The sequence below is a fragment of the Streptococcus sp. M334 genome (assembly GCF_000187745.1).
GTDB lineage: Bacteria > Bacillota > Bacilli > Lactobacillales > Streptococcaceae > Streptococcus.
Map to the genome: position 1 here is coordinate 155,083 of NZ_GL732486.1, position 53,449 is coordinate 208,531.

The 53,449-nt window shown below is 40.2% G+C and carries 48 protein-coding genes, 2 tRNA genes and 2 pseudogenes (1 of these 52 cut by a window edge); 45 read left to right on the forward strand and 7 right to left on the reverse strand.

Annotated features, from left to right (window positions below):
- Together HMPREF0851_RS05380 and HMPREF0851_RS05385 are read right to left on the reverse strand one after the other, a co-directional pair.
- Window positions 1-1,765 carry the 5' portion of an ATP-dependent Clp protease ATP-binding subunit gene (locus tag HMPREF0851_RS05380; protein WP_000882536.1) on the reverse strand. It extends 494 nt beyond the left edge of the window, so 1,765 of the gene's 2,259 nt are visible here — the first part of the coding sequence; its start codon is at window positions 1,763-1,765; its stop codon lies beyond the left edge, outside the window.
- Window positions 1,766-1,992: 227 nt separating this feature from the next.
- Window positions 1,993-2,223 carry a DUF1797 family protein gene (locus HMPREF0851_RS05385; protein ID WP_000443570.1) on the reverse strand — a complete coding sequence of 77 codons (231 nt, stop codon included), beginning with the start codon at window positions 2,221-2,223 and terminating at the stop codon, window positions 1,993-1,995.
- Window positions 2,224-2,412: 189 nt separating this feature from the next.
- Here HMPREF0851_RS05385 and HMPREF0851_RS05390 point away from each other — a divergent pair, with 189 nt between their 5' ends.
- The 5 genes from HMPREF0851_RS05390 to HMPREF0851_RS05410 all read left to right on the forward strand — a co-directional run bounded on the left by HMPREF0851_RS05390 (window position 2,413) and on the right by HMPREF0851_RS05410 (window position 6,655).
- On the forward strand, window positions 2,413-3,096 hold the full coding sequence (locus tag HMPREF0851_RS05390; RefSeq protein WP_001011640.1) for an amino acid ABC transporter permease: 684 nt from the start codon (window positions 2,413-2,415) through the stop codon (window positions 3,094-3,096).
- Complete coding sequence (locus HMPREF0851_RS05395) at window positions 3,096-3,830, forward strand: amino acid ABC transporter ATP-binding protein (protein WP_000140957.1); 735 nt, start codon at window positions 3,096-3,098, stop codon at window positions 3,828-3,830. The genes HMPREF0851_RS05390 and HMPREF0851_RS05395 overlap by 1 nt, the downstream gene beginning before the upstream one ends.
- 153 nt (window positions 3,831-3,983) lie before the next feature.
- Window positions 3,984-4,841 (forward strand): bifunctional methylenetetrahydrofolate dehydrogenase/methenyltetrahydrofolate cyclohydrolase, encoded by an 858-nt coding sequence (locus tag HMPREF0851_RS05400; protein ID WP_000192100.1) that lies wholly within the window; start codon window positions 3,984-3,986, stop codon window positions 4,839-4,841.
- A gap of 136 nt (window positions 4,842-4,977) precedes the next feature.
- Window positions 4,978-5,799 carry a hypothetical protein gene (locus tag HMPREF0851_RS05405; RefSeq protein ID WP_000601061.1) on the forward strand — a complete coding sequence of 274 codons (822 nt, stop codon included), beginning with the start codon at window positions 4,978-4,980 and terminating at the stop codon, window positions 5,797-5,799.
- A 13-nt stretch (window positions 5,800-5,812) separates the two neighbouring features.
- A complete protein-coding gene (locus HMPREF0851_RS05410; protein ID WP_000862951.1) occupies window positions 5,813-6,655 on the forward strand; it encodes an NAD(P)H-hydrate dehydratase in 843 nt (280 codons plus the stop codon).
- 311 nt (window positions 6,656-6,966) lie between these two features.
- On the opposite strand, the pseudogene HMPREF0851_RS16745 reads toward HMPREF0851_RS05410, so the two are convergent.
- Window positions 6,967-7,095: pseudogene (locus tag HMPREF0851_RS16745) on the reverse strand (IS5/IS1182 family transposase); the annotation flags it as partial.
- Between the two features lie 310 nt (window positions 7,096-7,405).
- On the opposite strand from HMPREF0851_RS16745, the gene rpiA reads away from it, so the two are divergent.
- The 7 genes from rpiA to HMPREF0851_RS05450 all read left to right on the forward strand — a co-directional run bounded on the left by rpiA (window position 7,406) and on the right by HMPREF0851_RS05450 (window position 16,344).
- Window positions 7,406-8,089: a ribose-5-phosphate isomerase RpiA gene (gene rpiA, locus HMPREF0851_RS05415; RefSeq protein ID WP_000429272.1), complete on the forward strand. Its 684-nt coding sequence runs from the start codon at window positions 7,406-7,408 to the stop codon at window positions 8,087-8,089.
- Between the two features lie 23 nt (window positions 8,090-8,112).
- A complete protein-coding gene (locus HMPREF0851_RS05420) occupies window positions 8,113-9,324 on the forward strand; it encodes a phosphopentomutase (protein WP_000033124.1) in 1,212 nt (403 codons plus the stop codon).
- 1 nt (window position 9,325) lies between these two features.
- Entirely contained in the window at window positions 9,326-9,886 is a 561-nt protein-coding gene (locus tag HMPREF0851_RS05425) for a DUF1697 domain-containing protein (RefSeq protein ID WP_009014160.1), read from the forward strand.
- Window positions 9,883-10,692: a purine-nucleoside phosphorylase gene (locus HMPREF0851_RS05430; RefSeq protein WP_000143353.1), complete on the forward strand. Its 810-nt coding sequence runs from the start codon at window positions 9,883-9,885 to the stop codon at window positions 10,690-10,692. Before HMPREF0851_RS05425 ends, HMPREF0851_RS05430 begins: the two co-directional genes overlap by 4 nt.
- 234 nt (window positions 10,693-10,926) lie before the next feature.
- Window positions 10,927-13,656, forward strand: coding sequence for a thiol-activated cytolysin C-terminal domain-containing protein (locus HMPREF0851_RS16680; protein WP_000690145.1), 2,730 nt, complete (start codon window positions 10,927-10,929; stop codon window positions 13,654-13,656).
- Between the two features lie 913 nt (window positions 13,657-14,569).
- Window positions 14,570-15,280 carry a purine-nucleoside phosphorylase gene (gene deoD, locus HMPREF0851_RS05445; protein WP_000022098.1) on the forward strand — a complete coding sequence of 237 codons (711 nt, stop codon included), beginning with the start codon at window positions 14,570-14,572 and terminating at the stop codon, window positions 15,278-15,280.
- Between the two features lie 335 nt (window positions 15,281-15,615).
- The gene (locus HMPREF0851_RS05450) at window positions 15,616-16,344 is read left to right on the forward strand and encodes an NAD-dependent protein deacylase (protein WP_000357687.1); all 729 of its coding nucleotides are present in this window, start codon (window positions 15,616-15,618) and stop codon (window positions 16,342-16,344) included.
- Between the two features lie 343 nt (window positions 16,345-16,687).
- Here HMPREF0851_RS05450 and HMPREF0851_RS05455 read toward each other — a convergent pair whose 3' ends face one another.
- From HMPREF0851_RS05455 to coaA, 3 genes are all read right to left on the reverse strand, one after another.
- On the reverse strand, window positions 16,688-17,203 hold the full coding sequence (locus HMPREF0851_RS05455) for a DNA topology modulation protein (RefSeq protein ID WP_000684202.1): 516 nt from the start codon (window positions 17,201-17,203) through the stop codon (window positions 16,688-16,690).
- A 52-nt stretch (window positions 17,204-17,255) separates the two neighbouring features.
- Window positions 17,256-17,492 (reverse strand): 30S ribosomal protein S20, encoded by a 237-nt coding sequence (gene rpsT / locus HMPREF0851_RS05460; protein ID WP_001274000.1) that lies wholly within the window; start codon window positions 17,490-17,492, stop codon window positions 17,256-17,258.
- 67 nt (window positions 17,493-17,559) lie between these two features.
- Window positions 17,560-18,480, reverse strand: coding sequence for a type I pantothenate kinase (coaA, locus tag HMPREF0851_RS05465; protein WP_000180518.1), 921 nt, complete (start codon window positions 18,478-18,480; stop codon window positions 17,560-17,562).
- A gap of 200 nt (window positions 18,481-18,680) precedes the next feature.
- Here coaA and HMPREF0851_RS05470 point away from each other — a divergent pair, with 200 nt between their 5' ends.
- The 9 genes from HMPREF0851_RS05470 to HMPREF0851_RS05510 all read left to right on the forward strand — a co-directional run bounded on the left by HMPREF0851_RS05470 (window position 18,681) and on the right by HMPREF0851_RS05510 (window position 27,044).
- Complete coding sequence (locus HMPREF0851_RS05470) at window positions 18,681-19,085, forward strand: hypothetical protein (protein ID WP_000698107.1); 405 nt, start codon at window positions 18,681-18,683, stop codon at window positions 19,083-19,085.
- A 205-nt stretch (window positions 19,086-19,290) separates the two neighbouring features.
- Window positions 19,291-19,881 (forward strand): class I SAM-dependent methyltransferase, encoded by a 591-nt coding sequence (locus tag HMPREF0851_RS05475; RefSeq protein WP_009014162.1) that lies wholly within the window; start codon window positions 19,291-19,293, stop codon window positions 19,879-19,881.
- Window positions 19,878-21,155 (forward strand): pyrimidine-nucleoside phosphorylase, encoded by a 1,278-nt coding sequence (locus HMPREF0851_RS05480; protein WP_001202980.1) that lies wholly within the window; start codon window positions 19,878-19,880, stop codon window positions 21,153-21,155. Before HMPREF0851_RS05475 ends, HMPREF0851_RS05480 begins: the two co-directional genes overlap by 4 nt.
- Window positions 21,156-21,174: 19 nt before the next feature.
- A complete protein-coding gene (deoC, locus tag HMPREF0851_RS05485) occupies window positions 21,175-21,837 on the forward strand; it encodes a deoxyribose-phosphate aldolase (protein WP_000773716.1) in 663 nt (220 codons plus the stop codon).
- The gene (locus HMPREF0851_RS05490) at window positions 21,824-22,213 is read left to right on the forward strand and encodes a cytidine deaminase (RefSeq protein ID WP_000246114.1); all 390 of its coding nucleotides are present in this window, start codon (window positions 21,824-21,826) and stop codon (window positions 22,211-22,213) included. The genes deoC and HMPREF0851_RS05490 overlap by 14 nt, the downstream gene beginning before the upstream one ends.
- An 89-nt stretch (window positions 22,214-22,302) precedes the next feature.
- The gene (locus HMPREF0851_RS05495; protein WP_001036136.1) at window positions 22,303-23,355 is read left to right on the forward strand and encodes a BMP family lipoprotein; all 1,053 of its coding nucleotides are present in this window, start codon (window positions 22,303-22,305) and stop codon (window positions 23,353-23,355) included.
- A gap of 143 nt (window positions 23,356-23,498) precedes the next feature.
- Window positions 23,499-25,034 (forward strand): ABC transporter ATP-binding protein, encoded by a 1,536-nt coding sequence (locus HMPREF0851_RS05500; RefSeq protein ID WP_000929822.1) that lies wholly within the window; start codon window positions 23,499-23,501, stop codon window positions 25,032-25,034.
- The gene (locus HMPREF0851_RS05505) at window positions 25,027-26,085 is read left to right on the forward strand and encodes an ABC transporter permease (RefSeq protein ID WP_000038666.1); all 1,059 of its coding nucleotides are present in this window, start codon (window positions 25,027-25,029) and stop codon (window positions 26,083-26,085) included. The genes HMPREF0851_RS05500 and HMPREF0851_RS05505 overlap by 8 nt, the downstream gene beginning before the upstream one ends.
- Before the next feature lie 2 nt (window positions 26,086-26,087).
- Window positions 26,088-27,044: an ABC transporter permease gene (locus HMPREF0851_RS05510; RefSeq protein WP_000029123.1), complete on the forward strand. Its 957-nt coding sequence runs from the start codon at window positions 26,088-26,090 to the stop codon at window positions 27,042-27,044.
- Between the two features lie 37 nt (window positions 27,045-27,081).
- On the opposite strand, the gene plsY is transcribed toward HMPREF0851_RS05510, so the two are convergent.
- On the reverse strand, window positions 27,082-27,723 hold the full coding sequence (gene plsY, locus HMPREF0851_RS05515) for a glycerol-3-phosphate 1-O-acyltransferase PlsY (RefSeq protein WP_009014165.1): 642 nt from the start codon (window positions 27,721-27,723) through the stop codon (window positions 27,082-27,084).
- A 135-nt stretch (window positions 27,724-27,858) separates the two neighbouring features.
- Between plsY and parE the strand changes: the two genes are divergently transcribed.
- The 24 genes and pseudogenes from parE to sufB all read left to right on the forward strand — a co-directional run bounded on the left by parE (window position 27,859) and on the right by sufB (window position 53,378).
- On the forward strand, window positions 27,859-29,802 hold the full coding sequence (gene parE, locus HMPREF0851_RS05520) for a DNA topoisomerase IV subunit B (RefSeq protein ID WP_000037291.1): 1,944 nt from the start codon (window positions 27,859-27,861) through the stop codon (window positions 29,800-29,802).
- A gap of 14 nt (window positions 29,803-29,816) precedes the next feature.
- Window positions 29,817-31,844 carry a class I SAM-dependent DNA methyltransferase gene (locus HMPREF0851_RS05525; protein WP_009014166.1) on the forward strand — a complete coding sequence of 676 codons (2,028 nt, stop codon included), beginning with the start codon at window positions 29,817-29,819 and terminating at the stop codon, window positions 31,842-31,844.
- Between the two features lie 59 nt (window positions 31,845-31,903).
- A pseudogene (locus tag HMPREF0851_RS16625) lies at window positions 31,904-32,368 on the forward strand (restriction endonuclease subunit S); the annotation flags it as partial.
- Window positions 32,366-33,046, forward strand: a complete 681-nt coding sequence (locus HMPREF0851_RS16630; protein WP_269597978.1) for a restriction endonuclease subunit S — start codon at window positions 32,366-32,368, stop codon at window positions 33,044-33,046. The pseudogene HMPREF0851_RS16625 and the gene HMPREF0851_RS16630, both read left to right, overlap by 3 nt.
- Before the next feature lie 149 nt (window positions 33,047-33,195).
- On the forward strand, window positions 33,196-33,537 hold the full coding sequence (locus tag HMPREF0851_RS05535; RefSeq protein ID WP_000247489.1) for a hypothetical protein: 342 nt from the start codon (window positions 33,196-33,198) through the stop codon (window positions 33,535-33,537).
- 12 nt (window positions 33,538-33,549) lie between these two features.
- Window positions 33,550-34,152 (forward strand): protein adenylyltransferase Fic, encoded by a 603-nt coding sequence (gene fic, locus HMPREF0851_RS05540; RefSeq protein WP_000242273.1) that lies wholly within the window; start codon window positions 33,550-33,552, stop codon window positions 34,150-34,152.
- Between the two features lie 58 nt (window positions 34,153-34,210).
- Window positions 34,211-35,038, forward strand: coding sequence for an aminoglycoside 6-adenylyltransferase (locus HMPREF0851_RS05545; protein ID WP_001201001.1), 828 nt, complete (start codon window positions 34,211-34,213; stop codon window positions 35,036-35,038).
- A 29-nt stretch (window positions 35,039-35,067) separates the two neighbouring features.
- Window positions 35,068-35,628: a GTP pyrophosphokinase gene (locus tag HMPREF0851_RS05550; RefSeq protein WP_000570837.1), complete on the forward strand. Its 561-nt coding sequence runs from the start codon at window positions 35,068-35,070 to the stop codon at window positions 35,626-35,628.
- 324 nt (window positions 35,629-35,952) lie between these two features.
- The gene (gene parC / locus HMPREF0851_RS05555; protein WP_083804067.1) at window positions 35,953-38,409 is read left to right on the forward strand and encodes a DNA topoisomerase IV subunit A; all 2,457 of its coding nucleotides are present in this window, start codon (window positions 35,953-35,955) and stop codon (window positions 38,407-38,409) included.
- Between the two features lie 83 nt (window positions 38,410-38,492).
- Complete coding sequence (locus HMPREF0851_RS0103680) at window positions 38,493-40,523, forward strand: thiol-activated cytolysin family protein (protein WP_000081225.1); 2,031 nt, start codon at window positions 38,493-38,495, stop codon at window positions 40,521-40,523.
- Window positions 40,524-40,664: 141 nt separating this feature from the next.
- The gene (locus HMPREF0851_RS05560; RefSeq protein ID WP_000218999.1) at window positions 40,665-41,687 is read left to right on the forward strand and encodes a branched-chain amino acid aminotransferase; all 1,023 of its coding nucleotides are present in this window, start codon (window positions 40,665-40,667) and stop codon (window positions 41,685-41,687) included.
- Between the two features lie 22 nt (window positions 41,688-41,709).
- On the forward strand, window positions 41,710-43,677 hold the full coding sequence (locus HMPREF0851_RS05565) for a peptide ABC transporter substrate-binding protein (RefSeq protein ID WP_000837401.1): 1,968 nt from the start codon (window positions 41,710-41,712) through the stop codon (window positions 43,675-43,677).
- Window positions 43,678-43,775: 98 nt separating this feature from the next.
- A complete protein-coding gene (locus tag HMPREF0851_RS05570; protein ID WP_000037113.1) occupies window positions 43,776-44,006 on the forward strand; it encodes a DUF2969 domain-containing protein in 231 nt (76 codons plus the stop codon).
- 49 nt (window positions 44,007-44,055) lie between these two features.
- A tRNA-Tyr gene (locus HMPREF0851_RS05575) sits at window positions 44,056-44,136 on the forward strand.
- A 9-nt stretch (window positions 44,137-44,145) separates the two neighbouring features.
- Window positions 44,146-44,217: transfer RNA gene (locus HMPREF0851_RS05580), tRNA-Gln, on the forward strand.
- Window positions 44,218-44,379: 162 nt separating this feature from the next.
- Window positions 44,380-45,582, forward strand: a complete 1,203-nt coding sequence (rpsA, locus tag HMPREF0851_RS05585; protein WP_001001635.1) for a 30S ribosomal protein S1 — start codon at window positions 44,380-44,382, stop codon at window positions 45,580-45,582.
- Between the two features lie 85 nt (window positions 45,583-45,667).
- Entirely contained in the window at window positions 45,668-46,165 is a 498-nt protein-coding gene (locus HMPREF0851_RS05590) for a GAF domain-containing protein (RefSeq protein WP_009014168.1), read from the forward strand.
- Complete coding sequence (gene dnaX / locus HMPREF0851_RS05595) at window positions 46,165-47,820, forward strand: DNA polymerase III subunit gamma/tau (RefSeq protein WP_000283803.1); 1,656 nt, start codon at window positions 46,165-46,167, stop codon at window positions 47,818-47,820. Before HMPREF0851_RS05590 ends, dnaX begins: the two co-directional genes overlap by 1 nt.
- Window positions 47,821-47,847: 27 nt before the next feature.
- Window positions 47,848-48,042: a DUF3272 domain-containing protein gene (locus HMPREF0851_RS05600; RefSeq protein WP_001081603.1), complete on the forward strand. Its 195-nt coding sequence runs from the start codon at window positions 47,848-47,850 to the stop codon at window positions 48,040-48,042.
- A 150-nt stretch (window positions 48,043-48,192) separates the two neighbouring features.
- A complete protein-coding gene (gene sufC, locus HMPREF0851_RS05605; protein WP_000114489.1) occupies window positions 48,193-48,963 on the forward strand; it encodes a Fe-S cluster assembly ATPase SufC in 771 nt (256 codons plus the stop codon).
- A gap of 27 nt (window positions 48,964-48,990) precedes the next feature.
- On the forward strand, window positions 48,991-50,253 hold the full coding sequence (sufD, locus tag HMPREF0851_RS05610) for a Fe-S cluster assembly protein SufD (RefSeq protein ID WP_000159845.1): 1,263 nt from the start codon (window positions 48,991-48,993) through the stop codon (window positions 50,251-50,253).
- 10 nt (window positions 50,254-50,263) lie between these two features.
- Window positions 50,264-51,490 (forward strand): cysteine desulfurase, encoded by a 1,227-nt coding sequence (locus HMPREF0851_RS05615; RefSeq protein ID WP_000887746.1) that lies wholly within the window; start codon window positions 50,264-50,266, stop codon window positions 51,488-51,490.
- Complete coding sequence (sufU, locus tag HMPREF0851_RS05620; RefSeq protein ID WP_001218495.1) at window positions 51,477-51,908, forward strand: Fe-S cluster assembly sulfur transfer protein SufU; 432 nt, start codon at window positions 51,477-51,479, stop codon at window positions 51,906-51,908. The genes HMPREF0851_RS05615 and sufU overlap by 14 nt, the downstream gene beginning before the upstream one ends.
- Before the next feature lie 57 nt (window positions 51,909-51,965).
- Window positions 51,966-53,378, forward strand: coding sequence for a Fe-S cluster assembly protein SufB (gene sufB, locus HMPREF0851_RS05625; protein WP_000797054.1), 1,413 nt, complete (start codon window positions 51,966-51,968; stop codon window positions 53,376-53,378).
- Window positions 53,379-53,449 lie beyond the last annotated feature (71 nt).

Below are 53,449 nucleotides of genomic sequence, written 5' to 3' on the forward strand. Positions count from 1 at the left end.
CGGTACGTCCTTGCCCATCTGTCAAACGACCATCGTCCAAGACCTGGAGGAACATGTGCATAACATCTGGATGGGCTTTCTCTACTTCATCCAAGAGAATTAGAGAATATGGATTGCGGCGGACTTTTTCAGTTAATTGCCCAGCCTCATCGTAGCCGACATAACCTGGAGGGGCACCAACTAATTTCGCCACACTGTGTTTTTCCATATATTCACTCATATCGAAGCGAATCATACTGTCAGCAGAACCAAAGAGTTCGATAGCTAGTTGTTTGGAAAGTTCTGTCTTACCGACACCAGTTGGGCCGACAAAGAGGAAACTTCCGATTGGGCGATTAGGAGTACCAAGTCCGACACGATTACGTCGAATAGCCTTGGCAATCTTATCGACTGCGTCATCTTGACCAATAACATGAGACTTGAGATCTTCGGCTAGATGGATGAGTTGAGATTGTTCTTTCTCTTTTAAATCACCAACAGGAATGTTTGTTTTCTGCTCGATAATATGCTCAATGGTTTTCTCACTGATAATAGGAGTATCTTGGTCCGTAACCTTTTTCTTTTGCATTTCCTTATATTTAGCAATCTGATCACGGAAGTAGGCTGCCTTCTCAAAATCTTCCTCTCGTGTAGCTTGAGACTTGAGATTTTCGGCCTCAATCAGACGTTGGTCAATGACTTTAGGATCCACAAAATTCAAGGTCAAATTCATCTTAGAACCAGCTTCATCTAGGAGGTCAATGGCCTTGTCAGGTAAGAAGCGATCTTGGATGTAGCGATTGGAAAGAGTTGCAGCTGCTTCAATCGCAGCATCGGTATATTGAACGTGGTGGTAGTCTTCGTATTTTTTTTGAATCCCTTTGAGGATAGTGATTGTTTCCTCCACCGTTGGTTCATCGACTTTAACAGGCTGCATACGGCGTTCTAGGGCAGCATCCTTTTCAATGATACGATATTCATTGAGGGTAGTTGCACCGACCAGTTGCAGTTCGCCACGAGCAAGGGCTGGCTTGAGGATATTTCCAGCATCCATATTGCCATCGCCCGCAGAACCAGCACCAACAATTTCATGGATTTCATCGATAAAGAGGATGATGTCTTCACGTTTGCGAATTTCTTCCATGAGTTTTTGCATGCGTTCTTCAAATTGTCCTCGAATCCCCGTTCCTTGAACCAGGCTAACCACATCCAGACGGATGACTTGTTTACCTTGGAGTTTATGTGGCACATCGCCATCGACAATTTTCTGAGCTAGACCTTCGACAACGGCCGTTTTTCCGACACCAGGTTCACCGATAAGAACGGGATTATTCTTGGTTCTGCGATTGAGAATTTCGATGACACGGATAATCTCATCGTCGCGCCCAATAACGGGGTCAATATCTCCACGACGGGCAATTTCAGTTACGTTGATACCAAATTCTTCCAGCAGGCCTTTTTCTTGGCTTGGTGGAGGAGTTTGAGCAGGTCCACGATTTTGGGAACCATAACCGCCGTTTCCACCGTAACCTCCACCTGATTGAGTTGGGGGAGTCGGAGGAGTATTGCTAGAAGGCCTAAAATTGTTTAGGTCATTGAAGAAATCGCCAAAAGGATCAAAGTCACGATTGTTCAGATCTGTCATACCTTTAAAGAGGCTATTGTTAGGATCTGTCTTGATAATCTTATAGCAGTTTTGACAGAGGTCAATTTGTTTTTGCTTTCCATTGAGATTGGTATAAAGATGAATTGTTGAGTCATTGATTTTACAGTTTTGACAAAGCATACATCTACCTCATTTCTTTCTTTAGCTTGACCTGTTTAAAGGTCAAAAATAGTCAAATTTCTATACTCTCATTATAACAGGATTGGGGTGTAAAGCAAGTAAAAAGATTGCAGCTTTGAGAAGTTGTTACAATGAAAATCTTTGTGAATTTGGACTAAAAAAATCCTATTTGTGAGACAAAGAGGATTTTGGTTAGACATGCAGGGGCAATCCCGGCTTGTTTTATATTAGTAAAGGAGTTCGTAAATCTCCATTGCAATCAAGTCAATGCTGTCAAACGTATAAGTTTCACGAGCTTCGACATCACGAAGGGTAAAGATTGAACCGTTTTCTTCGTCGTGGCTGTATGCAACTTCTGCAACAACAACTCCTTCGCGTTCAAAATTACGTTTTAAATTTCCACCGTCTTTAGCCATTGCTTCAAGGCGGTTGATGATTCTAACCAAATGTGATTCCATTTTGATTCTCCTTCATTTCTTATCTTTACTATTTTACCATAAAGGAGGCCAACTTGACTAGAAAAAACTAAGATTTCTCGCTAAATCTACCAGCTTAAACTTTTTTGAATAAATCGGATAAAAAGTTTGAATTTTAATTCAATGCATGTTATAATCATACAGTATTCTATTTTAGAAAGCGGTGTGACTATGAATTTTTCTTTTTTACCTAAGTATTTACCTTATTTTAACTATGGGGCTGTTGTGACGGTTCTCATTTCTATCTGTGTTGTCTTTTTGGGAACTATTTTGGGTGTTGTCTTGGCTTTTGGGCAACGTTCAAAGTTTAAACCGCTTGTTTGGTTCGCCAACTTATACGTTTGGATTTTCCGTGGGACACCAATGATGGTTCAGATTATGATTGCCTTTGCCCTTATGCACATCAATGCTCCGACTATTCAGGTTGGGATTTTGGGTGTTGATTTTTCTCGTCTGATTCCAGGGATTTTGATTATTTCTATGAACAGTGGTGCTTATGTTTCTGAGACTGTTCGTGCTGGGATTAATGCGGTCCCTAAGGGGCAGTTAGAGGCGGCCTATTCTTTAGGGATTCGTCCTAAAAATGCGATGCGATATGTGATTTTGCCACAAGCAATCAAAAATATCTTGCCAGCCTTGGGGAACGAATTTATCACTATTATCAAGGATAGTTCCCTCTTATCAGCTATCGGTGTCATGGAGTTGTGGAATGGGGCTACAACAGTTTCTACAACAACCTATCTACCTTTAACACCACTTTTATTTGCTGCATTTTACTACTTGATTATGACCTCTATTTTGACCGTAGCCTTGAAAGCTTTTGAAAAACGTATGGGACAAGGAGATAAGAAATAATGACAGAAACCTTGATAAAAATTGAAAATTTACATAAATCTTTCGGAAAGAATGAAGTATTGAAGGGCATCAACCTCGAGATTAAAAGGGGGGAAGTTGTCGTTATCATCGGTCCTTCAGGGAGCGGGAAATCTACCTTGCTTCGCTCTATGAATTTGTTGGAAGAAGCGACCAAGGGGAAAGTTATCTTTGAGGGAGTCGATATTACGGACAAGAAGAATGACCTCTTTGCCATGCGTGAGAAGATGGGCATGGTTTTCCAACAATTTAATCTCTTTCCTAATATGACTGTGATGGAAAACATCACCTTGTCTCCTATCAAGACCAAAGGTGAAAGTAAGGAAGTTGCAGAGAAGAGAGCCCAGGAACTTTTGGAAAAAGTTGGTTTACCAGATAAGGCAACTGCTTATCCACAGAGTTTGTCAGGTGGGCAGCAGCAACGGATTGCCATCGCGCGTGGGTTGGCAATGGAACCAGATGTTTTACTCTTTGACGAGCCGACTTCAGCCCTGGACCCTGAAATGGTAGGTGAGGTGCTGGCTGTTATGCAAGACCTAGCCAAGTCAGGAATGACTATGGTTATCGTAACGCATGAAATGGGATTTGCCCGTGAGGTGGCAGATCGTGTTATCTTTATGGCAGACGGTGTGGTTGTTGAAGATGGGACACCTGAGCAGATTTTTGAACAAACCCAAGAACAACGGACTAAGGATTTCTTGAGTAAGGTTTTATAATCTATTTTAAAATTTCAAGACAAGATTAGTGAAAAGCTCAACCAGAGCTTTTTCTTATAGTTTGAAACTATAGGATTGCCTAGGAAAGAAGTGTTAGAGGGTACTAGCAGTTTTTGGTATAATGGAAGATATTTGAAAGAAAAGAGAATTGATATGACACAGATTATTGATGGGAAGGCTCTAGCAGCTAAGTTACAAGGGCAGTTGGCTGAAAAGACTGCAAGATTAAAGGAAGAAACAGCTCTAGTACCTGGTTTGGTAGTGATTTTGGTGGGAGACAACCCAGCAAGTCAAGTTTACGTTCGCAACAAGGAACGTTCTGCCCTTGCGACTGGTTTTCGTAGCGAAGTAGTGCGAGTTCCAGAGACTATTACTCAAGAGGAATTGTTAGATTTGATTGCTAAATACAATAAAAATCTAGCTTGGCATGGGATTTTGGTTCAGTTACCTTTACCCAAACATATCGATGAAGAGGCGGTTTTGTTGGCCATTGATCCCGAAAAGGATGTAGATGGTTTCCATCCGCTAAACATGGGGCGTCTTTGGTCTGGTCATCCAGTCATGATTCCTTCTACACCTGCAGGAATTATGGAAATGTTTCATGAATATGGGATTGACTTGGAAGGTAAAAATGCGGTCGTCATCGGTCGTTCCAATATCGTCGGAAAACCTATGGCCCAGCTTCTTTTGGCCAAGAATGCAACAGTGACCTTGACTCACTCACGCACCCATAATCTCGCTAAGGTTGCTGCTAAAGCGGATATTCTTGTAGTAGCAATCGGCCGTGCCAAGTTTGTGACTGCTGACTTTGTCAAACCAGGTGCGGTAGTCATTGACGTTGGGATGAATCGTGATGCAAATGGTAAGCTCTGTGGGGATGTGGATTATGAGGCAGTTGCACCACTTGCTAGCCACATCACGCCAGTCCCTGGAGGTGTCGGTCCTATGACCATTACCATGCTAATGGAGCAAACCTATCAGGCAGCACTTCGGACATTGGATATAAAATAGGAACAAATTCGCTGAAGAAAGTCTATTTTCTATAGCTATATCTAAAATTGTAGAAATGAGTATTAAATTTTAGATATAAGATTACAAAAGGAGGTCTGCGCCTCCTTTTTGTTGTATAATGGAGTGAGGTGATTAGATGATTTTAAAAATTTATAATGGAGAATATAGTTTACAATGGGATGGGATATACTACTTAGCACTAATTGATTATCCAAATATTCAAGAGTGGGAATTAGAAAAAATTGCTAAATTTATAGCTTACGAAAAACTTCATAAACGTCAAACAAGTATTGAGTGTGCTGATTCTTGTTTAAAAAAAGAGATTTTAGATTACATCTATCAGCCTCCCTTTCTGCCACCATTTACGCCTACAGATAAAAGAGTAGCCTCGACTTATGATCTACATAAAAGCTTAGTGACTTCAGACTACTGTAGTCATACTACGACTATAGGTGCAGCGATTTCTATCTTTAAAATAGGTCAGATCTTATCTGCTGTGAAAGCCTTTGGGCGAGATGCTGAGGAGTTGGTTTTGGATAGTCGAAATGCTGCATCGGATCCGATAGATTATTTTGACTATGTCATGTTAGGGTGGTCAAATACAAGTTCTGGTTATCGATTAGCGATGGAGCGTTTGTTAGGACGGGCACCGTCTGAGGAGGAATTGCAAGAAAAGTTCATTCCTGGCGTTAGTTTTCATTTTCTGTATGAAGAATTAATTCAAGCACCAGGTTATATGTTTGATGGCTATCATGTTGCAAAAATTAAGGATATGTTGAATTTATTTAGTGAGTTGTATATTTGCATTATTCCAACTCATAATAAGAGCCAATTTGAAAATATTATTCCAAGTCGATTACTAGATAGGGTGTATTATCTTGACCATGATGGAGAAGGTTTGGAAGAGTGGACTAAAAAAGTGTATCGGATTGTCTTAAAACAATCAGGTAAAGGATAGTTGAGGAAAAAGGATGAAAGTGATTGATAAAAGCTTACTAAAAAAAGTCATTATTGAACGTTCTCGTACCAGTCATAAAGGAGACTATGGTCGCTTGCTTCTGTTAGGTGGAACTTATCCTTATGGTGGTGCCATCATCATGGCTACTTTAGCAGCTGTAAAAAGCGGTGCAGGATTGGTGACAGTTGGAACGGACAGGGAAAATATTCCAGCTCTGCACAGCCATTTACCCGAGGCTATGGCCTTTTCTCTTCAAGACCAGCACTTGTTAAAAGAGCAATTGGAGAAGGCAGAAGTTATCTTGCTAGGGCCTGGTTTAGGAGACGATGCTTTTGGAGAAAATCTAGTAAAACAAGTCTTTGTTAATTTAAGCCAAAATCAGATTTTGATTGTAGACGGAGGAGCCTTGACCATTCTTGCTAGAACAAGTTTGTCGTTGCCATCTAACCAGCTTATCCTAACTCCTCACCAAAAAGAATGGGAAAAACTGTCTGGTATTGCTATTGAAAAGCAAAACAAAGATGCAACGGCTAGTGCCCTAACTTCCTTCCCTCAAGGAACGATTTTAGTGGAGAAAGGTCCAGCTACTCGTATTTGGCAAGTTGGTCAATCTGATTTTTACCAGTTACAGGTTGGCGGTCCCTATCAGGCGACTGGGGGAATGGGAGATACTCTGGCTGGAATGATTGCAGGATTTGTAGGTCAGTTTAAACAAGCCAGTCTCTACGAGCGTGTGGTAGTAGCGACCCATCTTCACTCAGCTATTGCTCAAGAACTAGCTCAAGAACAGTATGTGGTCTTACCAACGGAAATCAGTAATTATCTTCCAGAAGTAATGAAAAATGTCTCAAAATAGGCTGGGCTAGAATTTAATTTGAGTGGGAAATTTAGAAAAATTTTCCAAGATAAAACGCATAATATCAAGTTTTTTGTACTGATAATATGCGTTTTTATAATTTTGAAATTTCTGTGATCTTTTATACTCATTTAAAATGATACTGTACCTTTTTGTTGATAATTCCATAAAAAATATAGCAGATTGGAATAAGATTTAGATAAATCACTTGGTGCATTCAAATTAATTTCTAAAAATGCTTTAGAAGTTAATTTGTACTACTCTAGCTTCAATTTACTATATCTTAGTTCAAGTAGACATCCTGAGGAACGTTAATTACTTTTAAAACCAATCATTTTCATAATCAGATTCATTCTCAATCCAAACCTTTTACTGCAACTTCGATAGGTTGTTGAAAAAATTTTAAAGACCTTTACTTTGCCAAATATGTTCCCTATTTTATTTATGACTCTATTTAATCATTTTTTGTATTACAGGAGGTCAATTATGAGAAAATTTTTGGAAAAATAGTTTAAATGGAAAAAAGAAACGAAAATAATTTTATAATAATGAATGTTCTTGTTTAATTGCTTTTTTATTCATTTTATAAATTTTTAAAAATGATAATAAAGAGTTTCTGAAATGAAAATATTTTCAATCTCATTTTCTTGTTTTAATGTTGCCGAAAATAGAATATTTGATGTTTCCAACTTTTGAATAATAAAGGTAGACATGATATAATGAAAGTAGCTCTCTAATGGAGGTGTTTGAGTGGAAAATCTGAAGAAAATGGCAGGTATCAAGGCTGCTGAGTTTGTCAAGGATGGGATGGTTGTCGGACTGGGAACAGGTTCTACTGCCTATTATTTTGTCGAAGAAATTGGTCGTCGTATCAAGGAAGAAGGCTTGCAGATTACAGCTGTAACGACTTCTAGTGTGACTAGTAAACAGGCTGAAGGGCTTAATATCCCACTCAAGTCTATTGACCAAGTAGACTTTGTTGATGTGACGGTTGACGGGGCGGATGAAGTGGATAGCCAGTTTAATGGAATCAAAGGCGGTGGTGGTGCCCTTCTGATGGAGAAGGTTGTGGCAACGCCCTCAAAAGAATACATTTGGGTGGTAGATGAAAGCAAGCTGGTCGAGAAACTGGGTGCTTTTAAATTGCCAGTAGAAGTGGTTCAGTATGGCGCAGAACAGGTTTTTCGTCGTTTTGAACGTGCTGGCTACAAACCAAGCTTCCGTCAAAAAGACGGTCAACGTTTTGTGACTGATATGCAGAATTTTATCATTGACCTTGCCTTGGATGTCATTGAAGATCCAATTGCTTTCGGACAAGAATTGGACCATGTCGTTGGTGTCGTGGAGCACGGCTTATTCAACCAAATGGTGGATAAGGTCATCGTTGCTGGACAAGATGGAGTTCAGATTTTAACTTCAACAAAATCAAAATAAGCAAAATAATAAGGAGATACACTATGTCAAAATTTAATCGTATTCACTTGGTGGTACTGGATTCTGTAGGAATCGGTGCTGCACCAGATGCCAATAACTTTGTCAATGCAGGGGTTCCAGATGGAGCTTCTGACACACTGGGACACATTTCCAAAACAGTTGGTTTGAATGTGCCAAACATGGCTAAAATCGGGCTAGGAAATATTCCTCGAGAAACTCCTCTTAAGACTGTTCCAGCTGAAAGCAATCCAACAGGATATGCAACAAAATTGGAAGAAGTATCTCTTGGTAAGGATACTATGACTGGACACTGGGAAATCATGGGACTCAACATTACGGAGCCTTTCGATACTTTCTGGAACGGATTCCCAGAAGAAATCCTGACAAAAATCGAAGAATTCTCAGGACGCAAGGTTATTCGTGAAGCTAACAAACCTTACTCAGGAACAGCCGTTATCGATGATTTTGGACCACGTCAGATGGAAACTGGGGAGTTGATTATCTATACTTCAGCTGACCCTGTTTTGCAAATTGCTGCCCACGAAGACATCATTCCTCTGGATGAATTGTACCGTATCTGTGAATACGCTCGTTCGATTACCCTTGAGCGTCCTGCCCTTCTTGGTCGCATCATTGCCCGTCCATATGTTGGTGAGCCAGGTAACTTCACTCGTACAGCAAACCGTCGTGACTTGGCGGTATCCCCATTTACACCAACTGTTTTGGATAAATTGAACGAAGCAGGTATCGATACTTATGCTGTTGGTAAAATCAACGATATCTTTAACGGTGCTGGTATCAACCATGACATGGGCCACAACAAGTCAAACAGCCACGGAATTGATACACTATTGAAGACTATGGGCCTTGCTGAGTTTGAAAAAGGATTCTCATTCACAAACTTGGTTGACTTTGATGCCCTTTATGGTCATCGTCGCAACGCTCACGGTTACCGTGATTGCTTGCATGAGTTCGATGAGCGCTTGCCTGAAATTATCGCAGCTATGAGAGAAAATGACCTTCTCTTGATTACTGCGGACCATGGAAATGACCCAACCTATGCTGGAACTGACCACACTCGTGAATATATTCCACTTTTGGCCTACAGCCCTGCCTTTAAAGGCAATGGTGTCATTCCAGTAGGACATTTTGCAGATATTTCAGCGACTGTTGCGGATAACTTTGGTGTTGAAACTGCCATGATTGGGGAAAGTTTCTTAGATAAATTGGTATAAGATGACGCGATATGCTTTACTTGTTCGGGGCATTAATGTCGGAGGGAAAAATAAGGTTGTCATGGCGCAACTTCGTCAAGAACTGACAGAATTGGGACTGGAAAAGGTTGAGACCTACATCAACAGTGGCAATATTTTCTTTACTTCGACTGTTCCCAAAGTTCGATTGGTTGAAAAGTTAGAGGCTTTCTTTGCAGTCCATTATCCATTTATTCAGAGCTTTTCCTTGCTGAGTCAGGAAGATTATGAAGAAGAAGTGGAGAATCTACCAGCTTGGTGGAATGAAGACTTGGCGCGAAAAGATGTCCTCTTTTACACGGAGGGTTTGGATGTGGAACAAGTCATCGCGACAGTTGAAAGTTTAGAGCTGAAAGATGAGGTGCTTCATTTTGGAAAACTTGGGATTTTCTGGGGGAAATTCTCTGAAGAATCCTACTATGCAACTGCCTATCATAAGTACTTGCTCAAGATGCCCTTTTATCGCAACATCACTATTCGCAATGCTAAAACTTTTGACAAAATCGGTCAAATGCTAAAAAATAATAAAGGAGACACACAATGACATTTTTAGATAAGATCAAGGAAACAGCTGCTTTCCTGAAAGACAAGGGAATACAAGCACCTGAGTTCGGTCTAATCCTTGGATCAGGACTGGGAGAATTGGCAGAAGAAATAGAAAATCCAGTTGTAGTAGACTATGCGGATATTCCAAACTGGGGCCGTTCAACAGTAGTTGGTCACGCTGGTAAATTGGTATACGGTGACCTTGCAGGTCGCAAGGTCTTAGCTCTTCAAGGGCGTTTCCATTTCTACGAAGGAAACCCTCTGGAAGTCGTGACCTTCCCAGTTCGTGTTATGAAGGTTCTAGGATGTGAAGGTGTCATTGTAACCAATGCCGCTGGTGGTATTGGATATGGCCCTGGTACCTTGATGGCTATCTCAGACCATATTAACATGACGGGACAAAACCCATTGATGGGTGAAAATTTGGATGATTTTGGTCCTCGTTTCCCAGATATGTCTAAGGCCTACACACCAGAATACCGTGCTACTGCCCATGAAGTGGCTAAAAAACTTGGTATCAAACTTGATGAAGGTGTCTATATCGGTGTTACTGGTCCGACTTATGAAACACCAGCAGAAATTCGTGCCTATAAGACACTGGGAGCTGATGCAGTTGGTATGTCTACTGTTCCTGAAGTGATTGTGGCAGCCCACTCTGGCTTGAAAGTTCTAGGAATTTCATGTATTACTAACTTTGCGGCTGGTTTCCAAGAAGAACTCAACCACGAGGAAGTTGTAGAAGTAACTGAACGTGTCAAAGGCGATTTCAAAGGCTTGCTGAAAGCGATTCTTGCAGCACTATGAGAAAGAAAAATAAGTGTGAAAACATCTATATAAATTGGAAGATGAATGAAATAATTAACTTCTATATAGAAGTATGATATAAAAATGAATGAGGTTCCTATACTTTTATAAACCTCTTCAAATTCTTGCTAACAAAGTATAAAAACGAAATCGTGATGCTAAAGGAGATTAGCTGATTGGAGAATATTGTTGGTAAAGAGGGTGAAAAAAAATAAAAGAAAGATATATGTATAAATGAAAATCGGTCAACAAATTATGCGTTTTGGCATAAAAAAATTAAGTATCGGAGTTGTATCTGTAGCAGTTGGTTTTGCTTTTTTAGCACCGACAGGAATTTCTGCCAATGAAGGAAATCATGGTCTGAAAAATGAAGGCTCTGTATCAGTAGTAGCAAAGGATATTCCCGTAAAAGAAGGTACTGATAAAAAACAGGAAATATCCATTATAGAGGAGAAAACAACAGCTGCTCAATCAACTTTAGAAACAAAAGAAGTTATTACACATGAGAAAGAAAAAGCAGGAGAAGGATTATATAAAAGAGAATCTGCTGTGCCTCATGAGGAATTGAAGAAAGAGGAAATTCTAAAGGATGAGCCGAAAAATTCTCGTCCAGTAACAGAGGCAGACTTTGTCAAAATTTCTAAAGGTGAACTCCATGTAGAGAAGGATCTTGTAGATAATTCTTTATACGGTGGAAAATTTTTAGATCCTGATGGCGATGATGATCATGATGGAATAAAAAATAAGGATGAATTGTATATTTACAATAAAGATGGGAAAGACTACTTAGGATACCATAGCCATCCATTACTAGCAGATAGTGATGGAGATGGATTAGCAGACGGAGAAGATGATAACAAGAAACAATGGTATGTCACAGATCGTGATTCCCTCCTTTTTATGGAGTTGGCCTATCGTGATGATGATTACATTGACAAAATTCTAGATCATAAAAACCCTTTTCCAAGTCTTTATCTTGATCGTCAAGAATATAAAATGATGCACAATGAGTTAGCCCCATTTTGGAAGATGAAAAAGGCTTATCATACAGCAAGTGGGATGGATGCTTTTTTGTTTGAAACTAAGAGTGATCTTCCTTATTTAAAAGACAATACTGTTCAAATGTTGGCTATACGTGGAACAAGACTGAATGATGCGAAAGATTTAAGTGCAGATTTTGTTTTGTTAGGAGGAAATAAACCAGCGCAAGCAGATGATATTCGTAATGTTGTGAGAGAGCTTGCTTTAGATTCAAGTATTACCAATCTTTATATGACAGGGCATTCTTTAGGAGGCTACTTAGCTCAAATAGCGGCAGTTGAAGCTTATCAGAAATATCCTACTTTTTATAATAATGTTTTGAAAAAAGTTACGACATTTAGCGCTCCTAAAGTAATTACTTCTCGAACTATTTGGAATGCTAAAAATGGTTTCTGGGATGTAGGGTTAGAAAGTCGTAAGTTGGCTTTATCTGGTAAAATAAAACATTATGTGGTCGATAATGATAATGTTGTGACATCTTTGATTCGTAATGATAATGATATTGTAACTTTTACAGGTAACTCTAGTTTCAAGCACCGTTCGCGTGGTTATTTTGAAAGTAGAATGAACGCTATCCCGAATTTTAATATTGGAAAACGTGATACACTTGATAAACAGGGGTATCGTGATCAAAAATTGGACAAAGTTTATTTCTTTAAGAAAAAGGAAGTTCCCCTCTTGTCTACTCAACCTAGTTCAGAATCATTTGAAAACATAGCTCTAGGAAAACGAGTAACTCAAAGTTCGACAGCTTTTGGAGGAGATGCTAGAAGAGCGGTTGATGGGAAATTAGATGGGAATTACGGACATAACTCTGTCACTCATACAGATTTTCAATCAAAACCTTGGTGGCAAGTCGATTTAGACAAGGAAGAAACGATTCGCCAGATTAATATTTACAATCGAACAGATGCTGCTCAAGATAGACTGACTAATTTTAATGTGATTCTTTTGGATAGTTTTGGAAAAGAAATTGAAAGAAAGCGTATTGCATACTTGCGAGATAGTTCCGCTCAGATTTCAATTGATTATAAGAAAGCTCGTTTTGTACGCATTGAGTTAGATGGATATAATGCTCTCAGTCTCGCAGAAGTTCAGGTTTTTCGTGCTGAAAATATTGCTTGGAAAAAACAAGCACGTCAAAGCTCTACCGAGTTTGGAGGAGATGCTAGTCGTGCTCTAGATGGTAATACCAATAGTAATTATAGCCAACAATCTATCACGCATACTAAGTTTGAAAATCAACCTTGGTGGGAAGTTGATTTAGGTCGTACGGAACAGGTTGGGCTTGTCCGACTTTATAATCGTGGGGATGGCGAACTTTCCAAACGTTTGGCAGACTTTGATGTAATTTTATATGATGAAAGAGGGCAAGAAGTTACTCGACAATATGTTTCTCGCTTAGAAGGAAGCAGTTTAGATCTCCAGTTGAATGGTAAACTAGGGCGCCGTGTTCGCATTCAATTGCGTCAAAAAAATCAAGCTCTCAGTCTTGCTGAAGTAGAGGTTTTTCGATTTGTAGCTAAAAATAATGTAACGGCACAAGCTTTTAAGCCTGTACAACTGTTAAACTACACTCCTGTAAAAGATAAAACCCTAACTATCCAACATAGTGGTGCTTATATTGCACGTTATTCAATATCGTGGGAAGAAGTTACAGTAGATAAAAATGGTCAATCAGTTGTCCGAAGTCGTTCTTGGGAAGGGAATGGACGCAATCAGATCGCAGGCTCTATCCTCAATCTCCCAATTAAGTCTAATATGCGTAATCTTCGAATTAAGATTGAGAAAAGAACTGGTCTTTTTTGGAATAGATGGCAAACTATCTATGATAATAGACCAATTCTTGCACAAGCCCATCGAAAAATCACTCACTGGGGAACAACATTGAATTCTAAGGTGAGTGATGACGATGTCTTGTAATCTGATGATACAATGACAGTTAGGTTGTCTAGCTTATAAGGAAAGCATTACCTGAGTTTTAATGGAACTTAGGTAGCTCTCTGTGAAAGAACAAAATTAAAAAAGAAAGGAATTGAATCCACCCTAAAAGCGGTGGGAAAAAGATAGTTGGTCTAGCGAGCATCGCTCACTGCACCCAACTCTTATTTTCCCTTTGCTTTTTGACGGGTTTGGTATCTTTCTGATTATAAATTTTAGAAAAAAGAAAGGATGGGTAAACCGTATTTGCTGAACTGAATACGGGCGGAGAACTGTGTAAAAAAGATAAACTGTCTAGCATCTGAGATGCTTCGTCAGTTTCCTATTTTTACTTTGTTCTCTGTCGCTATCCTAAATATGCAAAAAAGAAAGGTAGAGCGTGTGTTTTGATTTGAACACGAGCGGAAAACTTGGAAAATAGATAATCTGACTGAGAAATCAGGATTTCTCGTCAGATTCCTAATTTTCAGTCGTTTTCTTGTCGCTCTCTAATCTTCATAAAATAAAGAAAGGATGGGTAAACTGTATTCATTGAACTGAATACGGGCGGAGAACTGTGTAAAAAAGATAAACTGTCTAGCATCTGCGATGCTCGTCAGTTTCCTATTTTTACTTTGTTCTCTGTCGCTATCCTAAATATGCAAAAAAGAAAGGTAGAGCGTGTGTTTTGATTTGAACACGAGCGGAAAACTTTTCTAAAAACTCAGAAGAGAAGGAGAGTTCGGGATTGAATTGAATCCGCTCAAATCTTCTTAATATCATCAAAATTAAGAAAGAAAGGAATTGAACCCACCCTAAAAGCAGTGGGAAAAAGATAGTTGGTCTAGCGAGCATCGCTCACTGCACCCAACTCCTATTTTCCCTTTGCTTTTTGACGGGTTTGGTATCTTATATTATGTCTATCCATATTGCTGCTCAGCAGGGTGAAATTGCTGATAAAATTCTTCTTCCTGGGGATCCTCTTCGTGCTAAGTTTATTGCGGAGAACTTCCTTGAAGATGCTGTTTGTTTTAACGAAGTGCGTAACATGTTTGGTTATACTGGTACTTACAAGGGTCACCGTGTATCTGTCATGGGAACTGGGATGGGAATGCCATCTATTTCGATTTATGCGCGTGAGTTGATTGTTGACTACGGTGTGAAGAAATTGATTCGTGTGGGAACTGCGGGTTCTTTGAATGAAGATGTCCACGTTCGTGAATTGGTCTTGGCACAGGCAGCTGCAACTAACTCAAATATCGTCCGTAATGACTGGCCACAGTACGATTTTCCACAAATCGCTAGCTTTGATTTGCTTGATAAGGCCTACCATATCGCTAAAAATCTTGGTATGACAACGCACGTTGGGAACGTTTTGTCATCTGATGTCTTTTATTCAAACTACTTTGAAAAGAACATCGAGCTTGGTAAATGGGGAGTCAAGGCTGTGGAAATGGAAGCAGCGGCACTCTACTATCTGGCAGCCCAGCACCATGTTGATGCTCTTGCTATTATGACTATCTCTGATAGCTTGGTCAATCCAGACGAAGACACAACTGCAGAAGAACGTCAAAACACCTTCACTGATATGATGAAGGTTGGTTTGGAAACATTGATTGAAGACTAAAGGTAGGCTATATTCAGAATGATTTCTCTTGTTCTTAAAATGATAACTATCAACAATGAATCAATCCTGAAATAGGTAAGAATAAGGAAATTGAAGGAAGCCTAATTGTGTCAAAGGATCGAGACTAGTCAGTTTAATATCTAAATCATAATCAAATAAAGTTGGAAGCCAAGTTGACAAGAAGTCAAGGCTTTCAACTTTTTAATACTCTTCGAAAATCAAATTCAAACCACGTCAGCGTCGCCTTACCGTACTCAAGTACAGCTTGCGGCTAGCTTCCTAGTTTGCTTTTTGATTTTCATTGAGTATAACTTGAAAATTCCTAGGAGTACAAAATGGATAAGATTGAACAATTACAAGGTATTATTGATCAAAGTCAGAGAATTGTCTTTTTCGGTGGTGCAGGGGTTTCTACAGAGTCTAATATTCCAGATTTTCGTAGTTCAGATGGTATATATAGTCTGAAACTAGGTCGCCATTTTACTGCCGAGCAACTGGTTTCACGCACTATGTTTGAGCGCTATCCAGAGGATTTTTTTGATTTCTACAAAAAGTATTTGGTCTATCCTGATGCCAAGCCGAATTTAGCACATGATTATCTAGCGTCGTTGGAAAAAACAGATAAATTAAAGGCGATTGTGACGCAAAATATCGATAGTCTCCATGAAATGGCAGGATCTCAGAAAGTTTTGAAACTGCATGGTAGTGCAGATCGTAATTACTGTTTGGGCTGTCATCGCTTTTATGATTTGACTGCCTTTTTGGAACTTGAAGGTCCAGTTCCCTACTGCTTAGATTGTCGCAAGGTGGTCAAACCTGACGTGACCCTTTATGAGGAAGCGCTAGATATGGATGTATTTAGTTGCGCAGCTCGAGCCATTCAGCAAGTAGATTTGTTGATCATTGGTGGAACTTCCTTAGTTGTTTACCCTGCAGCTAGCCTAGTCAATTATTTTTCAGGGTCAAATCTTGTCGTTATCAACAAGTCCAGCACTCCTCAAGACAGCCAAGCTGATTTAGTTATCGAAGGTAAGATTGGAGAAGTTTTTTCTAAATTGAGATAATAACAAACTGAAAGAAGTAGGACTATACTTCCTTCAGTTTTTTTGTATCACGAACTCAGAAACTATGAACAAGATTCTCTTCATTTCTAGGGGAATTTTATTGTTGATTTATAAATTGCTCGAGTTATTTTTAATTGTTGAATAAAAGGAAAAAAGGAAGACTTTCTGGATGAAAAACTTCCTTTTTAGTCAATCAGTACATGCTGACCTTAATAAAATGTTACTCTATCGTCTATTTTTATACTCTTCGAGAATCTCTTCAAACCACGTCAGCTTCCATCTGCAACCTCAAAACGGTGTTTTGAGCAACCTGCGGCTAGCTTTCTAGTTTGCTCTTTGATTTTCATTGAGTATTAAGAGATTGCAAGAAACAATCAATCTCTGCTTGAGAATGGAGAATACGCATCTTTTCTGGGTAAGTATTGTTTAAGTATTGGTATCTATCCTTAGCATTTTTTGTTCGACCATCCCAGAGAATCCAACGGATAAATTCCCAGTTGAATTGCTCGGGACATCCCGCTGCCATACTTTCTCTCACTTTTCCTCTGTATTTTAAATAGCGCTTAAAGGCTCTTAGCAAACAATTCCAAGCAGAGAAGTTTAAAAAGATGATCTGGTCAGCTTGCTCCATTCTTTCCTCATAGCAACACCAAGAGTAGTTGCCATCAATGACCCAGTTTTCGTTTTTGACTAGAAAAGTTTTCATTTCGTTCAGCATCCAGTCGCGGTTACTATCTTGCCAACCAGGTTGAAATTGGAGTGTATCCATGTGAAGTTTTGGGATGGAGTAGTAGAGAGATAACTTTTCAGCTAGCGTTGACTTACCAGCACCAGAATATCCGATAATTGCGATTTTCATTTTCTACCCTTTCCTATTTGGAGACAAAAAAACAGCCTCTATGGACTGTTTCTTATTTAGCAAGTTTAGCTGAAAGACGAGCTTTATCGCGGCTTGCTTTGTTTTTGTGAATCAAACCTTTAGTTTCTGCTTTATCGATAGCTGAGCTAGCAGCACGGAAAAGTTCTTCAGATGGGTTTGCTTCGAAAGCTTTGATAGCAGTACGCATAGCTGATTTTTGAGCTGAGTTCTTTTCGTTTTGTTTAACGTTCAATTCAGCGCGTTTGATAGCTGATTTAATGTTTGCCAATGTTCTTACCTCCATATTTACTAACTATACCATTATATCTGAAAACTTACGTTTTGACAAGGGAAAATTACTTTTTTAAGTAAATTTCATCGATTTCATGGTTCTTTGTTTTATGCAGAATCACTTCTGCACGATTTCTGGTTGGTTCAATATAATTTTGTAGATTTGTGAGATTGATACTAGTCCAGACTTGATGGGCAAAGGATTCCACTTCTCCGATTGGCATTTGAGTAAAAGGATAATAGTAGCTATCAGGGTCGTTTTGGGCTAGGCTCAGGATTTTCAAGAAACGGTCTAGATACCAACTCTCGATGTCATCAACTGAAGCATCAACATAGATGGAAAAGTCAAAGAAGTCAGTAATATAGAGACGCTCGTTTTGTGGATTTTGAAAGACGTTAATCCCCTCGACAATCACAAAGTCAGCAGCTTTTACTCGTTGTTTTGCTTCAGGGACGATGTCATAGACTTCATGAGAGTAGACAGGAATATCCACATCTTGTCCATTTTTAATGCGATCCAAGAAGTTGAGAAGGACTTCCATATCATAGCTTTCAGGAAATCCCTTGCGATTTAAAATCCCTTGCTCAGTCAAGGTCTGGTTGGGATAGAGAAAGCCATCAGTTGTTACCAACTCAACTGTAGCATCTGTAAGCGTACGGGATAGTAGGATTTGAAGTAGGCGACTGGTTGTGGATTTTCCAACGGCAACACTCCCAGAAACCCCAATGATAAAAGGTTGGGATTTGCTTTCACGTTGAAGAAAAATCCCTTTTGAAAAGGCCAAATCATCCTTGGTACGCTTGTAAATCTGGATGAGATGGGCTAGGGGGAGATAGACATCGGTAACATCCTGCAAGCTAATCTGGTCATTAAAACTCTTGATGGATTCTAATTCCTCTTCTGTCAAAGGAGGTGTGGTTTTTCGATGTAAAGATTGCCAAGTCTGGCGGCTTATTTTTTCAAAATGTAAAAATTCGTTGGTCATTTGTTTTCCCCTAGATATTTTGTCTATCATACCATAAAAAGCTAAAAAAATAAAGCGGTTTCTTGATGATAGCAAGCCAATATCGTATAATAGAGATAGATAGAGACTGAACAATTTAATGATGAAGTAGGAGATAGTTTCTGCTGATTTATAAGCTTATAAAGGGGGCATTTTAGTTCACAACTTATAGGAGGTGTACTATGAAAATCTTAAAACGTTACACATTGGAACTTTGTTTTATTTTAAGTTTTGCACTACCTTTTATAAAAGGAGCAAATGCGGATAATGGTAGACGTTTTGTGGAAACCTATTACGGTTTTACTTTTTTGATGGAACATGCCATTGTAACAGCTGTCTTTATCTGTTCGCTCTTGATTGCTTTCTTCCTAAAAAAACGGTGGACGAAATGGCTTGCTGCTGGTAGTTATTTCTTCTTAGTTCTATGGATTGCTACAGAGGGTTATTTCTTCCGCATGTCACTAGAAGATTTGATACGACTTTGGACAAGTTTGGAAATTCTGACACAAACGTATCAGTTGGGCTTTTATCTAAACATCCTATTGGGAATTTTGTTGATAATAAAGTATTTGAAGGTTAAGCAATAGTCATAAAAATGAGCCTAATTATAGATGATAAATTTGTTGTTTTATCCTGATTATGATATTTCTAGTTCTAAATGGCTTATTATTTATAAGTGTTGAAAGAGATTGAAGAAAAGGTCTTCTTGACTAGCTTTCTTCAGTCTTTTTCGTTTTATGATCAATTTGTAAACGATTTACAATTTAAGTCAAATTATGGTAAAATAGTTTCATGAGTAAAATGTATTATGCAGAAAATCCTGACGCTGCTCACGACATTCATGAGTTGAGAGTGGACTTGTTGGGAGAAAAAATGACCTTTTTGACGGATGCGGGTGTTTTTAGCAAAAAAATGATTGACTTTGGCAGTCAACTCTTGCTCAAGTGTCTTGAGGTCAACCAAGGAGAGACTGTCCTTGATGTAGGCTGTGGTTACGGAACTTTGGGCTTGTCTTTAGCTAAGGCTTATGGGGTTCAGGCGACCATGGTTGATATCAATAATCGTGCCTTGGATTTGGCGCGACAAAATGCTGAACGAAATAAAGTAGAAGCGACGATTTTCCAGTCCAACATCTATGAACAAGTTGAAGGGAAATTTGACCATGTGATTTCCAATCCTCCTATCCGTGCGGGCAAGCAAGTGGTTCATGAAATCATTGAGAAAAGTAAGGATTTCTTGGAAACTGGTGGGGATTTGACTATTGTTATCCAGAAAAAACAAGGGGCTCCAAGTGCCAAGTCCAAGATGGAAGATGTGTTTGGTAATTGTGAAATTGTCAAAAAAGATAAGGGATACTATATCCTTAGAAGTGTGAAAGAATGAGAGCAGTTGATTTAATCCAAAAAAAACGAGACGGTCAAGAATTGACTTCGAGTGAAATTGAATGGCTGGTAGAAGGCTATGTGTCAGGAACTGTCCCTGATTATCAGATGTCTGCCTTTGCTATGGCTGTTTATTTCAAAGGAATGACGACTCGAGAAATCTCTGATTTGACTATGAATATGGTTCAGACAGGTCAAGAGTTTGATTTATCCGCTATTGATGGGGTTAAGGTTGACAAGCATTCCACGGGCGGTGTTGGTGACAAGGTGACCTTGATTTTGGCTCCTCTTGTTGCTAGCTTTGGTGTGCCTGTAGCCAAAATGAGTGGTCGTGGTCTCGGCCATACGGGTGGAACAATTGATAAATTGGAGTCCATTAAGGGTTATCAAGTAGAACGTAGTCAAGAGGACTTTATTGGACAGGTGCAGGACATTGGAGTATCTGTCATTGGGCAATCAGACCAGCTGGTCAAAGCAGATAAACTTCTCTATGCCCTCCGTGATGTGACCGCAACTGTCGACACGATTCCTTTGATTGCGAGTTCGGTGATGAGCAAGAAAATCGCGGCAGGAGCGGATGCTATTTTGCTAGACGTGACTGTTGGCGAGGGTGCCTTCATGAAGACGGTTGATGAGGCGCGTGAATTGGCTCAAACCATGGTGGAACTTGGTAAGGCAGTTGGTAGAAAAACGGTAGCAGTGATTACGGATATGAGTCAACCCTTGGGACGAGCGATTGGAAATCGTCTGGAGATCCTTGAAGCACTGGAGATTTTACAAGGTCAAGGTCGTCAGGATATTACCCACTTCATCTGTGAACTGGCTCAAATTATGCTTGGTTTAGCAAATGTAAACAAGACAGTTGAAGAAGTTCGCCAACATCTTGAAAATGGTCAAGCGCTGGCTAAGTTTGAGAAGATGGTCCAAGCCCAAGGTGGAGATTTGGAAGACCTCTATCGTCCTGTAAATGTAGCCCATGTGGTGGAAATCCCTGCTCAGGAAACGGGTGTCATTTCAGCTCTTCCAGCTATGGAATTTGGGCTTTATGCTATGAGACTGGGTGCTGGTCGTGCAGTTAAGTCTGATGCCTTGGACTATGAAACAGGAATTGTTTTTGAAAAGAAAGTTGGAGACTCCGTTCAAAAGGGAGAAATTGTTGCAAAAGTATACACAAATGGAAAAATTTCTCCTCAGCTAGTTACAGATTTTCAAAAATATGTTAAAATAAATGATAGGGTGCAAAGTTTACGAGAAATTATAGAAATTATCTCATAAACCGCAGGAGAATCCGAATATGAAATTAAATAAATATATCGATCATACGCTTTTAAAACAAGATGCAACAGAAAATCAAATTGATTGTTTGTTGTCTGAGGCTAGGGAGTATGATTTTGCCAGTGTTTGCGTCAATCCGACCTGGGTTGAACATGCCCAAAAAGAGCTTGAAGGAACAGATGTCAAGGTCTGCACAGTAGTTGGTTTCCCCTTGGGAGCAACAACTTCAACTGTGAAAGCTTTTGAAACAAAAGAAGCTATCCAAAATGGTGCAGATGAGATTGATATGGTGATCAATGTTGGAGCTCTCAAATCAGGTAATTTATCCTTGGTTGAGTCTGATATTCGCGCAGTAGTAGAAGCAAGTGGTGACAAGTTAGTGAAAGTCATTATTGAAGCTTGCCTGCTGACAGACCAAGAAAAAGTTGTGGCTTGCCAATTGGCTCAAAAAGCTGGAGCTGATTTTGTTAAAACATCTACTGGCTTTTCAACTGGTGGCGCTACGATAGCAGATGTTAGATTAATGCGTGAAACAGTTGGACCTGATATGGGAGTCAAGGCTGCTGGCGGAGCTCGTTCTTATGCAGATGCTCTTGCCTTTGTGGAAGCTGGGGCGACCCGTATTGGAACGTCAGCTGGGGTAGCAATTCTAAAAGGAGAATTGGCTGATGGCGACTACTGAGTTGATTGAACTGGCAATTGAAACCAGCAAGCAAGCCTATGTGCCCTATTCTCATTTTCCAGTCGGAGCTGTTTTAGTGGCGAAAGATGGTAGCATTTATACAGGTGTCAATATCGAAAATGCTAGCTACCCTTTGACCAACTGTGGAGAGCGTACAGCCATTTTTAAAGCAGTTTCCGAAGGTCAAAGAGAGTTTTCAGAATTAATTGTCTATGGACGGACTGAAAAACCAATTTCACCATGTGGTGCTTGTCGCCAAGTGATGGCTGAATTTTTTGAACAAGATTTAAAAGTGACCTTAGTCGCAAAAGATAAATCGACGGTCGAGATGACGGTCGGGGAATTACTTCCATACTCTTTTACAGACTTAAACTAGTCTGAGTCACTCTCTGAGTGGCACGGTCCTTGTGGCCAACCAATCCATACTTGCAACATCGTTGCATATCTTATTTAGGAGGTTCAGTAATGAACAAGAAACAATGGCTAGGCCTTGGTCTAGTTGCAGTGGCAGCAGTTGGACTTGCTGCATGTGGTAACCGCTCTTCTCGTAACGCAGCTTCATCTTCTGATGTGAAGACAAAAGCAGCAATCGTCACTGATACTGGTGGTGTTGATGACAAATCATTCAACCAATCAGCTTGGGAAGGTTTGCAAGACTGGGGTAAAGAACACAATCTTTCAAAAGATAAAGGTTTTACTTACTTCCAATCAACAAGTGAAGCTGACTATGCTAACAACTTGCAACAAGCGGCTGGAAGTTACAACCTAATCTTCGGTGTTGGTTTTGCCCTTCACAATGCGGTTGAAGAAGCAGCGAAAGACCACTCTGATTTGAACTATGTCTTGATTGATGATGTGATTAAAGATCAAAAGAACGTTGCTAGCGTAACATTTGCTGATAACGAGGCTGCTTACCTTGCAGGTGTTGCAGCAGCTAAAACAACTAAAACAAAACAAGTTGGTTTTGTAGGTGGTATTGAGTCTGAAGTTATCTCACGTTTTGCAGCTGGATTTAAAGCTGGTGTTGAGTCGGTAGACCCATCTATCAAAGTTCAAGTAGACTACGCTGGTTCATTTGGTGATGCTGCTAAAGGTAAAACAATTGCAGCAGCACAATACGCAGCTGGTGCAGACGTTGTTTACCAAGCAGCAGGTGGAACAGGTGCTGGTGTCTTTGCAGAAGCAAAATCACTCAACGAAAGCCGTCCTGAGAGTGAAAAAGTTTGGGTTATCGGTGTTGACCGTGACCAAGTAGCAGAAGGTAAATACACTTCTAAAGATGGTAAAGAATCAAACTTTGTTCTTGTATCTACTTTGAAACAAGTTGGTACAACTGTAAAAGATATTGCGAACAAGGCAGAAAAAGGTGAATTCCCTGGCGGTCAAGTGATCGTTTACTCATTGAAAGATAAAGGGGTTGACTTGGCAGTGACAAACCTTTCAGAAGAAGGTAAAAAAGCTGTTGAATCTGCTAAAGCTAAAATCCTTGATGGAAGCGTAAAAGTTCCTGAAAAATAATGGATGGAAGTCATTTCTTAGGAAGCGGCCCTTGGCCGCTTTTTTAAGAGTTGAGACAAAGTCATTTTGTCTCAGTAAAGCTTGCTACTAGACAAATTAGCAAGTTTTATTGAAATAAAATAAGACTCTGAAAGGAAGAGCACATGGCACACGAAAATGTCATTGAGATGCGTGATATTACCAAGGTGTTTGGTGAATTTGTTGCCAACGACAAAATCAACCTGCACCTACGAAAAGGTGAAATTCATGCACTTTTGGGAGAAAATGGGGCTGGTAAGTCCACGCTCATGAACATGTTAGCAGGGCTTCTTGAACCAACCAGTGGTGAAATTGTGGTCAACGGTCAAGTTGTCAATCTCGATTCACCATCAAAAGCGGCTAGCTTGGGAATCGGAATGGTTCACCAGCATTTTATGTTGGTAGAAGCCTTCACAGTGGCTGAAAACATCATTTTAGGTAGTGAATTAACTAAAAATGGTGTGTTAGATATCGCTGGAGCTAGCAAAGAAATCAAGGCTCTTTCTGAACGTTATGGCTTAGCTGTTGATCCTTCTGCTAAAGTGGCAGACATCTCAGTTGGAGCCCAACAACGTGTAGAAATTTTAAAAACCCTTTATCGGGGGGCTGATATCCTTATCTTTGACGAACCAACGGCTGTCTTGACTCCATCAGAAATTGATGAGTTGATGGCTATTATGAAAAATCTTGTCAAAGAAGGAAAATCAATTATCTTGATTACCCACAAGTTGGACGAGATTCGCGCAGTTTCTGACCGCGTTACAGTTATCCGTCGTGGGAAATCAATTGAAACCGTCGAAATTGCAGGGGCTACCAATGCTGATTTGGCAGAAATGATGGTAGGTCGTTCTGTTTCCTTTAAAACAGAGAAGCAAGCCTCTCAACCCAAAGAAGTGGTCTTGTCTATTAAAGACTTGGTGGTCAATGAAAACCGCGGTGTTCCAGCTGTGAAAAATCTGTCCTTGGATGTTCGTGCTGGAGAGATTGTTGGTATTGCAGGGATTGATGGAAATGGTCAGTCTGAACTGATTCAAGCCATTACAGGTCTTCGCAAGGTTGAATCTGGTAGCATCGAGCTAAAAGGAGATTCAATTGTAGGATTACACCCACGTCAGATTACAGAGTTGAGTGTTGGGCACGTTCCAGAAGACCGTCATCGTGATGGTTTGATTTTGGAAATGATGATTTCTGAAAATATTGCCCTTCAAACCTACTATAAAGAACCACATAGTAAAAATGGAATTTTGAACTATGCGAATATTACTTCTTATGCTAAAAAGCTAATGAAAGAATTTGATGTTCGTGCTGCTAGTGAGTTTGTTCCTGCAGCTGCACTCTCAGGAGGAAATCAACAAAAAGCAATTATTGCTCGTGAAATTGATCGAGATCCTGATCTCCTTATCGTCAGCCAGCCAACTCGTGGGTTGGATGTCGGTGCCATTGAATATATCCACAAGCGCTTGATTGAAGAGCGTGATAATGGCAAGGCTGTCCTTGTTGTCAGCTTTGAATTGGATGAGATTTTAAACGTCTCAGACAGGATTGCTGTTATCCACGATGGTAAGATTCAAGGTATTGTAGCACCAGAAACAACCAATAAACAAGAACTTGGTGTCTTGATGGCTGGTGGAAACTTGGGAAAGGAGAAGAGTGATGTCTAAAAAATTACAACAAATTTCGGTTCCCTTGATTTCTGTATTCCTAGGAATTTTACTTGGAGCCATTGTCATGTGGATCTTTGGTTATGATGCTATTTGGGGCTACGAAGAATTGTTCTATACAGCCTTTGGTAGCCTGCGTGGGATTGGAGAAATCTTCCGTGCTATGGGTCCTTTGGTCTTGATTGGTCTTGGTTTTGCTGTTGCCAGTCGCGCTGGTTTCTTTAACGTTGGGCTTCCTGGTCAGGCTTTGGCAGGTTGGATTCTCAGTGGTTGGTTTGCCCTGTCGCATCCAGATATGCCCCGTCCCTTGATGATTTTAGCAACCATCGTGATTGCCTTGATTGCTGGTGGGATTGTCGGTGCGATTCCAGGTATTCTTAGAGCCTATCTAGGGACGTCAGAGGTTATCGTAACCATTATGATGAACTACATCGTATTGTATGTAGGGAATGCCTTTATCCATGCCTTCCCTAAAGACTTTATGCAAAGTACAGATTCAACCATTCGTGTTGGGGCTAATGCAACCTATCAGACACCTTGGTTGGCTGAGTTGACTGGTAACTCGCGGATGAATATTGGTATTTTCTTTGCAATCATTGCAGTTGCAGTTATTTGGTTCATGCTCAAGAAAACAACTCTTGGTTTTGAAATTCGTGCGGTTGGTCTCAATCCCCACGCATCAGAATACGCTGGTATTTCTGCCAAGCGGACTATCATCCTCTCAATGATTATTTCAGGTTCCTTGGCAGGTCTTGGTGGAGCTGTTGAAGGACTTGGAACCTTCCAGAACGTCTATGTTCAAGGGGCATCATTAGCTGTCGGGTTTAACGGGATGGCGGTTAGTCTGCTTGCGGCCAACTCACCAATTGGTATTCTCTTTGCAGCCTTCCTATTTGGTGTTCTCCAAGTTGGAGCCCCTGGTATGAATGCGGCGCAGGTACCGTCTGAGCTTGTCAGCATTGTAACAGCGTCTATTATCTTCTTTGTCAGTGTTCATTACCTTATCGAACGCTTTGTCAAACCGAAAAAACAAGTTAAAGGAGGTAAGTAAAGATGTCTATTACAACCTTGCTCACCCTCTTGGTGTCTTCTATGTTGATTTACTCAGCACCCCTCATCTTTACAAGTATCGGTGGTGTTTTCTCTGAACGTGGTGGTGTGGTAAACGTCGGCCTTGAAGGAATTATGGTTATGGGAGCCTTTTCTGGAGTTGTCTTTAACCTTGAATTTGCAGAACAATTTGGAGCAGCAACTCCATGGCTATCCTTGCTTGTAGCAGGATTGGTTGGAGGCCTCTTCTCTATCATCCACGCAGCAGCAACGGTTCATTTCCGTGCAGACCATGTTGTCAGCGGTACGGTATTGAACTTAATGGCGCCAGCCTTGGCAGTTTTCTTGGTGAAAGTGCTTTATAACAAAGGACAAACCGACAACTTAAGTCAGACTTTTGGACGCTTTGATTTCCCAGTTTTGGCAAATATCCCAGTTATCGGAGATATCTTCTTCAAGTCAACTAGTCTGCTTGGTTATCTGGCCATTGCCTTCTCATTCCTTGCTTGGTTTATCCTCTTCAAAACTCGCTTTGGTCTTCGTCTCCGCTCTGTCGGTGAACATCCTCAAGCAGCGGATACCTTGGGAATCAATGTCTACAAGATGAGATATTTTGGAGTTATTATTTCAGGTTTCCTAGGTGGAATTGGTGGAGCGATTTATGCTCAATCAATCTCAGTTAACTTCTCAGTGACAACTATTGTTGGACCTGGATTTATCGCCCTTGCTGCGATGATTTTCGGAAAATGGAATCCAATCGGAGCCATGCTATCTAGTCTCTTCTTTGGGCTTTCACAAAGTTTGGCTGTTATCGGTTCTCAATTGCCATTCCTACAAGGAGTGCCTGCGGTTTACCTTCAAATCGCACCTTATATTTTGACCATTCTTGTCTTGGCAGCCTTCTTTGGAAAAGCAGTTGCACCAAAAGCAGATGGTATTAACTATATCAAATCAAAATAAGCATACAAAAAACGTCAGTTCTGTTCAAACTGACGTTTTATTTTTTAGGATGTTGGTGAGTTAAGTTCAATCCCCAAGGGACCAAATTTTCAGTTTTATTTTTGATACGTGTGATATTATCCTTATGTCGAATGATAATCAAACTAGCGAGTGCTAGGATAATAGCGATGAAGAGAGGGTCATAGTTGCTCAGGATAAAACCAACAAGTGGAAAGAGTAGAACCCCGATAACAGCTGCGATAGATGCGGTGACACTAGAGAGTGAAATCATACTACCAAGATAGAGGGTTCCAAAGAAAACAACTGCAAGGTAGAGACAGAAGACAGGCGCAAATCCGAAAATCACTCCAGCGCTAGTTGCGACAGCCTTGCCACCCTTAAATCCTGCAAAAATTGGAAAGGTATGGCCAATAACAGCCAAAAGTCCAAAGATGAGAGGAGAAACGCCTTGCAGATGAAACATAATCGGAAGAAGCGTTGCTAGGGTTCCTTTGAAAAAATCAATCACAAAGGTTGCCATTCCCGCTTTTTTTCCTAAAATGCGGAAGGTATTGGTCGTTCCAGTGTTACCAGAACCATGTTCGCGCAGATTGATTTGAAAAAATACTTGTCCAATCCAGAGACCAGACGGAATCGAACCCAGCAGATAGGCTAGGATTAATAAAACTATTGTAATCATACTACTATTATATCATGAAATGGAAAAGAAAGGCATAGAATCTCTTCTGAAATTGTCACACCGGAGAAAGAAAAATTTTGCAAAATCCTTGGAAAACCTGTAGAATAGTAAAGATGAACGAATAGGAGGTTCCTTGTGTCAAAAAAGGAAATCAATATTAATAATTATAATGATGATGCCATTCAGGTGCTAGAAGGGTTGGATGCGGTCCGAAAACGTCCAGGGATGTATATCGGATCGACCGATGGAGCTGGTCTCCACCACCTAGTCTGGGAAATCGTCGATAATGCTGTCGATGAGGCCTTGTCTGGATTTGGTGATCGTATTGATGTGACTATCAATAAAGATGGTAGTTTGACTGTACAAGACCATGGTCGTGGGATGCCGACAGGTATGCACGCTATGGGAATTCCAACCGTTGAGGTTATCTTTACCATTCTCCACGCTGGAGGAAAATTCGGTCAAGGAGGATACAAGACATCGGGTGGACTTCACGGGGTAGGGTCTTCCGTTGTAAACGCCCTATCAAGCTGGTTGGAAGTTGAAATTACTCGTGATGGTGAAGTTTACAAGCAACGTTTTGAAAATGGTGGCAAACCTGTTACGACTTTGAAGAAAATCGGTACAGCGCCCAAGTCTAAAACAGGTACTAAAGTTACTTTTATGCCTGATGCGACGATTTTTTCTACGATAGACTTTAAGTACAATACCATTTCAGAGCGCCTTAATGAATCAGCTTTTCTCTTAAAAAATGTGACCTTATCTCTGACTGACAAACGAACAGATGAAGCGATTGAGTTCCACTATGAGAATGGAGTACAAGACTTTGTTTCTTACCTCAACGAAGACAAGGAAATCTTGACGCCAGTCCTTTACTTTGAAGGTGAAGACAACGGTTTCCAAGTGGAAGTAGCGCTTCAGTACAATGATGGATTTTCAGATAACATTCTGTCCTTTGTAAATAACGTTCGCACAAAGGATGGAGGGACGCACGAGACAGGACTCAAGTCTGCCATTACCAAGGTCATGAATGACTACGCGCGTAAGACAGGTCTTCTCAAGGAAAAAGATAAAAACCTTGAAGGGTCAGACTATCGTGAGGGACTAGCGGCCGTTCTTTCTATCTTGGTTCCTGAAGAACACTTGCAGTTTGAAGGGCAGACTAAGGATAAACTTGGAAGTCCCCTAGCACGTCCCGTTGTAGATGGGATTGTGGCTGATAAGTTGACCTTCTTCCTTATGGAAAATGGGGAACTGGCTTCCAATCTCATTCGCAAGGCTATCAAGGCGCGTGATGCTCGCGAGGCGGCACGTAAGGCGCGTGATGAGAGTCGAAATGGTAAGAAGAACAAGAAGGACAAGGGCTTGTTGTCTGGGAAATTGACCCCAGCCCAGTCTAAGAATCCAGCTAAGAATGAACTCTATCTAGTCGAGGGGGACTCTGCCGGCGGTTCTGCCAAGCAAGGCCGTGACCGTAAGTTTCAGGCTATCTTGCCTCTTCGTGGTAAGGTTATCAATACAGCTAAAGCCAAGATGGCGGATATCCTCAAAAATGAGGAAATCAACACTATGATTTATACCATTGGTGCGGGTGTTGGGGCAGACTTCTCTATTGAAGATGCCAACTATGACAAGATCATTATCATGACCGATGCCGATACTGATGGTGCCCATATCCAGACCTTGCTCTTGACATTTTTCTACCGTTACATGCGTCCGCTAGTCGAAGCAGGACATGTCTATATTGCCCTCCCACCTCTCTATAAGATGTCCAAAGGAAAAGGCAAGAAAGAAGAAGTGGCCTATGCTTGGACGGACGGAGAGCTAGAAGAACTCCGCAAGCAGTTCGGTAAAGGCGCTACTCTCCAACGATATAAAGGACTTGGTGAGATGAATGCGGACCAGCTCTGGGAAACAACCATGAACCCAGAAACTCGTACCCTCATCCGTGTTACGATTGAAGACCTAGCACGCGCCGAACGCCGTGTCAATGTCCTCATGGGTGACAAGGTCGAACCACGCCGTAAGTGGATTGAAGACAATGTCAAGTTTACGCTAGAAGAAGCGACAGTGTTTTAATGAAAGAAAATAATATGTTAGTAAACTGGAAATTAGAGTCGGATGTGAATGACTATGTGAAAAAGCAGTTTGAAAATCTTGGTTTGAAAAAATTACAGGATTATAATGAAGAATCTGCGATGAGTGCTTATCTCAAAGAGGCGCTTAAGGGGGCGGCTAAGACGCAAACTAAGACTAATTTTGGAAAACCAGATTTTCATATTGAAAAATACAAACAAGTTCCTATCTTGATTGAAAACAAACTCAAATTATCTAAGCTAGTTGCTCAAACAAAGGACGGTATTAAGTTTGATGATAAATCAATTAGTGATTTTGCAGTGAATGGGGCTTTGCATTATGCGAGGGCAGTTATTGATAGTGGTAAATATCATGAAGCCGTCGCAGTTGGTGTTGCAGGAGATAACGAAGAAAATGTGACTATCAAAGTTTATTATGTCTTTGGTTCTGCTCCTAATGCCTATAAAGAGCTATCAAAGGTAACGACTTTTGATTTTTTGGAAAATGAGTCCACCTTTGAGACATTCTACAAAGATGCTATTTTGAGCGAAGAAGAAAAACACCAAATTCTGATTGATAGTCAAGCGACCTTGCAAGGCTATGCTAAAAAGCTCAATAAATTGATGCACAACCATAATATCACAGCTCCTCAACGGGTGCTTTATGTGTCTGGTATGCTATTATCTATGCAGGATATCGTAGATTGTAAAGGCAACAAGGTTGATGAGGGCTTAATACCTGATGATTTAAAGGGTGTACAGTCTGAAACCAAGCGTGATGGTAAGAAAGTAGTTGATCAAATCAAGGCTTTCCTAGATGAACGTGAAATCAATGAAGACAAGAAAACTCTCATGTTAGCTTCTTTTGGAGAAATTTCCAAAGATAGCCAGCGTGATGAGTTGACTACCAATGATAAAGAAGTAGCACAACTTCTCCCTCAAAAGGAAAACTCTGTTACCAAGCAAATCTTCACTTTTATCTATGAGAATATTTTCAAATCCATTGATGGTTTTGGGGGACATATCGATATTATGGGGGAGATGTACTCCGAATTTCTCAAGTATGCTTTGGGAGATGGAAAAGAAATTGGTATTGTCCTGACCCCTCCTTATGTTACCAAAATGATGGCGCAAATTCTGGGGATAACAAGTGAGAGCAAGGTTATGGATTTGGCGACTGGTTCGGCTGGTTTCCTCATTTCAGCTATGGAGTTGATGATAGATCATGCAAATGCCAGTTTTGGGAAGGGGACTTCTCGAGCCAACGAGGAGATTGCGAATCTCAAGAAAGATAATCTGCTAGGAATAGAACTTAATGCAGAGATGTATACATTAGCGACAACCAATATGATTCTTCGTGGAGATGGGTCTAGTCGAATTGAAAAAGGTTCGGCCTTCAATCGTCCTGAGAGTCTGTTTATGGATTTTAAAGCCAATCGTGTCTTGCTGAATCCACCTTTCTCTTATGAAGAAAATGGTCTACCTTTTATAGCCTATGGTTTGGATAAGATGGAGTGTGGCGGTCTTGGTGCTATTATCATTCAAGATAGTGCTGGTTCTGGTAAGGCGATAAAGACAGCTCAAGCTATTTTGAAAAAGCATACCCTGCTTGCTTCTATCAAAATGCCTGTTGACCTTTTTATTCCCATGGCAGGGGTCCAGACTTCTATCTATATTTTTAAGGCACATGAGGCACACGATTACGACCAGACAGTTAAATTTATTGATTTTAGAAATGACGGTTTTAAACGTGCTAAGCGAGGGATTTCAGAGGTTGATAATCCTATCCAACGATACCAAGATGTAATTAAAATTTATAAGGCTGGCAAGAGGGCAGAGGTAAGTAAAGAACTGTGGGATTTGGATGCTATCTTTATAGAGGACTTTATCACTGACAAGGGTAACGATTGGAATTTCGAACAGCACCAGAACATTGATACAAAACCAACCTTGGACGATTTTAAAAAGACTGTTGCTGACTACCTAGCTTGGGAAGTAGAACAACTCCTGAAGAGTAAGGGAGAAGATAGCTCAAAAAAAGCCTAAGCCCCAGACTCGCAAAGTTAGAGGATGACTTTGTCAAAGCTGGGGGAAAGTTTAAAGAATATAAAGTATCCGATTTATTTGATATTGTATCGGGGAATCAGCCGCCTCTTCGTAATCGTTTTAATGTAAAAGAAGAAGGAATGGTAAATACAATTACTGGAGCGACAACTCGAAATGGGATAAATTTTTATTCGTATAGCGATTTTAGTTATAATCATGAGTTGACAATATCAAAAGATGGTGAGTATGCAGGAACAGTTTTCTTACAGACAGAACCTTTCATTGTCGGAGGACACTGCATGGGGATTTTTGCTAGTAAAAACTATAAAACAATGTCTGATGAGAGTAAACTATATATTGCAGCTCTCATTAATAAAGTACGTCCGATGTGGGCCGGTAATGATAGACCTAGCGTACAAAAATCTCGTCTTGAAAAATTAGAACTGGAATTACCATTTTTAAATAATGAAATAGCGTTTTTATATATGGAAAACTACATCAAAGCGCTCGAGGCTGAACGCATCGAGACGCTCGAGGCTTATCTAACTGTAACAAATCTCAGAGATTATCATCTTACAAAAAATGATGAAAAAGTACTTGACAAGTTTGCAAAACTTTCCGATACTAAGAGTAGAGTAGAGGAGTCGGAGGACTATGCTTATTTCAAATTGCAAGATGTATTGAAATGGTGTTCTGGAATTAAAGAGTTAAATCCGTTAAAATTAGATGAATTATCCGATGAAAGCGAAAATAAATATCCTTTCTATGGACAGGCAATAATTAATAATGGTATTATTTCTTATCACAATTTGAGAAGAGAGGTTCTAAATAATCCAGATGGAAGACCAACAATTTTAATTCATTCTAATAATCAAAATATTGTCTATTTAGAGTCACCATTTTATCTAAAAGATGGACATGGTGCAACAAGTGTTCTACAATCAGAGAAATTGGACAAATATACGGCATTCTACTTAATGACTGCAATAAAAAAAGTTATTGAGAAGAGATTTAATTATAATGCCAAGGCTACCAAAATTGGGTTAAAAGAAACAGAGATTCAACTTCCAATCCAAAATGGACAAATCGACTATACATTTATGTCTGATTTTATTCGAGCAGTGGAGAAATTGGTTATCAAGGATTTAGTCATCTGGGCTGACAAAAAAATTGCTACGACTAAGGAAGTAGTAGCAAGATAGTTCAGGATATCTGTCCTTTTTAGGGAGTAGCTGTCCTGACTTTTAGGCAGCTTTTCCCTAAAAAGGACAAGTTGAGTTTTGATAACAGCTGTTTATTTACAACTTACAAAAAGTTTACATTAAAAAAAGTAAGAAGGAGTATCTAGTGAATGGTGAATAAGAAACCTAAAGGAGCGGCAAAGATTAGATTGTTCAAAATAAGTCATGCAGAGTATGGGAAAGTACTTGATGTGTTGGATGCGAAAACATCTATTTTGGATGTAAGAAATATGATTTCTAATAGAGAGCCTGATTATGAGTATTTTATTCCAAAAGTGATATTTTCATTGGACAAAGAGGCTAAGGAAAATGGTTTCTATTTTAGCGGACTCAACGGAGATTTTGCTTACTTACCAAGGGTTACTACAGATATTGTAGAGTTTAAGTTGCCAGATGAACTGAAAGAACATATTGCTAAAGGACACCCTGTTTTCTACACAAAATGGCGCTAATAAGGGGAAAATATGGTATTGGAAAATAAACTAGGCATTATAAACTCAGCCCAGCTGGCAGATGCAGAAGAAAAACTGACAAAAAAGCAAGCCGCCCTGCTTTTTCAGACAGGAGATTTGTTCAAGATGGAAGTTGGGACATTTGCAGGGCTGTCAGCTATTCACCACTATCTCTTTTTCAGCATCTATGATTTTGCTGGAAAAATCCGTGATGTTAATATTGCAAAGGATAACTTTCAATTTGCCCCCCGTATTTTTTTAGAGCAATCCTTACAGTATATTGACAAACTTCCTCATGACAATTTTGATCAAGTGGTTGATAAGTATGCGGATATGAATATTGCACATCCTTTCCGTGAGGGAAATGGACGCGCCATGCGGATTTGGCTAGATTGTATGCTTCGTGAGAAGCTGGGTAAGGTGGTAGATTGGAACGCCATTGATAAGGATGAATACCTGAATGCCATGAAGCGTAGTGCAGTATCGACTGGAGAACTCAAGTATTTGCTCCTCAATAACTTGACGGATGACCTCAGTCAGACCAATTTCTTTAAGGGAGTGGATGCTTCATACTACTACGAAGGATATAGCCTTTACCAGACAGAGGAATTATAGTATAAAAACTATCCAGTAAGAAGACACCTAGTGATCTATAAAATGAGAAGGTACTGACATGAGAGCTGAAACAGAAATGATAGATCTGATTTTACAAACTGCCAAAACTACACAAGTAGAAGCTGTCGCCATGTCTGGTTCACGAACTGATACAAAAGCACCAAAAGATGAGTTTCAAGACTATGACGTGGTCTATGTCGTGGACGATTTAGATAATCTGACGAGTGACCTTTCTTGGCTAGACCAGTTTGGGAAACGAATTATCGAGCAAGAGGTTACTCTTGACCATCGTCGTCTTTATCTCATGCTCTTTGAAGACGGCAATCGTATTGATTTAACTCTCTGCCCCAAAGAACACATTCAAGAGTGGGCGGATAGTGAAGCTGATTATACAGTATTAAAAGATGAGAAAGGCTTGTTTGAGTCTTATACTACAAGTCCTCAACGTTACTGGATGAATCCAGCTAGCCCGATTGATTTTGAAAAAGCCTGCAATGAATTTTGGTGGGTGTCGGCTTACGTGGTCAAAGGCATTCATCGGAACCACCTTGTCTATGCGACGGATCATCTATATGGAATCTGTCAGCAAGAATTGCTCAAGATTTTAGCTTGGCAAGTGGCAGCAAATAAGGGAACGGTCGATGTTGGCAAGAACTACAAGTACCTCTTTCAGTATTTGCCTGCTGAGAAAGAAAAGGAATTCTCAAGTCTACTTGACTTCTCAAGTTTAGATAAAATCACTCAGTCATTGTTTGCTACGATGAAATTTTTCCACCGAGAGGCTCAGTCCCTTGCCCAAAAGATGGGATTTGACTACGATAAAGAAGTAGCTGAGAAGATGATGAGATATGCTGAGGAAAGAGTGAAGAAGTTTGGGAGTAATTAGAAAAATGAAAAAGCGAGAGGAGAAGACTCATGATTGAAAAAGTGGAACGCCTTATTACAGAGATTAATCGTATTCATCTAGAATATTCTAAAGATTATTTTGAAACGGGTAAGGTGGAAAAAATCAATCTCAAGCATACCTTTTCTAAAGTTCCTACGAAAGCGATTTTGGCCTACCGTCTGAATTTACATGAGTCGATTAATGACTATCTGATGAAAGCGGATGTCCAAAATATTGCCTATGTTTATCGCGTCAAAACTTCTGAGTCTATTTTAGATAAAATTACACGTTTTTCAGAGCGTCAAGAGGGCTATCCTGTGAATTCAATTCTTAATGATATTTTTGGTGCTCGTATGATTTTGAGTTCCAAAGAGATAGCTCAAGTCATGGAGAAATTAGATGATTGGCAAGAGATGTACGGACTAAAAAACTGGTATTTACGTGATAAAGATGGCTATGTCGGTATTCATATCTATTTTAAAAATAAAAGTAATTTTTACTACCCTTGGGAACTTCAACTTTGGGATAAGAAAGATGTAGATAGCAATATAGCCAGTCATATCAAGTATAAACGAGGATTTGTGGAGTAGACATTTCAAGTGGAAATGACGATACAGGAATTGGATAAAACTCACTTACTCTATATTTTTTCTTTTTCCATAATATGTACTCTCCATTTTTCGAAAGGAGTTGAACACGCCCTAAATGCTGTGTGAAATTCCTTAATACTAACCTAATCAATAAATTTTAAACACTTTAAACTATAGAAAGGGTCGTTTGGTTACTTATTGTAACTAAACACGGGACTAAGACTTAGGAAAAAAGAGAAATCACCTTGGGTTCGTCGAGCCCTGAATCGATTTCCTATTTTTCTGCAGAAATTTTCGGTAAGCCGAATCGTCCCTTTGTATCTTATGTCTAACATTCAAAATATGTCCCTGGAGGACATCATGGGAGAGCGCTTTGGTCGCTACTCCAAGTATATTATTCAAGACCGGGCCTTGCCAGATATTCGTGATGGATTGAAGCCGGTTCAGCGTCGCATTCTTTATTCTATGAATAAGGATGGCAATACTTTTGACAAGAGCTACCGCAAGTCGGCCAAGTCTGTCGGGAATATCATGGGGAATTTTCACCCACACGGTGACAGATCTATCTATGATGCCATGGTTCGTATGTCACAGGACTGGAAAAATCGTGAGATTCTAGTCGAAATGCATGGTAACAATGGTTCTATGGACGGAGATCCGCCTGCGGCTATGCGTTATACTGAGGCGCGTTTGTCTGAAATTGCTGGCTACCTTCTTCAAGATATCGATAAAAAGACTGTTCCTTTTGCTTGGAACTTTGACGATACCGAGAAAGAGCCGACAGTCTTGCCAGCAGCTTTTCCAAACCTTTTAGTCAATGGTTCTACTGGTATTTCGGCTGGATATGCCACAGACATTCCTCCCCATAATTTGGCTGAGGTCATCGATGCAGCGGTTTACATGATTGATCATCCAACTGCAAAGGTTGATAAACTCATGGAATTCTTGCCGGGACCAGACTTCCCTACAGGAGGAATCATTCAGGGTCGTGATGAAATCAAGAAGGCCTACGAAACTGGTAAGGGGCGCGTGGTTGTTCGTTCCAAGACTGAGATTGAAAAGCTAAAAGGTGGTAAGGAACAAATCGTTATTACTGAGATTCCTTATGAAATCAACAAGGCCAATCTAGTCAAGAAAATCGATGATGTTCGTGTCAATAACAAGGTGGCAGGTATTGCTGAGGTTCGTGACGAGTCTGACCGTGACGGTCTTCGAATCGCTATTGAGCTCAAAAAAGAAGCTAATACAGAGCTTGTTCTCAATTATCTCTTCAAATACACAGACCTTCAAATCAATTATAACTTTAACATGGTAGCAATTGACAATTTCACCCCTCGTCAGGTTGGGATCGTTCCAATCTTGTCTAGCTATATTGCCCACCGTCGTGAAGTGATTTTGGCGCGTTCCCGCTTTGACAAGGAAAATGCTGAGAAACGTCTCCATATCGTCGAAGGTTTGATTCGCGTGATTTCGATTTTGGATGAAGTCATTGCCCTTATCCGTGCTTCTGAGAATAAGGCTGATGCCAAGGAAAACCTTAAGGTCAGCTATGATTTTACAGAAGAGCAGGCTGAGGCCATCGTTACCTTGCAACTGTACCGTTTGACCAATACAGACGTAGTTGTCTTGCAGGAAGAAGAAGCAGAACTTCGTGAAAAGATTGCCATGCTTGCAGCGATCATTGGTGATGAGCGGACTATGTACAATCTCATGAAGAAAGAACTTCGTGAAGTCAAGAAGAAATTTGCGACTCCACGTTTGAGTACTTTAGAAGACACTGCGAAAGCAATTGAGATTGATACAGCTAGTTTGATTGCTGAGGAGGATGCCTATGTCAGCGTGACCAAGGCAGGTTACATCAAGCGTACCAGCCCACGTTCCTTTGCAGCTTCCACCTTGGAAGAAATTGGCAAACGTGATGATGACCGCTTGATCTTTGTACAAGCTGCCAAGACAACCCAGCACCTCTTGATGTTCACAAGTCTTGGAAATGTCATCTACAGACCAATCCATGAATTGGCAGATATTCGCTGGAAGGACATCGGAGAGCATTTGAGCCAAACCATTACAAACTTCGAAACGAACGAAGAAATCCTTTATGTGGAAGTCGTGGATCAGTTTGATGATGCGACAACTTATTTTGCAGCGACTCGTCTTGGTCAAATCAAGCGTGTAGAACGCAAAGAATTCTCTCCATGGCGGACCTATAAATCTAAGTCTGTCAAGTATGCTAAGCTCAAAGATGAGACAGATCAAATTGTAGCAGTGGCTCCGATTAAACTGGATGATGTACTCTTGATTAGTCTAAATGGTTATGCGCTTCGTTTCAATATCGAAGAGGTTCCAGTTGTCGGTGCCAAGGCTGCAGGTGTCAAGGCTATGAATTTGAAAGAAGATGATACTCTCCAGTCCGCCTTTATCTGTAACACCTCATCCTTCTACCTCTTGACCCAACGTGGAAGTTTGAAACGTGTTTCTATTGACGAAATTCCGGCAACCAGCCGTGCCAAACGTGGCTTACAAGTCTTGCGTGAGTTGAAAAACAAACCGCATCGTGTCTTCTTAGCAGGAGCAGTTGCAGAACAAGGATTTGTAGGTGATCTCTTCAGTACAGAAGTAGAAGAGAACGACCAAACTCTGCTTGTTCAATCCAACAAAGGAACAATCTATGAAAGCCGATTGCAAGACTTGAATCTGTCAGAACGGACTAGTAACGGAAGCTTCATTTCTGACACGATTTCAGATGAAGAAGTTTTTGACGCTTATATAATTGTGAAATAGACAAGAAAATGATTGTTTAACATCTGTATTTATGTTACAATGAACATGTTTTAAGCGTAGTTTTAATGCTAAAGGAGTTTTGTATGTCTCAAAATAAGCAAGATAAAGGATTTCATTTTTCTATTTGTAAGCGTAGTGTTGGAGTATGTGGCGTTGCCATTGCAACATTTTTACTAGGTTCTGGACTGATTTTTCAATCAAATGTAGTAAAAGCTACAGAGCAAAGTGTAGCTGCAGTTTCGGGTGAAAACATTGCTGCTCACAAACCTGCAAGTCAAAGTTCAATTGCGTATGGAGGAGAAGCGTCTAGAGCGGTTGATGGCAATCGTGATAACGCATGGAGCCACCGTTCAGTTACCCATACAGATTTTCAAGATCATTCTTGGTGGAAAGTTGATTTAGAGAAAGAAGAATCAGTAGGAACTGTTCGTATCTACAATCGTGGAGATGGGGATGTAGCAAAGCGTTTATCTAATTTTGATGTTATTTTGTTGGATAAAGCTGGAAATGAAGTAACTCGTCAACATATCGATAGCTTAAACAATCAACCAACAATTGATGTTCAATTCTCAGGAATTAATGCACGATATGTTAAAGTGGAGCTAAATAATTCAAAAACACCACTTAGCTTAGCAGAAGTCGAAGTGTATCGCACTGTAAAAGACAAGAGTGCAACAAGCAATAAATCAGAAAATAGCTCAAAAACAGATTTTACTGCTGAACTCAATCACTATTTGTTTGATTTGAATTATGATAAAACAGATATTTTAACTAGACGAGGTGAGGCGCTAGAAAATTACACGAATACAAGCACAAGGCAACAAGGGAATGAGTTTGTGGTTGTAGAGAAAGTGAAGAAGAGTCTTTCCAATGGTTCTTCTGATGTTGCCATTAATAGCAATGGGGATATTTACCTAGGTGCTTTGTTTAAAGCAAATCAAGACCTTCTAGAAAATAAACCACAGCAAATTAGTTTAGATCGAAGCAAAGGTAGAATTAGTGTTGATTTACCAGGAATGGTAGGCGGAGATAGCTATGTAGATGCTAATCCAACTGTAAGTGGTATGCAGGAAGGTGTGAATACCTTGTTAAATCGTTGGCATGAAAAATATGCTGCGAAAAATCCTGCTCCAGCACGTATGCAATACGAATCAACTTCTGCTTACAGCATGAATCAGTTGAAAGCAAAATTTGGAAGTGATTTTGAAAAGATTGGAGTTAATTTAAAAATTGACTTTGAGGCTGTGAACAAGGGTGAGAAACAAATTGAGGTCGTCGATTTTAAACAAATTTACTATACTGCAAACTTTGATGCTCCAAAAAATCCGTCAGATGTATTTGCCCAAGGAGTAACGGTTGATCAATTGAAAGCACGTGGAATTGATGAAAAGACACCTCCTGTATATGTGTCAAGTGTCTCATACGGACGTCAAATGTATGTCAAATTTGAAACAACAAGCAAGAGTACAGAGTTGAAAGCAGCTATCGATGCTGTAATTAAGGGAGTACCGATTAAAGCCGAATCTGAATGGGCGCGTGTATTGAAGGATACCAAGGTAACAGTATCAATCGTAGGAGGAAATGCTGATAGAGCTGGACGTGTTGTGACAGGTACAGTAGAAGATTTGAAGAGTTTGATTCAAGAAGGAGCTACTTTTAGTACACAAAACCCTGCTGTTCCAATTTCTTATAAGACTGCATTCTTGAAAGATAATCAAGTGGCCACAATTCAAAGCAATACAGACTACATTGAAACGAAAGTCACTTCATACAAAAATGGTTTCCTCAATTTACATCATAAGGGAGCCTATATCGCTCGTTACTATGTTTACTGGGATGAAGTAACTTATGACAAGGATGGCATCGAAAGCATCCGCTCACGTCAATGGGAAGATAATGGTAAAAGTAGAACAGCTGGTTTCCAAACTGAAATTCAATTTAGAGGAAATGTGCGCAATATACGTGTGAAGATTCAAGAAAAAACAGGTCTTGTTTGGGAACCATGGCGTACAGTATATAACCGTAGTGATTTGCCTCTTGTTCAAAAACGTACCATTGTTAACTCAGGTACAACAATCAGACCAAAATACGATGAAAAAGTTGAAAATAATTAATTTTTCACTTGTAAAAGGAATCAGTTCTAAGGGCTGGTTCTTTTTATTGAAGAAATTTTCTGAAAATTACAAAATATACTTGCTATTTTAGAAAAATAGTGTAGAATATAAGAAATAGGTTTTTAGAATAAGGAGTGGAATATGACAGTAACGATTGATTGGGAAAACCTTGGTTTTTCCTATATGAAATTACCTTATCGCTATATTGCTCATTTTAAAAATGGACAATGGGATCAAGGAGAGCTTACAGAAGATGCAACTTTGCATATTTCTGAGTCTTCTCCAAGTCTTCACTATGGACAACAAGCATTTGAAGGTTTGAAAGCTTATCGTACTAAGGATGGCAGTGTTCAACTTTTCCGTCCTGATGAAAATGCTAAACGCTTGCAACGTACCTGTGACCGTCTCTTGATGCCACAAGTTCCAACAGAAATGTTTGTTGAGGCTTGTAAAGCAGTTGTCCGCGCAAATGAAGAATACGTACCACCATACGGAACAGGTGGAACCCTATATCTTCGCCCTCTTTTGATTGGTGTTGGAGATATTATCGGGGTTAAACCAGCAGAGGAATACATTTTCACCATCTTTGCTATGCCAGTTGGTAATTACTTTAAGGGTGGTTTGGTTCCAACCAACTTCTTGATTCAGGATGAATACGACCGTGCCGCTCCAAATGGTACAGGTGCGGCTAAGGTTGGTGGAAACTATGCTGCAAGTCTCTTGCCAGGGAAATTGGCGAAATCACGTCATTTCTCAGATGTTATCTATCTAGACCCATCAACTCATACAAAGATTGAAGAAGTCGGTTCAGCTAACTTCTTTGGAATTACAGCTGATAATGAATTTGTAACACCATTGAGTCCATCTATCTTGCCATCTATTACCAAGTATTCTTTGCTTTATTTGGCAGAACACCGCTTGGGCTTGACTCCTATTGAGGGGGATGTCCCAATTGATAACCTTGACCGTTTTGTAGAGGCAGGTGCCTGTGGTACAGCAGCAGTTATTTCACCTATTGGTGGAATTCAGCACGGTGATGATTTCCATGTATTCTATAGCGAAACAGAAGTTGGTCCTGTGACTCGTAAACTCTATGATGAATTGACAGGTATTCAGTTTGGTGATATTGAAGCGCCAGAAGGTTGGATTGTAAAAGTAGATTAAAATAAACAAAAGGAGATTTTTGATGAAATCGAAAAAGTGGCTCTTAACAGCAGGAGTGGTCCTGAGCACAGCAGCTCTTTTAGTAGCTTGTGGAAAAGCTGATAAAGAAGCAGATGCACCGACAACATTTTCATATGTCTATGCAGTAGATCCTGCATCTTTGGACTATAGTATAGCGACTCGTACATCGACAACAGATGTCATCGGGAATGTGGTTGATGGCTTGATGGAAAACGACCAATACGGAAATGTTATTCCTTCCTTGGCTGAAGATTGGTCTGTGTCAAAAGATGGTTTGACTTATACCTACAAACTTCGTAAAGGAGTGAAATGGTACACTTCTGAGGGTGAAGAATATGCCGAAGTAACAGCCCATGACTTTGTGACAGGATTGAAACACGTAGCTGACGGTAAGTCAGACGGTGTCTCTCTCATCCAAAATTCAATCAAGGGCTTGGATGCCTACATGACTGGTGAAACCAACGATTTCTCTACAGTTGGTGTCAAGGCCTTGGACGATTACACAGTTGAATATACCCTAAACAAACCAGAAAGCTTCTGGAACTCTAAAGTTACAACAGCGACGATGTTGCCTGTAAATGAAGAGTTTTTGAAGGCATCAGGTAAAGATTATGGAGCAGTTACTCCAGCAGGAATTCTCTACAATGGTCCTTATATCTTGAAGACCTTGACTTCTAAATCGTTGATTGAATATGAGAAAAACCCAAATTATTGGGATAAAGAAAAGGTAAAAATCGAGAAGATTAAATTGACTTACTATGATGGTTCTGATCAAGAATCCTTGATCCGTAGTTTCTCTTCTGGTGCCTATACGACAGCTCGTCTCTTCCCAAGTAGTTCAAACTTTGCTTCAACTTTAGAGCAATACGGAGATAAAATCACTTATAGCCCACAGGACTCAAGTAGTTATTACTTCACATTTAACGTAAATCGTCAGTCATACAATAAAACTGCGAAAACAAGTGAGGAGCAAAAGACTTCAACTAAAGAAGCTATGCTTAATAAGGACTTCCGTCAGGCTATCAACTTTGCCTTCAACCGCCATTCTTATGCTGCCCAGCTAAATGGTGAAGACGGTGCGGACAAGATTATTCGTAACAGCCTCGTTCCTGACAACTTTGTACAAGCAGATGGTAAGAACTTTGGTCAAATCGCTCAAGCAGAGTTGGTGAACTACGGTGATCAATGGAAAGGTGTTGAGCTAGTTGACGGTAAGGACTCTATCTACAACCCTGACAAGGCTAAAGCCGCTTTCGAAAAAGCTAAGAAAGACTTGGAATCTAAAGGGGTAACTTTCCCAATTCACTTGGATGTCCCAGTTGAACAAACAGATACCATCGCCGTTCAACAAAGTAACTCTTTCAAACAGTCTATCGAATCAACTCTTGGTGCTGAAAATGTTGTTATCGACGTTCTTCAAATGACAGATAATGAAAAGGAAACAATCACTTCACAAGCGCGTGTTCCTTCTCAAAAAGACTATGATTTGAACAGTACAGGATGGGCTCCAAGTTATCAAGACCCAGCATCTTACTTGAATATCATGGATCCTAAATCAGGTTCTGCTATGAAACACCTTGGTATTACTAAAGGGAAAGATAAGGATGTTGTAGCGAAACTTGGTTTGGACCAGTATAAGAAATTATTGGATGATGCTGATTCAGAAACTACTAATCTTGAAGAGCGCTATGAAAAATATGCCAAGGCTCAAGCTTGGTTGACAGATAGTTCATTATTGATGCCGACAGCCTCATCTGGTGGTTCTCCAGTTGTAAGTAATGTCGTGCCATTCTCAAAACCATACTCACAAGTTGGTATTAAAGGTGACCCATATATCTTTAAAGGAATGAAATTGCAAAAAGATATCGTTACGACAAAGGAATATGAAGAAGCACTGAAAAAATGGCAAAAAGAAAAATTGGAATCAAATGGTAAGTACCAAAAAGAACTAGAAAAACACGTTAAATAAAGCAGAAAACTCTATATCAGACTCAGAATGATATAGAGTTTTTTCTTGCTAGTTTTAGGATTTTCTTGTAAAATAGAAAAAGTGAAGAGAGGTATGAAATGAGCAAGAAAGATAAAAAAATTGAAATTCAAGTAGCGGATGCTAAAGTTAATGTAGGAAAAGATAGTTTTGAAGGTTATACATTGACTATCGGTAAAAAAGTTATCGGAGAAATTGCCGAATTAGACGGACAATTTGCCATCATAAAGAATGGGAATGTCGATAGTTTTTATAAAAAATTGGAAAAAGCTGTGGAAATTTTGATTGAAAATTATAATTTAGCAAAATAAGTCTTGTTTTTTTGAAATTTTCATGATATAATAGTCCATGTTGATTGTAGGAGAGATAGCGAAGAGGCTAAACGCGGCGGACTGTAAATCCGCTCCTTCGGGTTCGGGGGTTCGAATCCCTCTCTCTCCATTTCATCAATGGGGTATAGCCAAGCGGTAAGGCAAGGGACTTTGACTCCCTCATGCGTTGGTTCGAATCCAGCTACCCCAGTTCTTAGGTAATGATCAAGATAAAAAGCAAAATATCTTAGGGTATTTTATTTTTATAATTGAAAGACGTGAACGATATGAACATGTCCTTGCGGGTGCTTAGGAAAAAAATTATAAGTATGTCAAGTTTAAGAAAAAACTTGATTGTTGGAGGATTTTTTAGATGAACGAATTTGAAGATTTGCTAAATAGCGTTAGCCAAGTTGAGACTGGTGATGTTGTTAGTGCTGAAGTATTGACAGTTGATGCGACTCAAGCTAACGTTGCAATCTCTGGAACTGGTGTTGAAGGTGTCTTGACTCTTCGCGAATTGACAAACGATCGCGATGCAGATATCAATGACTTTGTTAAAGTAGGAGAAGTATTGGATGTTCTTGTACTTCGTCAAGTAGTTGGTAAAGATACTGATACAGTTACATACCTTGTATCTAAAAAACGCCTTGAAGCTCGCAAAGCATGGGACAAGCTTGTTGGTCGCGAAGAAGAAGTTGTTACTGTTAAAGGAACTCGTGCCGTTAAAGGTGGACTTTCAGTAGAATTTGAAGGTGTTCGTGGATTTATCCCAGCTTCAATGTTGGATACTCGTTTCGTACGTAACACTGAACGTTTTGTAGGTCAAGAATTTGACGCTAAAATCAAAGAAGTTGACGCTAAAGAAAACCGCTTCATCCTTTCACGTCGTGAAGTTGTTGAAGCAACTACAGCAGCAGCTCGTGCTGAAGTATTCGGTAAATTGGCTGTTGGTGATGTAGTAACTGGTAAAGTTGCACGTATCACAAGCTTCGGTGCTTTCATCGACCTTGGTGGTGTTGACGGACTTGTTCACTTGACTGAATTGTCACATGAACGTAACGTATCACCAAAATCAGTTGTAACTGTTGGTGAAGAAATTGAAGTGAAAATCCTTGATCTTAACGAAGAAGAAGGACGTGTATCACTTTCACTTAAAGCAACAACACCTGGACCATGGGATGGCGTTGAGCAAAAATTGGCTAAAGGTGATGTAGTAGAAGGAACAGTTAAACGTTTGACTGACTTCGGTGCATTTGTTGAAGTATTGCCAGGTATCGATGGACTTGTTCACGTATCACAAATTTCACACAAACGTATTGAAAATCCTAAAGAAGCACTTAAAGTTGGTCAAGAAGTTCAAGTTAAAGTTCTTGAAGTTAACGCAGATGCAGAGCGCGTATCACTTTCTATCAAAGCTCTTGAAGAGCGTCCAGCTCAAGAAGAAGGACAAAAAGAAGAAAAACGTGCTGCTCGTCCACGTCGTCCAAAACGTCAAGAAAAACGTGATTTCGAACTTCCAGAAACACAAACAGGATTCTCAATGGCTGACTTGTTCGGTGATATCGAACTTTAATCAAATTGAAAATTCACAAAATCCTTTGTTTCCTAAACAAGGGATTTTTCTTTTGTCTGTAAGCCTTTTTTGATATAATAGTTCTATGTTAGAATCAGAAAAACAATCACGTTATCAAATGTTAAATGAGGAACTCTCTTTTTTATTGGAAGGCGAAAGTAATGTTTTGGCTAATCTTTCCAATGCCAGTGCTCTTTTAAAATCACGCTTTCCTAATACCGTATTCGCAGGCTTTTATCTGTTTGATGGAAAGGAATTAGTTTTAGGTCCCTTCCAAGGAGGGGTTTCCTGCATCCGTATTGCACTAGGCAAAGGTGTTTGTGGTGAGGCAGCTCACTTTCAGGAAACTGTTCTTGTTGGAGATGTAACAATTTATCCCAACTATATTTCTTGTGATAGTCGAGCTAAAAGTGAAATTGTTGTGCCCATGATAAAGAATGGTCAATTACTTGGAGTTCTGGATTTGGATTCTTCAAAGGTTGATGATTATGATGATATGGATCGAGATTATTTGGAACAATTTGTCGCTATTTTGCTTGAAAAGACAGAATGGGACTTTACAATGTTTGGGGAGAAAGCCTAATGTATCAAGCACTTTATCGAAAGTATAGAAGTCAAAACTTCTCCCAGTTGGTTGGTCAAGAGGTTGTGGCTAAGACTCTTAAACAAGCTGTGGAGCAAGAAAAAATAAGTCACGCTTATCTTTTTTCTGGTCCTCGTGGAACGGGAAAAACCAGTGTAGCTAAGATTTTTGCCAAGGCTATGAACTGTCCAAATCAAGTGGGTGGGGAACCTTGTAATAACTGCTATATTTGTCAAGCAGTGACGGACGGTAGTTTAGAAGATGTCATTGAAATGGATGCGGCCTCTAATAATGGGGTAGATGAAATCCGTGAAATTCGTGATAAATCTACTTATGCCCCTAGTCTTGCCCGTTATAAGGTCTATATCATAGACGAGGTTCACATGCTGTCTACAGGGGCTTTTAATGCCCTCCTAAAGACGCTGGAAGAGCCAACACAGAATGTGGTCTTTATTTTGGCCACTACTGAATTGCACAAGATTCCTGCCACTATTCTATCCCGTGTGCAACGTTTTGAATTTAAATCAATTAAGACACAGGATATTAAGGAGCATATCCACTATATCTTAGAAAAAGAAAATATCAGTTCTGAACCAGAGGCTGTGGAAATCATTGCCAGACGGGCTGAAGGTGGAATGCGAGACGCCTTGTCTATTTTGGATCAAGCACTGAGTTTGACACAGGGAAATGAGTTGACGACTGCCATTTCTGAAGAAATTACTGGTACCATTAGTCTATCAGCCTTGGATGATTATGTGGTTGCCTTGTCTCAACAGGATGTTCCCAAGGCTTTGGCTTGCTTAAATCTTCTCTTTGACAATGGTAAGAGCATGACTCGTTTTGTGACCGACCTTTTGCACTATTTAAGAGATTTGTTAATTGTTCAAACAGGGGGGAAAAACACTCATCATAGTCCAGTCTTTGTTGAGAATTTGGCACTTCCTCAGGAAAATCTGTTTGAAATGATTCGCTTGGCGACAGTCAGTTTAGCAGATATTAAGTCTAGTTTGCAGCCCAAGATTTATGCTGAGATGATGACTATTCGATTGGCAGAGATTAAGCCTGAACCAGCTCTTTCTGGGGCAGTTGAACATGAGATTTCTGCACTGAGACAGGAAATTGCCCGTCTCAAACAAGAACTCGCAAATGTAGGAACTATACCCAAGCCAACAAGTCCAGTGCCTAGCCGACCAGCAGCGAGCAAGACAGTCTATCGTGTGGATCGCAATAAAGTTCAATCGATCTTACAAGAGGCCGTCGAAAATCCTGATTTAGCACGTCAAAATCTGATTCGTTTACAAAATGCCTGGGGAGAGGTAATTGAAAGTCTTGGTGGGCCAGACAAGGCTCTGCTAGTTGGTTCTCAACCAGTTGCGGCCAATGAACACCATGCTATTCTTGCTTTTGAGTCTAACTTCAATGCTGGTCAAACTATGAAACGAGATAATCTCAATACCATGTTTGGCAACATCCTCAGTCAGGCAGCAGGTTTTTCACCTGAGATTTTAGCTATTTCCATGGAGGAATGGAAAGAAGTTCGCGCAGCCTTTTCAGCCAAAGCCAAATCTTCCCAAACTGAAAAAGAAGCAGAAGAAAGTCTGATTCCTGAAGGATTTGAATTTTTGGCTGATAAAGTGAAGGTAGAGGAAGACTAAAGAAAGATTTCATGATACAATAAGTTTATGAATAGACAACAATTTATTATCATCGCACTGTTTACAGCTGCTGAGACCTATTTTTTCAATGAAGCCTGGATGACTGGTCGCTATATTATGGCAACCTTTTGGGCCATTTTGCTCTTTAGAAACTTTAGAGTTAGTTATTTGATGGGCAAGATTGTAGATGTTATTGACCAACATTTAAAAGGAAAAGACTAGTCCTCAGCTTCTAGACAAAATCAAAGCCTTTTGGGCTTTTTTTTGTTATACTATAAAAGTATATTTATTGACCTTTTACCGTGTTTTCTAGGGAAATCAAGTATGTTTCTAGTAAGTACTGTAAAGGCCTTGAAAAAGAAAGGAACTATCATGTCAGTATTAGAGATCAAAGATCTTCACGTTGAGATTGAAGGAAAAGAAATTTTAAAAGGGGTTAACCTGACCCTGAAAACAGGAGAAATCGCCGCTATCATGGGGCCAAATGGTACTGGTAAATCGACTCTTTCTGCCGCTATCATGGGAAATCCAAACTATGAAGTTACCAAAGGTGAAGTCTTGTTTGACGGCGTAAACATCCTTGAATTGGAAGTTGATGAGCGTGCGCGTATGGGACTTTTCCTTGCTATGCAATACCCATCAGAAATTCCTGGTATTACTAACGCTGAGTTTCTTCGTGCAGCTATGAATGCTGGTAAAGAAGACGATGAGAAGATTTCAGTTCGTGAGTTTATTACTAAACTAGACGAGAAGATGGAATTGCTCAACATGAAAGAAGAAATGGCAGAGCGTTACCTCAACGAAGGCTTCTCTGGTGGTGAGAAAAAACGTAATGAGATTCTTCAACTTTTGATGTTGGAACCAACTTTTGCCCTTTTGGATGAGATTGACTCTGGTCTTGATATTGATGCCCTTAAAGTTGTTTCTAAAGGTGTGAATGCCATGCGTGGTGAAGGCTTTGGTGCTATGATTATCACTCACTACCAACGTCTTTTGAACTACATCACACCTGATGTGGTACACGTCATGATGGAAGGTCGTGTTGTCCTTTCAGGTGGTCCAGAATTGGCTGCACGTTTGGAACGTGAAGGATACGCAAAACTAGCTGAAGAACTTGGCTACGACTACAAGGAAGAATTGTAATTCCCTCGTATCTTTTAGGAGAAGTAAATGACTAAAGAAACTATTAAACTTTTTTCAGAAATGCACGCTGAACCAAGCTGGTTGGCTGATCTCCGTCAAAAAGCTTTTGACAAGATTGAGAGTTTGGAATTACCAGTTATTGAGCGTGTCAAATTCCACCGTTGGAATCTGGGTGATGGAACGATTACAGAAAGTGAGCCATCAGCAAATGTTCCAGATTTCACTGCACTAGATAACCACTTGAAGTTGGTCCAAGTAGGTACTCAAACTGTTTTTGCGCAAATTCCAGTTGAGTTGGCTGAACAGGGTGTTGTCTTTACAGATTTCCACTCAGCTTTAGAAGAAATTCCAGAACTCGTAGAAGAATTCTTCATGTCATCTGTCAAGTATGACGATGACAAGTTGGCAGCCTACCATACAGCTTATTTCAATAGTGGTGCTGTTCTCTATATTCCTGATAATGTTGAGATTAAAGAACCAATTGAAGGGATTTTCTATCAAGATAGTGATAGTGATGTGCCGTTTAACAAGCATATTATGATTATCGCTGGTAAAAATTCTAAGATTAGTTATCTTGAACGTCTAGAGTCACGCGGTGAGGGTAGTGCAAAAGCGACTGCAAACATTACTGTTGAAGTGATCGCTCGTTCAGGTGCTCAAGTCAAGTTTGCGGCGATTGACCGTCTAGGTGAAAACGTCACTGCCTACATTAGCCGTCGTGGTAAATTAGGCAACGATGCAAGCATTGACTGGGCGATTGGTGTTATGAACGAAGGGAACGTTGTTGCGGACTTTGATAGTGACTTGATTGGAAATGGTAGCCATGCAGATCTCAAGGTTGTAGCTCTTTCAAGTGGTCGTCAGGTACAAGGGATTGATACGCGAGTGACTAACTATGGTTGCAACTCAATCGGAAATATCCTTCAACATGGGGTTATTCTTGAAAAAGCAACCTTGACCTTCAATGGTATTGGCCACATTATCAAGGGTGCTAAGGGAGCAGATGCGCAACAAGAGAGCCGTGTTCTTATGCTTTCAGACCAAGCGCGTTCAGATGCCAATCCAATTCTTTTGATTGATGAAAATGACGTAACTGCAGGACACGCGGCTTCTATCGGTCAGGTAGATCCAGAAGATATGTACTACCTCATGAGCCGTGGCTTGGATAAGGCAACTGCAGAACGTTTGGTTGTTCGTGGTTTCCTTGGCTCCGTTATCGTTGAGATTCCAGTCAAGGAAGTTCGTGATGAAATGATTGCGACTATCGAAGAAAAATTGTCAAAACGCTAAGGGGTAGCCTATGTTAGATGTAGAAGTGATTCGCAAGGATTTTCCAATTTTAGACCAGATTGTTAATGATGAACCATTGGTTTATTTGGACAACGCTGCGACGACACAAAAACCACTAGCTGTTCTGGAAACGATTAACCGCTACTATGAGAACGACAATGCCAATGTTCATCGTGGCGTTCATACCTTGGCAGAAAGAGCGACAGCTTCTTATGAGGCGGCTCGTGAAACCATTCGTAAGTTTATCAATGCCGGGTCTACAAAGGAAGTTCTCTTTACTAGAGGAACGACAACCAGTCTGAACTGGGTGGCGCGCTTTGCAGAGGAAGTCTTGACTGAGGGAGACCAGGTTTTGATTTCTGTCATGGAACATCATTCCAACATCATTCCTTGGCAGGAAACCTGCCGCAAGACTGGGGCAGAGCTTGTCTATGTCTATCTTAAGAATGGAGCTCTGGATATGGATGATTTGCGAGGTAAATTGACTGATAAAGTCAAGTTTGTCTCCCTTGCTCACGCCTCAAATGTTCTTGGTGTGGTCAATCCAATCAAAGAAATTACTCAATTGGCCCACCAAGTTGGTGCCATCATGGTGGTGGATGGTGCTCAATCTACGCCTCATATGAAGATTGATGTCCAGGACTTGGATGTGGACTTCTTTGCCTTTTCAGGTCACAAGATGGCGGGTCCAACTGGTATCGGTGTTCTGTACGGTAAAGAAAAGTATCTGGAACAAATGTCACCAGTAGAATTTGGCGGCGAGATGATTGATTTCGTTTATGAACAATCTGCTAGTTGGAAGGAATTACCTTGGAAATTCGAGGCAGGAACTCCCAATATGGCTGGAGCAATTGGACTGGCAGCAGCAGTGGATTATCTAGAAAAGATTGGTATGGATGCCATTGAAGCCCATGAACAGGAATTGATTGCATATGTCTATCCAAAACTGCAGGTGATTGAAGGATTGACTATTTACGGTTCGCAGGACTTGGCTCAACGTTCAGGTGTTATTGCCTTTAACCTAGGTGACCTTCATCCGCACGACCTTGCGACTGCTTTGGATTATGAAGGAGTGGCTGTTCGTGCAGGTCACCACTGCGCCCAACCCTTGCTTCAGTATTTGGATGTCCCAGCAACAGCTCGCGCAAGTTTTTATATCTACAATACCAAGGCAGATTGCGACAAGCTAGTCGATGCCTTACAAAAGACAAAGGAGTTTTTCAATGGCACTTTCTAAACTAGATAGCCTTTATATGGCAGTGGTAGCGGACCATTCGAAAAATCCACATCACCAAGGAAAGTTGGAAGATGCTGAACAAATCAGTCTCAACAATCCGACCTGTGGAGATGTTATCAATCTCTCTGTCAAGTTTGATGTAGAGGATCGTTTGGAGGATATCGCTTTTCTAAACTCAGGCTGTACCATCTCAACTGCCTCTGCTAGTATGATGACAGATGCCGTTTTAGGAAAAACCAAACAAGAAATTTTAGAACTTGCGACTATTTTTTCTGAAATGGTTCAAGGACAAAAAGATGAGCGTCAAGACCAACTCGGGGATGGCGCCTTCTTGTCAGGTGTTGCAAAATTCCCGCAACGAATCAAGTGTGCAACCCTAGCTTGGAACGCCCTGAAGAAAACAATTGAAAATCAGTAAGACAAGTTTCTTTTGTCTTATGAATCAGTAGAAATGAAGAATGAAAGAAAGGATATTATGGCTGAAGAAAGAGTAGAACCAAAACCAATTGACCTTGGTGAATATAAATTTGGTTTCCATGATGATGTAGAGCCTGTCCTATCGACAGGAAAAGGATTGAATGAAGATGTCATTCGTGAACTATCAGCTGCAAAGGGAGAACCTGAGTGGATGTTAGAATTCCGTTTGAAGTCTTACGAAACCTTTAAAAAAATGCCCATGCAAACTTGGGGAGCAGACTTGTCAGAGATTGACTTTGATGACTTGATCTACTACCAAAAACCATCTGATAAACCAGCCCGTTCTTGGGATGAGGTTCCTGAAAAAATCAAAGAAACCTTTGAACGTATCGGAATTCCTGAAGCTGAGCGTGCCTATCTGGCCGGAGCTTCTGCCCAGTACGAGTCAGAAGTGGTTTACCACAACATGAAGGAAGAGTTCCAAAAATTGGGGATTATCTTTACAGATACGGATTCTGCCCTCAAGGAATACCCAGACTTGTTTAAACAATACTTTGCGAAGTTGGTACCACCAACAGATAACAAGTTGGCTGCTCTTAACTCGGCAGTGTGGTCAGGTGGAACCTTTATCTACGTACCAAAAGGGGTCAAGGTAGATATTCCTCTTCAAACTTACTTCCGTATCAACAACGAAAATACAGGTCAGTTTGAACGTACCTTGATTATCGTTGATGAGGGAGCAAGTGTTCATTATGTAGAAGGATGTACAGCGCCTACTTATTCAAGTAACAGCTTGCATGCTGCCATCGTAGAAATCTTTGCCTTGGACGGAGCTTATATGCGCTATACGACCATCCAAAACTGGTCTGATAACGTCTATAACTTGGTAACAAAGCGTGCTAAGGCTCAAAAGGATGCCACTGTTGAGTGGATTGATGGAAACTTGGGTGCCAAGACAACTATGAAATACCCATCTGTTTACCTAGATGGAGAAGGGGCGCGTGGTACCATGCTTTCTATTGCCTTTGCTAATGCAGGACAACACCAGGATACGGGTGCCAAGATGATTCACAACGCACCACATACAAGCTCGTCTATCGTGTCTAAATCCATCGCTAAAGGTGGAGGAAAGGTTGACTACCGTGGACAAGTAACTTTTAACAAAAACTCTAAGAAATCTGTTTCTCACATTGAGTGTGATACCATTATCATGGATGACTTGTCAGCATCAGATACTATTCCATTTAATGAAATCCATAACTCGCAAGTTGCTTTGGAACACGAAGCTAAGGTATCTAAGATTTCAGAGGAACAACTCTATTACCTCATGAGTCGTGGATTGTCAGAATCTGAGGCAACAGAGATGATTGTCATGGGATTTGTCGAACCCTTCACGAAAGAACTTCCAATGGAATATGCAGTTGAGCTCAACCGCTTGATTAGCTATGAAATGGAAGGGTCAGTCGGATAAAATTTGATTTTAGATTTACTAAAAATCAAGGACTTTGAAGATGAACTTGTAACAAAAAAATCGCGGTTTAA

Coding starts and splice junctions, on each gene's coding strand:
- HMPREF0851_RS05385 (WP_000443570.1), bottom strand. CDS start 2,223: ATGGAATCACATTTGGTTAGAATCATCAACCGCCTTGAAGCAATGGCT.
- HMPREF0851_RS05390 (WP_001011640.1), top strand. CDS start 2,413: ATGAATTTTTCTTTTTTACCTAAGTATTTACCTTATTTTAACTATGGG.
- HMPREF0851_RS05395 (WP_000140957.1), top strand. CDS start 3,096: ATGACAGAAACCTTGATAAAAATTGAAAATTTACATAAATCTTTCGGA.
- HMPREF0851_RS05400 (WP_000192100.1), top strand. CDS start 3,984: ATGACACAGATTATTGATGGGAAGGCTCTAGCAGCTAAGTTACAAGGG.
- HMPREF0851_RS05405 (WP_000601061.1), top strand. CDS start 4,978: ATGATTTTAAAAATTTATAATGGAGAATATAGTTTACAATGGGATGGG.
- HMPREF0851_RS05410 (WP_000862951.1), top strand. CDS start 5,813: ATGAAAGTGATTGATAAAAGCTTACTAAAAAAAGTCATTATTGAACGT.
- HMPREF0851_RS05420 (WP_000033124.1), top strand. CDS start 8,113: ATGTCAAAATTTAATCGTATTCACTTGGTGGTACTGGATTCTGTAGGA.
- HMPREF0851_RS05425 (WP_009014160.1), top strand. CDS start 9,326: ATGACGCGATATGCTTTACTTGTTCGGGGCATTAATGTCGGAGGGAAA.
- HMPREF0851_RS05430 (WP_000143353.1), top strand. CDS start 9,883: ATGACATTTTTAGATAAGATCAAGGAAACAGCTGCTTTCCTGAAAGAC.
- HMPREF0851_RS16680 (WP_000690145.1), top strand. CDS start 10,927: ATGAAAATCGGTCAACAAATTATGCGTTTTGGCATAAAAAAATTAAGT.
- deoD (WP_000022098.1), top strand. CDS start 14,570: ATGTCTATCCATATTGCTGCTCAGCAGGGTGAAATTGCTGATAAAATT.
- HMPREF0851_RS05450 (WP_000357687.1), top strand. CDS start 15,616: ATGGATAAGATTGAACAATTACAAGGTATTATTGATCAAAGTCAGAGA.
- HMPREF0851_RS05455 (WP_000684202.1), bottom strand. CDS start 17,203: ATGAAAATCGCAATTATCGGATATTCTGGTGCTGGTAAGTCAACGCTA.
- coaA (WP_000180518.1), bottom strand. CDS start 18,480: ATGACCAACGAATTTTTACATTTTGAAAAAATAAGCCGCCAGACTTGG.
- HMPREF0851_RS05470 (WP_000698107.1), top strand. CDS start 18,681: ATGAAAATCTTAAAACGTTACACATTGGAACTTTGTTTTATTTTAAGT.
- HMPREF0851_RS05475 (WP_009014162.1), top strand. CDS start 19,291: ATGAGTAAAATGTATTATGCAGAAAATCCTGACGCTGCTCACGACATT.
- HMPREF0851_RS05480 (WP_001202980.1), top strand. CDS start 19,878: ATGAGAGCAGTTGATTTAATCCAAAAAAAACGAGACGGTCAAGAATTG.
- deoC (WP_000773716.1), top strand. CDS start 21,175: ATGAAATTAAATAAATATATCGATCATACGCTTTTAAAACAAGATGCA.
- HMPREF0851_RS05490 (WP_000246114.1), top strand. CDS start 21,824: ATGGCGACTACTGAGTTGATTGAACTGGCAATTGAAACCAGCAAGCAA.
- HMPREF0851_RS05495 (WP_001036136.1), top strand. CDS start 22,303: ATGAACAAGAAACAATGGCTAGGCCTTGGTCTAGTTGCAGTGGCAGCA.
- HMPREF0851_RS05500 (WP_000929822.1), top strand. CDS start 23,499: ATGGCACACGAAAATGTCATTGAGATGCGTGATATTACCAAGGTGTTT.
- HMPREF0851_RS05505 (WP_000038666.1), top strand. CDS start 25,027: ATGTCTAAAAAATTACAACAAATTTCGGTTCCCTTGATTTCTGTATTC.
- HMPREF0851_RS05510 (WP_000029123.1), top strand. CDS start 26,088: ATGTCTATTACAACCTTGCTCACCCTCTTGGTGTCTTCTATGTTGATT.
- plsY (WP_009014165.1), bottom strand. CDS start 27,723: ATGATTACAATAGTTTTATTAATCCTAGCCTATCTGCTGGGTTCGATT.
- HMPREF0851_RS05525 (WP_009014166.1), top strand. CDS start 29,817: ATGTTAGTAAACTGGAAATTAGAGTCGGATGTGAATGACTATGTGAAA.
- HMPREF0851_RS05535 (WP_000247489.1), top strand. CDS start 33,196: ATGGTGAATAAGAAACCTAAAGGAGCGGCAAAGATTAGATTGTTCAAA.
- fic (WP_000242273.1), top strand. CDS start 33,550: ATGGTATTGGAAAATAAACTAGGCATTATAAACTCAGCCCAGCTGGCA.
- HMPREF0851_RS05545 (WP_001201001.1), top strand. CDS start 34,211: ATGAGAGCTGAAACAGAAATGATAGATCTGATTTTACAAACTGCCAAA.
- HMPREF0851_RS05550 (WP_000570837.1), top strand. CDS start 35,068: ATGATTGAAAAAGTGGAACGCCTTATTACAGAGATTAATCGTATTCAT.
- parC (WP_083804067.1), top strand. CDS start 35,953: ATGTCTAACATTCAAAATATGTCCCTGGAGGACATCATGGGAGAGCGC.
- HMPREF0851_RS0103680 (WP_000081225.1), top strand. CDS start 38,493: ATGTCTCAAAATAAGCAAGATAAAGGATTTCATTTTTCTATTTGTAAG.
- HMPREF0851_RS05560 (WP_000218999.1), top strand. CDS start 40,665: ATGACAGTAACGATTGATTGGGAAAACCTTGGTTTTTCCTATATGAAA.
- HMPREF0851_RS05565 (WP_000837401.1), top strand. CDS start 41,710: ATGAAATCGAAAAAGTGGCTCTTAACAGCAGGAGTGGTCCTGAGCACA.
- HMPREF0851_RS05570 (WP_000037113.1), top strand. CDS start 43,776: ATGAGCAAGAAAGATAAAAAAATTGAAATTCAAGTAGCGGATGCTAAA.
- rpsA (WP_001001635.1), top strand. CDS start 44,380: ATGAACGAATTTGAAGATTTGCTAAATAGCGTTAGCCAAGTTGAGACT.
- HMPREF0851_RS05590 (WP_009014168.1), top strand. CDS start 45,668: ATGTTAGAATCAGAAAAACAATCACGTTATCAAATGTTAAATGAGGAA.
- dnaX (WP_000283803.1), top strand. CDS start 46,165: ATGTATCAAGCACTTTATCGAAAGTATAGAAGTCAAAACTTCTCCCAG.
- HMPREF0851_RS05600 (WP_001081603.1), top strand. CDS start 47,848: ATGAATAGACAACAATTTATTATCATCGCACTGTTTACAGCTGCTGAG.
- sufC (WP_000114489.1), top strand. CDS start 48,193: ATGTCAGTATTAGAGATCAAAGATCTTCACGTTGAGATTGAAGGAAAA.
- sufD (WP_000159845.1), top strand. CDS start 48,991: ATGACTAAAGAAACTATTAAACTTTTTTCAGAAATGCACGCTGAACCA.
- HMPREF0851_RS05615 (WP_000887746.1), top strand. CDS start 50,264: ATGTTAGATGTAGAAGTGATTCGCAAGGATTTTCCAATTTTAGACCAG.
- sufU (WP_001218495.1), top strand. CDS start 51,477: ATGGCACTTTCTAAACTAGATAGCCTTTATATGGCAGTGGTAGCGGAC.
- sufB (WP_000797054.1), top strand. CDS start 51,966: ATGGCTGAAGAAAGAGTAGAACCAAAACCAATTGACCTTGGTGAATAT.